The 57,671-nt window shown below is 60.4% G+C and carries 53 protein-coding genes (2 of these 53 cut by a window edge); 27 read left to right on the top strand and 26 right to left on the bottom strand.

Annotated elements, in window-relative coordinates; genetic code table 11:
* From GJA_RS21395 to GJA_RS21405, 3 genes are all read right to left on the bottom strand, one after another.
* Positions 1-335 carry the beginning of a catalase gene (locus tag GJA_RS21395; RefSeq protein WP_038496344.1) on the bottom strand. It extends 1,129 nt beyond the left edge of the window, so 335 of the gene's 1,464 nt are visible here — the first part of the coding sequence; the start codon lies at positions 333-335; the stop codon falls past the left edge of the window.
* A 158-nt stretch (positions 336-493) separates the two neighbouring features.
* Positions 494-1,372, bottom strand: coding sequence for a CPBP family intramembrane glutamic endopeptidase (locus GJA_RS21400; RefSeq protein WP_038496347.1), 879 nt, complete (start codon positions 1,370-1,372; stop codon positions 494-496).
* A 245-nt stretch (positions 1,373-1,617) separates the two neighbouring features.
* Positions 1,618-2,547, bottom strand: coding sequence for a LysR family transcriptional regulator (locus GJA_RS21405; protein WP_038496350.1), 930 nt, complete (start codon positions 2,545-2,547; stop codon positions 1,618-1,620).
* Between the two features lie 101 nt (positions 2,548-2,648).
* Here GJA_RS21405 and GJA_RS21410 point away from each other — a divergent pair, with 101 nt between their 5' ends.
* From GJA_RS21410 to GJA_RS21440, 7 genes are all read left to right on the top strand, one after another.
* Positions 2,649-3,683, top strand: a complete 1,035-nt coding sequence (locus GJA_RS21410) for an NADP-dependent oxidoreductase (protein ID WP_038496353.1) — start codon at positions 2,649-2,651, stop codon at positions 3,681-3,683.
* Positions 3,680-4,156 carry a hypothetical protein gene (locus GJA_RS21415; RefSeq protein WP_051781211.1) on the top strand — a complete coding sequence of 159 codons (477 nt, stop codon included), beginning with the start codon at positions 3,680-3,682 and terminating at the stop codon, positions 4,154-4,156. Before GJA_RS21410 ends, GJA_RS21415 begins: the two co-directional genes overlap by 4 nt.
* 177 nt (positions 4,157-4,333) lie before the next feature.
* Positions 4,334-4,816, top strand: a complete 483-nt coding sequence (locus GJA_RS21420) for a cupin domain-containing protein (RefSeq protein ID WP_038496356.1) — start codon at positions 4,334-4,336, stop codon at positions 4,814-4,816.
* Between the two features lie 92 nt (positions 4,817-4,908).
* On the top strand, positions 4,909-5,628 hold the full coding sequence (locus GJA_RS26335; protein WP_144241615.1) for a hypothetical protein: 720 nt from the start codon (positions 4,909-4,911) through the stop codon (positions 5,626-5,628).
* A 123-nt stretch (positions 5,629-5,751) separates the two neighbouring features.
* Positions 5,752-7,194, top strand: a complete 1,443-nt coding sequence (locus tag GJA_RS21430) for an alkaline phosphatase (protein ID WP_038496359.1) — start codon at positions 5,752-5,754, stop codon at positions 7,192-7,194.
* Between the two features lie 51 nt (positions 7,195-7,245).
* A complete protein-coding gene (locus GJA_RS21435) occupies positions 7,246-8,658 on the top strand; it encodes an alkaline phosphatase (RefSeq protein ID WP_038496362.1) in 1,413 nt (470 codons plus the stop codon).
* 71 nt (positions 8,659-8,729) lie between these two features.
* Positions 8,730-9,434 (top strand): hypothetical protein, encoded by a 705-nt coding sequence (locus GJA_RS21440; protein ID WP_038496365.1) that lies wholly within the window; start codon positions 8,730-8,732, stop codon positions 9,432-9,434.
* 134 nt (positions 9,435-9,568) lie between these two features.
* On the opposite strand, the gene GJA_RS21445 is transcribed toward GJA_RS21440, so the two are convergent.
* The 4 genes from GJA_RS21445 to GJA_RS21460 form a co-directional block, all read right to left on the bottom strand.
* Positions 9,569-12,211, bottom strand: a complete 2,643-nt coding sequence (locus GJA_RS21445) for a DNA topoisomerase III (protein WP_038496368.1) — start codon at positions 12,209-12,211, stop codon at positions 9,569-9,571.
* A 295-nt stretch (positions 12,212-12,506) separates the two neighbouring features.
* Entirely contained in the window at positions 12,507-12,971 is a 465-nt protein-coding gene (locus GJA_RS21450) for a Smg family protein (protein ID WP_038496371.1), read from the bottom strand.
* A gap of 55 nt (positions 12,972-13,026) precedes the next feature.
* Positions 13,027-14,154: a DNA-processing protein DprA gene (dprA, locus tag GJA_RS21455; RefSeq protein WP_051781217.1), complete on the bottom strand. Its 1,128-nt coding sequence runs from the start codon at positions 14,152-14,154 to the stop codon at positions 13,027-13,029.
* A 7-nt stretch (positions 14,155-14,161) separates the two neighbouring features.
* Positions 14,162-15,262, bottom strand: coding sequence for a LysM peptidoglycan-binding domain-containing protein (locus GJA_RS21460; protein WP_038500696.1), 1,101 nt, complete (start codon positions 15,260-15,262; stop codon positions 14,162-14,164).
* Between the two features lie 353 nt (positions 15,263-15,615).
* Between GJA_RS21460 and def the strand changes: the two genes are divergently transcribed.
* Positions 15,616-16,158, top strand: coding sequence for a peptide deformylase (def, locus tag GJA_RS21465; protein WP_038496374.1), 543 nt, complete (start codon positions 15,616-15,618; stop codon positions 16,156-16,158).
* A 77-nt stretch (positions 16,159-16,235) separates the two neighbouring features.
* The gene (gene fmt, locus GJA_RS21470; protein WP_038496377.1) at positions 16,236-17,192 is read left to right on the top strand and encodes a methionyl-tRNA formyltransferase; all 957 of its coding nucleotides are present in this window, start codon (positions 16,236-16,238) and stop codon (positions 17,190-17,192) included.
* A gap of 99 nt (positions 17,193-17,291) precedes the next feature.
* Here the strand turns inward: fmt and GJA_RS21475 are convergent, their stop codons facing one another.
* Positions 17,292-19,511, bottom strand: a complete 2,220-nt coding sequence (locus GJA_RS21475) for an IPT/TIG domain-containing protein (RefSeq protein WP_061301560.1) — start codon at positions 19,509-19,511, stop codon at positions 17,292-17,294.
* On the opposite strand from GJA_RS21475, the gene GJA_RS21480 reads away from it, so the two are divergent.
* A complete protein-coding gene (locus tag GJA_RS21480; RefSeq protein WP_061301559.1) occupies positions 19,510-19,836 on the top strand; it encodes a hypothetical protein in 327 nt (108 codons plus the stop codon). The two genes, GJA_RS21475 and GJA_RS21480, sit on opposite strands and share 2 nt — an antisense overlap.
* Positions 19,837-20,002: 166 nt before the next feature.
* Here the strand turns inward: GJA_RS21480 and GJA_RS27555 are convergent, their stop codons facing one another.
* Complete coding sequence (locus GJA_RS27555) at positions 20,003-20,377, bottom strand: hypothetical protein (RefSeq protein ID WP_169803231.1); 375 nt, start codon at positions 20,375-20,377, stop codon at positions 20,003-20,005.
* Between GJA_RS27555 and metH the strand changes: the two genes are divergently transcribed.
* Positions 20,274-24,083, top strand: coding sequence for a methionine synthase (metH, locus tag GJA_RS21485; RefSeq protein WP_038496385.1), 3,810 nt, complete (start codon positions 20,274-20,276; stop codon positions 24,081-24,083). The two genes, GJA_RS27555 and metH, sit on opposite strands and share 104 nt — an antisense overlap.
* A 100-nt stretch (positions 24,084-24,183) precedes the next feature.
* Positions 24,184-24,561: an SPW repeat protein gene (locus tag GJA_RS21490; protein ID WP_051781219.1), complete on the top strand. Its 378-nt coding sequence runs from the start codon at positions 24,184-24,186 to the stop codon at positions 24,559-24,561.
* Positions 24,562-24,628: 67 nt separating this feature from the next.
* Here GJA_RS21490 and GJA_RS21495 read toward each other — a convergent pair whose 3' ends face one another.
* From GJA_RS21495 to rsmB, 8 genes are all read right to left on the bottom strand, one after another.
* Positions 24,629-25,909, bottom strand: coding sequence for an EAL and HDOD domain-containing protein (locus tag GJA_RS21495; protein ID WP_038496387.1), 1,281 nt, complete (start codon positions 25,907-25,909; stop codon positions 24,629-24,631).
* A 165-nt stretch (positions 25,910-26,074) separates the two neighbouring features.
* Positions 26,075-26,854: a class II glutamine amidotransferase gene (locus GJA_RS21500; protein WP_081905521.1), complete on the bottom strand. Its 780-nt coding sequence runs from the start codon at positions 26,852-26,854 to the stop codon at positions 26,075-26,077.
* 132 nt (positions 26,855-26,986) lie between these two features.
* Positions 26,987-27,244 (bottom strand): BTH_I0359 family protein, encoded by a 258-nt coding sequence (locus GJA_RS21505; RefSeq protein WP_038496392.1) that lies wholly within the window; start codon positions 27,242-27,244, stop codon positions 26,987-26,989.
* A gap of 133 nt (positions 27,245-27,377) precedes the next feature.
* Complete coding sequence (locus tag GJA_RS21510; RefSeq protein WP_038496396.1) at positions 27,378-27,764, bottom strand: hypothetical protein; 387 nt, start codon at positions 27,762-27,764, stop codon at positions 27,378-27,380.
* On the bottom strand, positions 27,761-28,483 hold the full coding sequence (locus GJA_RS21515; protein WP_038496399.1) for a response regulator: 723 nt from the start codon (positions 28,481-28,483) through the stop codon (positions 27,761-27,763). The genes GJA_RS21510 and GJA_RS21515 overlap by 4 nt, the downstream gene beginning before the upstream one ends.
* Before the next feature lie 90 nt (positions 28,484-28,573).
* Positions 28,574-30,856, bottom strand: coding sequence for a sensor histidine kinase (locus tag GJA_RS21520; RefSeq protein WP_038496402.1), 2,283 nt, complete (start codon positions 30,854-30,856; stop codon positions 28,574-28,576).
* Positions 30,857-30,859: 3 nt separating this feature from the next.
* Positions 30,860-31,483 (bottom strand): DUF4390 domain-containing protein, encoded by a 624-nt coding sequence (locus tag GJA_RS21525; RefSeq protein WP_051781221.1) that lies wholly within the window; start codon positions 31,481-31,483, stop codon positions 30,860-30,862.
* Positions 31,473-32,885, bottom strand: a complete 1,413-nt coding sequence (gene rsmB / locus GJA_RS21530) for a 16S rRNA (cytosine(967)-C(5))-methyltransferase RsmB (RefSeq protein WP_038496407.1) — start codon at positions 32,883-32,885, stop codon at positions 31,473-31,475. The genes GJA_RS21525 and rsmB overlap by 11 nt, the downstream gene beginning before the upstream one ends.
* A gap of 525 nt (positions 32,886-33,410) precedes the next feature.
* Between rsmB and argS the strand changes: the two genes are divergently transcribed.
* From argS to GJA_RS21565, 7 genes are read left to right on the top strand one after another with little or no spacing between them, the layout of a single operon-like run.
* A complete protein-coding gene (gene argS, locus GJA_RS21535; protein WP_038496410.1) occupies positions 33,411-35,123 on the top strand; it encodes an arginine--tRNA ligase in 1,713 nt (570 codons plus the stop codon).
* Positions 35,124-35,143: 20 nt separating this feature from the next.
* Entirely contained in the window at positions 35,144-35,851 is a 708-nt protein-coding gene (locus GJA_RS21540; RefSeq protein WP_038496414.1) for an SPOR domain-containing protein, read from the top strand.
* A gap of 12 nt (positions 35,852-35,863) precedes the next feature.
* Positions 35,864-36,535: a thiol:disulfide interchange protein DsbA/DsbL gene (locus GJA_RS21545; protein WP_038496417.1), complete on the top strand. Its 672-nt coding sequence runs from the start codon at positions 35,864-35,866 to the stop codon at positions 36,533-36,535.
* A 31-nt stretch (positions 36,536-36,566) separates the two neighbouring features.
* Complete coding sequence (locus GJA_RS21550) at positions 36,567-37,328, top strand: SDR family oxidoreductase (protein WP_038496419.1); 762 nt, start codon at positions 36,567-36,569, stop codon at positions 37,326-37,328.
* Positions 37,329-37,345: 17 nt separating this feature from the next.
* Entirely contained in the window at positions 37,346-38,152 is an 807-nt protein-coding gene (locus GJA_RS21555) for a biotin--[acetyl-CoA-carboxylase] ligase (protein ID WP_038496422.1), read from the top strand.
* A gap of 3 nt (positions 38,153-38,155) precedes the next feature.
* Positions 38,156-38,917, top strand: a complete 762-nt coding sequence (locus tag GJA_RS21560; RefSeq protein WP_038496425.1) for a type III pantothenate kinase — start codon at positions 38,156-38,158, stop codon at positions 38,915-38,917.
* Positions 38,911-39,618 carry an SPOR domain-containing protein gene (locus GJA_RS21565; protein ID WP_038496428.1) on the top strand — a complete coding sequence of 236 codons (708 nt, stop codon included), beginning with the start codon at positions 38,911-38,913 and terminating at the stop codon, positions 39,616-39,618. Before GJA_RS21560 ends, GJA_RS21565 begins: the two co-directional genes overlap by 7 nt.
* A gap of 170 nt (positions 39,619-39,788) precedes the next feature.
* Here the strand turns inward: GJA_RS21565 and GJA_RS21570 are convergent, their stop codons facing one another.
* From GJA_RS21570 to GJA_RS21595, 6 genes are all read right to left on the bottom strand, one after another.
* Entirely contained in the window at positions 39,789-40,907 is a 1,119-nt protein-coding gene (locus GJA_RS21570; RefSeq protein WP_051781223.1) for a septal ring lytic transglycosylase RlpA family protein, read from the bottom strand.
* Complete coding sequence (gene rodA, locus GJA_RS21575) at positions 40,907-42,022, bottom strand: rod shape-determining protein RodA (RefSeq protein ID WP_038496431.1); 1,116 nt, start codon at positions 42,020-42,022, stop codon at positions 40,907-40,909. The genes GJA_RS21570 and rodA overlap by 1 nt, the downstream gene beginning before the upstream one ends.
* A gap of 12 nt (positions 42,023-42,034) precedes the next feature.
* Positions 42,035-44,029, bottom strand: a complete 1,995-nt coding sequence (gene mrdA / locus GJA_RS21580; RefSeq protein WP_051781225.1) for a penicillin-binding protein 2 — start codon at positions 44,027-44,029, stop codon at positions 42,035-42,037.
* A 26-nt stretch (positions 44,030-44,055) separates the two neighbouring features.
* Positions 44,056-44,568, bottom strand: coding sequence for a rod shape-determining protein MreD (gene mreD, locus GJA_RS21585; protein WP_038496434.1), 513 nt, complete (start codon positions 44,566-44,568; stop codon positions 44,056-44,058).
* Positions 44,565-45,626, bottom strand: a complete 1,062-nt coding sequence (gene mreC, locus GJA_RS21590) for a rod shape-determining protein MreC (RefSeq protein ID WP_038496436.1) — start codon at positions 45,624-45,626, stop codon at positions 44,565-44,567. The genes mreD and mreC overlap by 4 nt, the downstream gene beginning before the upstream one ends.
* A 121-nt stretch (positions 45,627-45,747) precedes the next feature.
* Positions 45,748-46,791 (bottom strand): rod shape-determining protein, encoded by a 1,044-nt coding sequence (locus GJA_RS21595; RefSeq protein WP_010393186.1) that lies wholly within the window; start codon positions 46,789-46,791, stop codon positions 45,748-45,750.
* A 329-nt stretch (positions 46,792-47,120) separates the two neighbouring features.
* On the opposite strand from GJA_RS21595, the gene gatC reads away from it, so the two are divergent.
* From gatC to GJA_RS21630, 8 genes are all read left to right on the top strand, one after another.
* Complete coding sequence (gatC, locus tag GJA_RS21600; protein WP_038496440.1) at positions 47,121-47,423, top strand: Asp-tRNA(Asn)/Glu-tRNA(Gln) amidotransferase subunit GatC; 303 nt, start codon at positions 47,121-47,123, stop codon at positions 47,421-47,423.
* A 51-nt stretch (positions 47,424-47,474) separates the two neighbouring features.
* Positions 47,475-48,959 carry an Asp-tRNA(Asn)/Glu-tRNA(Gln) amidotransferase subunit GatA gene (gene gatA, locus GJA_RS21605; protein WP_038496443.1) on the top strand — a complete coding sequence of 495 codons (1,485 nt, stop codon included), beginning with the start codon at positions 47,475-47,477 and terminating at the stop codon, positions 48,957-48,959.
* A gap of 71 nt (positions 48,960-49,030) precedes the next feature.
* Positions 49,031-50,491, top strand: a complete 1,461-nt coding sequence (gene gatB, locus GJA_RS21610; protein ID WP_038496446.1) for an Asp-tRNA(Asn)/Glu-tRNA(Gln) amidotransferase subunit GatB — start codon at positions 49,031-49,033, stop codon at positions 50,489-50,491.
* Between the two features lie 174 nt (positions 50,492-50,665).
* A complete protein-coding gene (locus GJA_RS21615) occupies positions 50,666-51,484 on the top strand; it encodes a small ribosomal subunit Rsm22 family protein (protein ID WP_144241617.1) in 819 nt (272 codons plus the stop codon).
* A gap of 7 nt (positions 51,485-51,491) precedes the next feature.
* Positions 51,492-52,577 (top strand): PhoH family protein, encoded by a 1,086-nt coding sequence (locus GJA_RS21620; protein WP_081905523.1) that lies wholly within the window; start codon positions 51,492-51,494, stop codon positions 52,575-52,577.
* Between the two features lie 20 nt (positions 52,578-52,597).
* On the top strand, positions 52,598-54,772 hold the full coding sequence (locus tag GJA_RS28010; RefSeq protein WP_051781227.1) for an alpha-ketoglutarate-dependent dioxygenase AlkB: 2,175 nt from the start codon (positions 52,598-52,600) through the stop codon (positions 54,770-54,772).
* Positions 54,773-54,786: 14 nt separating this feature from the next.
* Complete coding sequence (locus GJA_RS28735; RefSeq protein ID WP_167541139.1) at positions 54,787-54,960, top strand: energy transducer TonB; 174 nt, start codon at positions 54,787-54,789, stop codon at positions 54,958-54,960.
* An 85-nt stretch (positions 54,961-55,045) separates the two neighbouring features.
* The gene (locus tag GJA_RS21630) at positions 55,046-56,083 is read left to right on the top strand and encodes an oxidoreductase (protein ID WP_038496455.1); all 1,038 of its coding nucleotides are present in this window, start codon (positions 55,046-55,048) and stop codon (positions 56,081-56,083) included.
* Between the two features lie 5 nt (positions 56,084-56,088).
* On the opposite strand, the gene GJA_RS21635 is transcribed toward GJA_RS21630, so the two are convergent.
* The 3 genes from GJA_RS21635 to GJA_RS21645 all read right to left on the bottom strand — a co-directional run.
* Positions 56,089-56,421, bottom strand: a complete 333-nt coding sequence (locus GJA_RS21635; RefSeq protein ID WP_051781229.1) for a hypothetical protein — start codon at positions 56,419-56,421, stop codon at positions 56,089-56,091.
* A complete protein-coding gene (locus tag GJA_RS21640; RefSeq protein WP_051781230.1) occupies positions 56,421-56,873 on the bottom strand; it encodes a peptidase associated/transthyretin-like domain-containing protein in 453 nt (150 codons plus the stop codon). Before GJA_RS21640 ends, GJA_RS21635 begins: the two co-directional genes overlap by 1 nt.
* A 61-nt stretch (positions 56,874-56,934) precedes the next feature.
* Positions 56,935-57,671: the 3' portion of an alpha/beta fold hydrolase gene (locus GJA_RS21645; RefSeq protein WP_038496458.1), read on the bottom strand. 133 nt of this gene lie beyond the right edge of the window; 737 of the gene's 870 nt are visible here — the last part of the coding sequence; its start codon lies off the right edge, out of view; the stop codon is at positions 56,935-56,937.

Consider the following 57,671-nt stretch of genomic DNA (forward strand, 5'->3'; position numbering starts at 1 on the left):
AAGCCGCGTGGGTCGCGTTCGGTATCGGCGCTGCCGCGTTCGCCGCCCACGGTCGAAAAGCGCGCGAACGTCGCGGTCTGCTTGCCGACTTCGCTGAACAGCCTGGCCTTGGTGTAGGCAGTGATATCGTGCGTCACGGTGAACGTGCCGTAGGCGCCGGATCCCTTGGCGTGCACCACGCGCTCAGGAATCCGCTCGCGATTGAAATGCTGCAATTTCTCAATCAGGTGGAAATCTTGCAGCAGCAATGGACCGCGCGGGCCGGCGCTGACAGAGTTTTGATTGTCGGCAAGCGGGATGCCGGATGCGGTGCTGAGTGGTGGCGGTTTGCTCATGGCTGTTTCCTTGTTTGTTGATCGGATGAGTTGATTCTAAACAAGCGAACAACAAAGGAAAAGATAATTACTTTCATCGGATCAATAGCTATTAACAATGATCCGATGCGCACAGCCCATCCTCTCGGCCAGGCATACCCGCCCTGCCCCGAGCCGTCTCAGGCTACTGCGCCGCGCTGCAACTCCGGCGCCGCCAACTCACCTCGCCTGCGCCAGAAATAAATTGCGAAACAAACAGACACCAGCGCGAGTACTATGCCAAATTCATCAATAAAGTATTTACTATGACTATTTTCCTGCGTCAGCGATGTAAATAGCGTTTGAATAAATAAATTATGACTGGCATGAAGCATGACTGCGGGCCACAAACTCTGTGATTTCAAACTGAACCAGTTAACAATGAAGCAACCGCTTATTAACATGACGGTAAAACAGCCCAACCCATACCATGCCGGGGCGCCGTTATTATAATCGCCAAAAATCAGTACCGGGACATGGTACAGGGTCCAAATGACACCCGTAAACAACGATAAATTGGTATAACTTGTGATCTTGCTCAATTGAGGCACAAGAAATCCTCTCCACCCGATTTCCTCCCCCAAAGCAGTAGACATTCCGCCAAAAATTCCAATGACACCCTGGAATACAAAATACAATGCTATAAAAACACCATGCGGAAGATTACTCCATCCTAATGATTTAGCTGTTTCCGTGACAAACTTTTCATTATAAAAACCACCCCAGCCACAGCTCCATATAATAATATAAGTTATTGAAGAATATATTAATGGCGTCAGATAAGCCCATAAATGATATTTCGGCTCCCCCCATTGCCAGGCCAAGCCTGATATTTTAATATTAAAAATCCTGCAGGTAAGGTAAGTTGCCAACGCAGGACACCACATGATTCCATAAATGTATGTTCTAGGAAATTTCCCTGATTGAATGATCAGAAAATCGAATATTGCACCTAACGCAAAGGTGATCAATAAGAAAGTGGCAATGGTCTTGCGGATTTGATGAGCGGATTTTTTCATTTTTCAATTAAATTAATCAAACAAGAATGCATGGTCATCAACCAGCTCCGTCAACTGCGTGGTGTTCTTGAAGGAACATGACAGCTACCCTTGCAGGCGAGTGGAATGGGCCTCTCTCACATGCCTTAATATCACTCCCCCTGAAAAAGGTTCAGCTTTTCATTGCATGAATCGATGCAATTTTCGGCTATCCGCGTTCAGGCAAGCGTTCAGGGCAGGCGGTAGCAAGGCCGCCATGGACGTTGTCAGCCGCTCGCGCCCGACTCGTCCTCCAGCATGTGCGCCACTTGCCGCAACCAGTCGCCGGCCTGATGGCGGTTCCACACCAGCGCCACTTGTTCGGTACATTCAAAGGCGCAATCATCGACCTGGATGCGCCGCAAACCGGTATCGGCCAAGGCAAAATCGGGCAGATACGCCAGCGCATCGCCGGCCTTGACGAAGCCCAACAGCAATTGCAAGTCGTCGCTCCAGTAACGTATCTTGCGCGGCAATTCATCGTCGCGCCAGCCGTCGGAACGCGGGCCGCGCCGGGCGCCGCAAAACAGCGAGCGCGACGGGCTGGCGAAGTCATGCCGCAACACCTCGGCGCTACTGGTGTGCAACAAGCGCTCGCCGTCCGACGACAATTGCCGTACCAGTGGATGGTTCAGACCCGCCACCAGGTGCAGCGTGACGCTGCCGAGCGGCGTGGTGTGCCATTCCGACGACCAATGTTCAGCGCGCCCGGCGACCACCTCGCCGGTCACCAGCGCCGCATCGATATCGCCGCGCGCCAATGCGCCCAGCGCTTCTTCCTCGAACATGGCCAGCATGCGCAAGCTGCCTTGCGGATAAGCGCGCAAGGCGTTCGACAACATGTGCCCATGGCGCCACAGCAAGATCGCCGGCCCGCCGATGCGGCAATCGAGCGATGCCTTCTCGCCCATGATGTCAGTCTTGGCCTGGTCGGCCAGCGCCAGCAAGGTGGCGGCGCGGCTCAACAGCAATTGGCCGCTGTCGTTCAATACCAGTTGTTTTGCGGAACGGTCGAACAGCGGCGTGCCGAGGCTGTCTTCCAGCCGTTTCAGCGCCTTCGATACGGCCGATGGCGTCAAATGCATTTCCAGCGCGGCGGCGCCCAGCGATGGGCGGCGCGCGGCGCTGACAAAAATGCGCAAGTCAGACAAGTTCATGATGTCCTGATGGGATACGAATAGTGAATTTAAGTTGCTTTACCGGATATCAAATGCGTCCTACCATCATACCATCCCGATTCTTTAGCGAGACCAACCCCATGACGACACCGCGCAGCCTGACCCAGCGCCAGTGGATTTACCGCAAGCAGCCGCTGGCTGAAATCACTCCCGAACACTACCAGCTGGTCGAACAGAGACTCGATACCAGCCTGTCCGCCAACGAAGTGCTGATCGAGGCGCGTTACTTCAGCGTCGACCCGTATATGCGCATCGGCCAGTCCAGCAAGCCGACCTACGACAGCGACGCGCATCCGCTCGATACCGTGCAAGCGGGCACGGTGGTGGCGCAAGTGCTGGTTTCCAGCAGCCCCGCGTTTGCGCCGGGCGACTGGGTCAGCGCCTACAGCGGCTGGCAAACCCACGCCAAGGTCAATGCAGCGGGATTGACCTTGATCGACCCGCAACAAGCGCCGGTGACCACCGCGCTGGGCGTGCTCGGCATGCCCGGGCGCACCGCGTGGTTCGGCCTGACCGAGTCGGGCAAGCCGCACGCCGGCGAAGTGGTGGTGGTGTCCGGCGCGGCCGGCGCGGTCGGCTCGCTGGTGGCGCAATTCGCCAAGCGCCACGGCGCGCGCGTACTGGGTATCGCCGGCGGCGCCGCCAAGTGCGACTGGCTGCGCGACACCTTGAAACTGGACTGGGCCGTCGATTACAAGGCGTTTGCCGACGCCGACGCGCTCAGCGCCGACATCAAGCGCCTGACCGGCGGCGTCGACGTGTATTTCGACAATGTCGGCGGCATCATCACCGACGCGGTCATTCCCCTGATCAACCGGCGCGCGCGCATCGTCATTTGCGGCCAGATCAGCCAGTACAGCGGCGGCCTGGAAAATCCGCAACAGGGACCGCGCCTGCTGCACCATTTGCTGTACCAGCGCGCCACCATCCAGGGCATGCTGGCGCGCGACTACCTGCACCGGATGGATGAAATGCGCCGCATCGTCGGCCCCTGGGTCAAGGCCGGCGAGATCATTTTCGAGGAGACCATCATCGAAGGTTTTGAACAATTACCGCACGCACTGAACTCGCTATTCGGCGGCGAGCACCGCGGCAAACTGATGGTGAAAGCATGAAGAAACGCCTATTGATGCTATGCGGCGCGCTATTGTCGCTGAACCTGTCGCTGAACGCGCTGGCGACCGACGCAGCCATGCCGGGCATGAACATGCCAGCCGCAAACGCACGTAACATCGCCATGCCGACCTGGGGCACACATGGCATGGCCATGTTTGGCGGCAAGAACGCCCTGTATGCGACGCACTTGCCGATGCCCCATCCGCCGCACGACTACCAGGTCATCTTCACCTTCCATGCCGCCGATCAAAAGATCGATGCGGCGCTGCGCCAGCGGCTCGAAGGCAAGACCGACTTATGGACCATCGCCCCGGAAGAATTCGAGCTGAACCGATTGTCGCCGGAATCGAAAAATCCGCTGAAACAATTCAAGGCCGACGTGGTGCTGGGGCATTTCGAACAAAACGGCAAAACACAATACAAGGACGTCACCATCGTGGTCGAAAAAGTGGTGCTGTACCTCAAACTGTAAAGCTATATCGTTCGGCAACTCTCCTTAGCTGTGAAACAAGTATTACATAGTGGACACCATTGCTTATTGGCGTAGCAAAAGATACAGTGGGAAACAGCATGGCACCCAATAAAACATCGTTGATGCCATGCGACGCTAATCATTAAAAATACATTCACACGCCCATACACAAATCAAATGAAAACAAGATTATCCATTTTGGCATTAACGACGCTGGCAATTTTTGGCAGCGCATCGGCACAAACCACGACGCATGCCAGCACGGCAGCGAATCACAAGGAAGCAGTGGCGCCGACCTATTTGAAGGCGGTCAGATTAATCAATTTGCCCAATGGCGATTGCACGTTTGAATATGGCAAGCTGGAAACCGAGGTGCATCTTCCGGCAACCCATTTCTTCGCGCAAACCAGGGTGGAGGCGTATCAGAAAGTCGCCCATCCCGCGCCGCGCATGCAATACGTCGTCACCTTGAATGGCAAACTGAAATTCAAGGTCAGCAATGGCGACACCTTTATCATTGAACCGGGCACCATTTTGCTTGCCGAAGATGTCAAAGGCAAAGGCCACACCTGGGATCTGGTGGACGGCGACAAGTGGGAGCGTTTATACATTCCCATCCCGGCCGGCGCGGACGACCATTTTATCGCGGATACAAAATAAAATAGCTGACAGTTTTTATATTTGACGATCATCGGCTTGAAGCCTGGAGTGGAAATTCCAGGCTTTTTTATCATCCTGAATACACTTATTCCATGACCTGTTCTGTTCCCGCCATCCCCCCGCCCTATCAGGGCTTGTGGCGGCGCACCGGCATCTTCCGCAGCGACGGCCGAATCGACTTGACGACCAGCGTCTGGTGGTTCCAGTCGGCCCGCTTCCATATCGACGTGCGCATTCCGCAAGACCGCCCACGGCTGGCGCAAGCAGCCGCGCTGGCCAGCCTGCCGCCGGGACAACTGGTGCTTTTCGGCGCCCAGAGCGGCTTCGCCGGCATCACCGTGGTCGACGGCGAGCGCTGTGAGTGGCGCCCGGAAATCGCCTTCCCCGCCATCAGCGCCGAACTCGACGCCGGCCTGATGCGTTTCGACACGCCCGACAACCTGCATGAAGATGGCCTCGACGCCAGCTACCAGGAAGACTGGCTGCGCGTGGCGACTGGGCCGATGACCGGCATGCGGCTGGAAAGCCTCGATGACTCCGGCAAAGTAGCCTACCTGATCGCCAGCGCAGACTGGGCGGCCTGGGCCTGCGGCGATGCAAGCGGTCACTTTCCGGCGACGGCGGGAAACCAGTTTTCGCTGCTGCGGCGCACACGCGGGACGAGCAGTTGGCGCATTGTCGAGTCGAATCATTCTTGGCTGGAAAACAGTACGATCTTCACCATGCCCGACATCACAAACTGTTTACCCGGCCAACACTTCGCTTTTCCGATACAAACTGCCAGCCAATGGCGTATCAGCGCTATCGCATAAACCACCGCATCATTTGTCATGTCGCTAACTAGTCAGTCTCTAAAACACATATCATAGTGTCATTATCTTGTCATAAACAGTTGCTATCTTTCTATCTTCTTTCAACAGAGCCGGATCGATCACATGACACGCAGAAAATTTTCCGCCGCTGGCGCCAGCATGGCGATTGCCCTGATGCTGGCCGCTTGCGGCAGCGATTACCAAAAGGAAGCGGAGGTAGCGCCCAAGAACGTTATTTTCTTCCTCGGCGACGGCATGGGCTTGACCACGATGACCGCCGCGCGGATTTATGCGGTCGGCGAGGATGGCGAGCTGGCCATGGATACCTTGCCGGAAACCGCCTTCGTCAAGACTTACTCCAATGATGCGCAAGTGACCGACAGCGCGCCATCGATGGCGGCCTACATGACCGGTATCAAGATGAACAATGAAGTCATCTCGATGTCCCAAAACACGCTCGCCATCGATCCGGCAAATGATGCGAACGGCAACAAACTGGCCAATCATTGCGGCGCCAGCAACGGTACGCCAGCCACCACGCTGCTGGAACTGGCAAAATCGAAAGGCTTATCGGCCGGTGTCGTCACCACCACCCGCATCACCCACGCGACGCCGGCGGCGACCTATGCGCATATTTGCCACCGCGACCTGGAAAACGACATTGCCGCGGCGATGGTGCCGGGCGGCGCCGGTTACAACAGTGCGCTGGGCAGCAGCGGCCTGGAGGTGGTCTTGGGCGGCGGCAAGCAATTCTTTACCCCCGCCAAGGATGGCGGCAAGCGTTCGGACGGCCGCGACCTGGTCGCCGAAATGAAAGCCCAAAACTACACCGTGGCCAGTAACGCAGCCGATTTCAACGCGGTCGATGCCGGCAAGACCGAACGCCTGTTCGGCTTGTTCACGTCCAGCCACATGAGCTACGACCTGGACCGCGATCCGGCCAGGGAACCGAGCCTGTCCGACATGGCCACCAAGGCGATGGAGGTGCTGGCAAAAAACAAGAAAGGGTATTTCCTGATGGTGGAAGGCGGCCGCATCGATCACGCGCTGCACGAAACCACCGCCAGGAAGGCGCTGCAAGATACCGTCGCATTCGACAACGCGATCAAGGCCGTTATCGCCAAGGCCAGGCTGGCCGATCCGGACTTGAAAAACACCTTGATCGTGGTCACCGCCGACCATGACCACACGCTGGTGTTGAACGGCTACGCCAAGCGCACCGGCAAGACCGCGGCAGGCAATCCGGGCGTGCTGGGCGTCGTCAAAAACTATGTCACCGGCAATGTCGAAAAAGACCTGGATGGCGCACCGTACCCGATCATCGGTTTCGGCAATGGCGAAAACCGCACTCAGTCCAGCCGGGCCGCGATGGCCAGTCTCGATGACACCGTCACCAGCGCCAATACTTACCACCAGGAAGCCGTGATACGCGTATCGGCCGGCAATGAAACCCACGGCGGCACCGATGTCTTCCTCGGCGCCATCGGCAGGGGGGCCGACACTTTCCTCGGCACCATCGACAACACCAGGGTGTTTAGCCTGGTCAAAAACGCCGTCGGCCTGTAATTGTCGATCTGTAATTGTCGATCCGTACCACACGAACACTGGATAATGACCATGAAACCTGTACTGAAACTGTCCCTGCCGGGCCTGGCGCTGGCCGCTTCGTTCGCCCCTGCCGTCCACGCCGCCGATGCCAGGAACGTCATCTTTTTCCTCGGCGACGGCATGGGTCCGGCCACCGTGACCGCCGCGCGCATCATGCAATACGGCGAAACCGGCAGCCTGACGATGGATACGCTGGAACGCACGGCGCGCATCAAGACTTACTCCAACGATGCGCAAACCACCGACAGCGCACCGTCGATGGCGGCCTATATGACCGGCGTCAAGATGAACAATGAAGTCATCTCGATGTCGCAAAACACCGTCGCCAGGGAACCGGGCAAGGATGCCAACGGCAACCTCGGCATCGATCATTGCCCGGCGCAAAACGCCGCCAACGGCACGCCGGCCAGCACCATCCTGGAATTGGCCAAAGCCAAGGGCAAGGCGGTCGGCGCGATCACCACCACCGAACTGACCCACGCCACGCCGGCCACCACCTTTGCGCATATCTGCAACCGCAATGCGCAATATGCGATCGCCGCGCAAAGCGTGCCGGGCGGCGCCGGCTACAATGCCGCGCTGCTCGATGGCGTCGATGTCTTGATGGGCGGCGGTCGCAACCATTACACGCCGTTTTCCGCCACCAACAAGAATGGCCGCGCCGACGGCCGCAACCTGTTGACGGAATTCGCCGCCAAGGGTTACACCGTGGCGGCCACCAAGGCCGACATGGTCGCCGCGCCGAATAACAAGAAATTCATCGGCTTGTACAGCAGCAAAAGCCATCTGGAATATGAACTGGACCGCACCGCCACCCCACCGCTGGGCGAAGGCGCGACCCAGCCTAGCCTGGCGGAAATGACCGTCAAGGCGATCGACTTGCTGTCGCAAAACGCCAATGGCTATTTCCTGATGGTCGAAGGCGGCCGCATCGACCACGCCTTGCACGGCATCAACGCCAAGCGCGCACTGGTCGACACCATCGCCTTCGATAACGCCATCAAGGCCGCGCTGGACAAGATCAGGCTGACCGACCCGACGCTGGCCGACACGCTGATCGTGGTCACCGCCGACCACGACCACACGCTGGCCTTCAACGGCTATGGCAAGCGCGGCAATCCCATCCTCGACATCAACCGCGACTACAAGACCGGCCAGCCGAGCAAGGATGCCGACGGCAACACCTACACCACGCTGGTATTCGGCAACGGCCCGAACCGTCCCGCGCTGCGCGGCAATGTCGACAGCGCCACCGCACTGGGCGACAACTATCTGCAAGAAACCGGCGTGCGCCTGGCCAGCGAAACCCACGGCGGCGGCGACGTGAAACTGTTCGCCACCGGTGCCGGCGCGAAAACCTTCAAAGGCACGCTGGATAACACCAAGGTATTCGGCTTGCTGAAAAACGCGTTCGGTTTGTAACCGCCCATCGATGACAGCGGCGGCCTTGCTGCGGCGAGACCGCCCGCCCCGTTGCGCTTGAAAGGCAAGACATGAAATGGTCCGTGTTATTAGCGACATTGCTGGCCGCCAGTGCCGCCAGCGGTATGGCCCGGGCCGCCGCGCCTGCGCCGGATCTCGACTTGGCGATCACTTATTACAGCCGGGTGCTGACGCCGGAAGGCGTGACCCGCGAAAGCCGTTACCAGGAAAGAATGCTGCGCCGTCCCGGCCATGTGTGGACCGAGCGGGTATTGCCGAAATCAATAGAAGAAGAGCCGGGCGGCAAGCAGAAAGTGTCGCTGAAACAAGAACATCAACACAAGGAATTCAATTACGTGGTGCTGCCGCGCCATGTGATGCTGGCCAAAAACAAGGTCAGCGTCGAATATATTGATGCCCATGAAAAACAAGTGATCGCGGTACCCAAGGCCGAATACGGCAACGTCAATTTCGATGGTTCCTGGGACAACGCCTTTTATTTGCTGGCCCCGGAACTGGTCGCCGCCATGCCGCTGGCTAAACAGCCGTCCGGCGTGCCGGGCGCGCGCTGGCACGAGGTGGAAAAAAACGGCGTGTTCCAGCGCATCCTGTGGAATGGGCAAAAGCAGATTCCGCTGGTGATCGAAAGCGGCGACAAAGGCAACAATTTTTACCGCCGCGTCGAGGTGAGCGTGCAGGCCGCTACCCGCCACGACTTGCCGTGGATGAAATTAAAAGCTTACGGTCAAAAGGAATATTCCGACTTCCTCGACTGACGCTGGCCCCTCCCTGACGGGCTCGCCACCATGGCTTGAGATCCGTCATGGTCGACGGCCCCGCATAAAAAACGGCGGCAACATCATCATGTTGCCGCCGTTGTCGCCTGGGTCCAACCACCCGGCATTGACGCCTAGGCTGCGGCCTTCTTGGCCGGGGCTTTCTTGAGCGCCGCTTTTTTCACCGGCGCCTTCTTCACGGCAGCCTTCTTGACGGCCGCCTTGGCTGGCGCCGCTTCGCCTTCGACGCCATCGTCGGCCGCTGCGGCCTTGCCCTTAGCCGCGCCCGACTTGGCTTTGCGTTCTTCAAACTCGAAGCTCACCTTGCCATCCTTGGCGCGCACCAGGAAAGCCTTGAACGGCCGGCGGGTACGCTGCGAAATAAAACCCGGCAACAAGTCGGTCTTGCCATCGTTGAGCAATTTTGCCATTTGTTCCGGCAAGATTTCTTGCTGCAAGATGATGCGGCCGCTGCGGAAATCGCAGGTTTTCGGTTTCGCGACGCTGTTTTCGCATACATAGGCCAGGCCCATTTCGTAGACGCCGGCGGCGCACTTCGGACACGGTCCGAGCGCGGTCTGGCCGGTGAAATCGACGCCTTCGCCATCTTCACCTTCGCCGTCGTTCTGGCCAAAGTCGAATTCCAGCTTGAAGTTCTTGATCTCTTCATCGCGCACGATGCGCAAGATGGCCGCGAACGGACGGCCCATTTTCGAACGGAAACCTTGCAGCGGCCCGATGGTGCGTTCTTTCAGCAATTCCTCGACTTCGGCGATTTCGAACTGGCGCGAACCCGGCGTCTTGCTCATCGAGAATTCGCACTTGGTGCACCCAAAGCGGCGATAGTTTTCCTTGACCACGCTGCCGCAATTCGGGCATGGCGTGTGCAAGGTCGCATAGTCGCCCGGTATCGTGTCGTTGTCGTATTCCTTGGCGCGCTTGACGATGATTTGGGTCATCTGGGCGATTTCGCGCATGAACTCGTCGCGCGAAATCTTGCCTTTTTCCATTTGCGACAACTTGTATTCCCATTCGCCGGTCAATTCCGGCGCGGTCAATTCGTTGACGCCGAGGCCGCGCAGCAAGGTCATCAATTGCGACGCCTTGGCGGTCGGCATCAATTCGCGGCCTTCGCGGATCAGGTAACGTTCGGTCAGCAAGCCTTCGATGGTGGCGGCGCGGGTGGCTGGCGTGCCCAGGCCCTTGCCGGCCATCGCATCGCGCAATTCATCGTCGTCGATCAGTTTGCCGGCGCCTTCCATGGCGGACAGCAAGGTTGCCTCGGTGTAGCGCGCTGGCGGCTTGGTGACCAGGCCGTTGGCGCTGACTTTTTCCGTCTGTACTTTTTCCCCTTTGGCGACCGGCACCAGGTTGCCGTTGGCATTGCCTTCCTTGTCGTCGTCGGTCGATGCTTCCTTGCCGTAGATCGCCAGCCAGCCCGGATTGGTCATGACCTTGCCTTCAGTCTTGAACTGGTGGCCGGACACTTCGGTATAGCGGGTGGTGACCTGGAATTCAGCCGGCGGGAAGAACACCGCCATGAAACGGCGCGTCACCAGGTCATACAGCTTTTGTTCCGGCTCGGACAGGTTTTTCGGCGCGATGGTGGTCGGGATGATCGCAAAGTGATCCGAAATCTTGGTATTGTCGAAAATACGCTTGTTCGGCTTGACCCAGCCCTTGTCCAGGATTTGCTTGGCAAACTGGTGGTAGTTATTACTTTGCATAACCGTTTCCAACGCTTGCTTGACGGTCGGCATGTAGTCTTCCGGCAAGTGACGCGAATCGGTACGCGGGTAGGTCAACACCTTGTGCTTTTCATACAGCGCTTGCGCCAGGCCCAGCGTATTCTTGGCTGAAAAGCCGAAACGCGAGTTCGCTTCGCGCTGCAAGCTGGTCAGGTCGAACAGCGCCGGCGCCATCGAGGTGGTCGGTTTCGATTCCTCGGTAACATTGCCCTGGCGGCCGCGGCAAGCAGTGGCGATCGAGTCGGCGGCGGCCTTGCTCCACAGCCGTTCGGCGCGTTTTTCCGGATCGGTTTCGTCTTTCTTGAACTTGGTGTCCAGCCAGCGGCCTTCATAGATACCGGCCGCGCAGACGAATTCGGCGCGCACTTCCCAGTAGTCGCGCGGCACGAATTTCTTGATCTTGTCTTCCCGTTCGACCACGATCGACAGCGTCGGGGTTTGCACCCGGCCCACGGTGGTCAAATAAAACCCGCCCTCTTTCGAGTTGAACGCGGTCATCGCGCGGGTGCCGTTGATGCCGATCAGCCAATCGGCCTCGGAACGGCAACGGGCCGCGTCGGCCAGCGGCATCATTTCTTCATCGCTGCGCAAATGGGTGAAGCCGTCGCGGATCGCGCCTGGCGTCATCGATTGCAGCCACAGGCGCTTGACCGGTTGCTTCGCTTTCGCGTTTTGCGCGATCAGGCGGAAAATCAGCTCGCCTTCGCGCCCGGCGTCGCAGGCGTTAATCAGGGTGGTAACGTCCTTGCGCTTGATCAGCTTGTTTAATACTTTGAGCCGCGCTTCCGTCTTGGCGATCGGATTCAGCGCGAAATACGGCGGGATCATCGGCAAATGGGTAAAACTCCATTTGCCGCGCTTGACGTCGTGCTCTTCCGGCACGGCGATTTCCAGCAAGTGACCGACTGCCGACGACAGCACGTATTGGTCCGATTCAAAGTACTCATCGTGCTTGGTAAAGCCGCCAAGCGTCTTCGCGATATCGTTCGCGACAGAAGGCTTCTCGGCGATGATGAGGGTTTTGGTCATATATTTAGGTCTCTCAAGGTGCTCTGGGATAGGTTCAGCATGCGCATCATACAGTGCATCGCAAGGCGTCGACACTTTTCCATACACGGCACAGGGTAACTTACAGTCTTGTCAAGCGGCCAATGATAAGCGGGTTGGCGCTGAATCCGCAAGTGCGCCACCAGTGCGATGCGGCGTCATGCGGCATATCGCCTACAGTATGGCAAGCAGGGAACGCTGGGGCTGTCGCGGGGAAGCTATTGCGGAAAATCAAGGCATGTCAACGCACGGATACGCGTCACCATCCTTGCCACTATTAATGCAGCAGGCGCGGCGCCTGTTCATCGTCGCCGCCAAACAGGTCGTCGAACATCAGCGCGTCCGGTTCCTTGCCCTGGCTCCACAACAGCATCAGCACGATGACTTTCAGTTTGCCGAGCGCCACCGGCGATTCGTCCAGCGCCAGCGCGCGTTCGATGACGATTTCGCGCTGCAGCGGACTGAGCACCTTGGCGCTTTCGAGGAACTGGATAAAACCGATCGCGGCCGTGCCCAGCACGTCGCTTTCTTCTTCGACATAAAAGCGGGTGCCGGTCGACGACGCCGTCAACGAATGCTCGACGCCAGCCATCGCGGTCAAGTCGGTCAGCCACACCAGCGCCTCGGAAATCTCCACATCGTCAAAACCGACGGCCGACAGTTTCTTCGCCAATGCGGCCGGTTCAGGGCAGGCATCGGGGCGGTAATACGTTTCGTAGAGATATACAAGGATGTCGAACATGGCTCTACTCTATCAGTTAAGCTCGCTTAGGCACAAGCCCTGCGCCATCGGCGATTCAGATACGGCAGCGTTGAAACATGCCACCAGGTAATTTTTCCAGCAAGCCAGCCAGCTCCAGGTTCAGCAACTGGACCAGCACCGCAGCGGCGTCCTGCCCGGTGCGGGCCGCCAGCGTGTCGGCGTCGGCCGGATCATGGCCCAGTGCGGCCAGCAAGCCGGCGTCTTCCAGTGCGCAGCTTGCTTCCGGCACAGTGCCTTGCACATTAGTATGCACCATCGCTTGCATTTCCTGCAATACATCACCAGCTGACTCGACCAGCTTGGCGCCCTGTTTAATCAGCGCGTGACAGCCTTTGGCCAGCGCCGAATGGATCGAGCCGGGGATCGCAAACACGTCGCGGCCCTGCTCGCACGCCAGCCGCGCTGTGATCAGCGAACCGGACTGGGCCGCCGCCTCGATCACCAGCACGCCGCGGCACAAGCCGCTGATCAGCCGGTTACGGCGCGGAAAGTTGCCCGGCATCGCAGGCAGCCCGAGCGGATATTCGCTGATGAGGCAGCCTTGGTCGGCGATGCGGTGCGCCAGCGCCAAGTTACGGCGCGGATACACGATATCGATGCCGGTGCCGATCACCGCCACCGTCGAACCGGGCCCGGCCAGGCCACCGTGGTGCGCCGCCGTATCGATCCCCAGCGCCAGCCCGGACACGATGGTCAATCCAGCCAGACTGAGCGCTTGCGAAAACGCCGCCGCATTGGCCACCCCTTGTGCGCTGGCATTGCGGCTGCCGACCACCGCCAGCGCCGGGCGCGCCAGCAAGTCGATACGACCTTTGATGTAAATCAACAAAGGTGGATCGTGGATTTCAAGCAACAGTTTCGGATACGCGGCATCGGCCAGCGTCAGGATCGCATTGCCGGGCTGTTGCAGCCAGGCCAGCGTGTGCTCGACCGATAATTGCAGCGCGGGCGGCGCCGCGCCGCACAAGCCGCGCGCCGCGCTCTCCGGCACGATCGAATGCAGCGCCTCGAAGCCGGCTTCGAAGATGGCGTCCGGCAAACCGAAACGGGCCAGCAAGGCGCGCGCGGCCACCGGCCCGATGCCGGCGCTATGCTGCAAACGCAGCCAGGCGGCCAGCTCGTGCTCGGTGATGGATGGCTGCCTGGTCTCCGTGGCAGCCACGGCGATGTTACTCCGGTGAAAGAACGGCGTCGCCGACTTGCACCGGCTCCGTCACTTGCATGATCAAGCCATACGAAATACGCTTGAACACACGGAAGATAAATACAGTGCCATATTGCTCGTCCGGCAATTTGACGGTCGGATTGCGCAGGCCAAACAAACCTTTGCTGGCGGTCGGATCGCTGACCGTCTGCCCTTCATGATACAACTGCAGCACAGCGCCGCTATCGAGTCCGTCAACAACACCGCGATTGACGGTGACGATCTGGTTTTGGCCGGCATGGGTAACGCCGCCGTAAATCGACATGATGCGTCCATCGATCTTTTGTTCGGGCGGGTGCGGCACGTAATTATTGAACGGCACCGGCGGCGTGGCCAGCAGGTAATCGCCGGCGCCCATTTCCTGCTTGGCGCTGCCGACGATGAAGGTATGGATATCGGCCGGCGCCCTGGCGGCGGTCTTTAAATTGATGCTGCCTAAATAATAGGCTTCATAACCGAGCACGGCGCCGCTGACCGGGTCTTTCAACGCCTGGCCGGGACGGAACACCTGGAAGGCGTTGCCGCCATTTAAGTCGCCGCGCACATACGCCTTGTCGCCGCGCCCCAGGAAGACATGGTTTTCCTCGGTCGCGACGATGCGCGGCGCGTGGGCCAATTCATCCTTTTCGATCACCAGCGGTTGCGACAGGAACGGTTCGATGACGCTCGGCGCGATCGCCGGCACCGCATCCTTGCCCAAACCTTCGGTGCGCAGTTGCGGCGACAGGCGTTGCTCCGGAGGCAAGGACGCCGCATCGCTGGCGGCGACCGGGCTGCCCAGACGCAAGCGCCCGGCGCTGCGGTCGAAATAGACGATCTGGCCCGGATAAATCCAGTGCGGGTTGCGGATTTCTGCGCGGTTCAAGCCCCATACCTGGCCCCAGCACCATGGATGTTCCAGAAACTGGCCGGAAATATCCCACAAGGTGTCGCCCTTGACCACCACATGCTGGTCCGGCGCATTCGGCAAGAAGGCGCACGTGGCGGCCTGCGCGCCGGTGCACAAGGCCAGTGTAAAAAGCGCGGCAGCCACAATGCGCGGCCCGACTGTGCTAAAATTTTCCATTAACAGATCCGATAAGTGCGCCGAAGTGTCCGGCATGGATGGAAAGCGCGAAACGCCTCCAGCTTGAACTGTATCACCCGGTGACCGATAGCGCAGGTAAAACCCGGTCCTGCCAGCGATAAAAATTGCCGAACTGAATCAAATTTTGCCCACAAAAATTTGCACTGGCAAGCGAACTGGCAAAATAAACAGCGCGCTGCTCACGCTGTTGCCTGTGAGGCCCTGACCAGCACTGGATTGTTTCGCAACAATGCCCGACCCGGTCCGATACAAGCCCGCACTGTTCTATACTTGATCGTGTAGTCACCACTACCAGCAACCAGCAACCATTAGCCGAAATTAGCCGAATTCGTATGTCCATTTTAAATATCCTGCGTTACCCCGATCCGCGCCTGCACACGGTCGCCAAACCCGTCACCGTATTCGATGAGAAACTGGCGGCGCTGGTCGCCGACATGGCGGAAACCATGTACGACGCCCCCGGCATCGGCCTGGCCGCGTCGCAAGTCGATGTGCACCAGCAATTGCTGGTGATCGACATCACCGAAACCAAGGATGCGCTGCAAGTGTTCATCAACCCGGAAATCATCTGGGCCAGTGAAACCAAGCAAGTCTACGACGAAGGCTGCCTGTCGGTGCCCGGCGTGTACGACGGCGTCGAACGGCCGGCCGAAGTCAAGGTGCGCGCGCTCGACCTGCACGGCAAACCGTTCGAAGTGGCGGCCGACGGCTTGCTGGCGGTGTGCATCCAGCATGAAATGGATCACTTGCTGGGCAAGGTGTTTGTCGAATACCTGTCGCCGCTGAAACGCAACCGCATCAAAACCAAGATGGTCAAGGAAATCCGTGGCCTGGAACGCGAAGCCAGCCTGCGCGCGCAAGGCCGCCGCTTCTGATTCCGCCGGCCCGGCCCATGGCGCCAGCCGCGGACCGGGCAAAACGCGCACTGCGCAAAGACACACCAGGGAATAATATGAAAGTGATCTTCGCGGGCACGCCCGAATTCGCCGCCACCGCCCTCAAGGACTTGCATGAAGCGGGTTTCGAGATCCCGCTGGTGCTGACCCAGCCGGACCGCCCGGCCGGACGCGGCATGCAACTGCACGCTTCGGCCGTCAAGCAATATGCGCAGCAGCATGGCATCGACGTCTTGCAGCCGCTGTCGCTGCGCATGGACAGCAAGGACCCGCAACGCGCCGCCGAAGCAACCATCGCCCATCAACGCTTGCTGGCCACCGACTACGATGTAATGGTGGTCGCCGCCTATGGCCTGATTTTGCCGCGCAGCACGCTCGAGATCCACCCCTGCATCAATATCCACGGTTCGCTGCTGCCGCGCTGGCGCGGCGCCGCGCCGATCCACCGCGCCATCGAGGCCGGCGACGATGAAACCGGCATTACCATCATGCACATGGATGAAGGCCTGGATACCGGCCCGATGCTGGCGATCGAACGGGTGACCATCGAAGCGGCCGACTCGACCGCCACGCTGCACGACAAGCTGGCGGCGCTGGGCGGCAAGATGATCGTCAATACCTTGCGCAAGATGCGGCAAGGGCCGCTGGAAGCCGTGCCGCAACCGGAAGCGGGCATTACCTACGCGGCCAAGATCGGCAAGGAAGAAGCGGCGCTCGACTTCAGCCTGCCGGCGCTGGAACTGGGCTTGAAAATCCGCGCCTTCAATCCCTTCCCCGGCGCGCACGGGCAAATCGGCGGCGTCACCGTCAAGCTGTGGGCCGCCGAAGTGATCGAGGCCGACAGCAAGCAGGCGCCGGGACAAGTACTGGCGGCCGACGCCCAGCACGGCATCGTGGTGGCCTGCGGCAGCGGTTCGCTGCGCCTGACCGCCTTGCAAAAGCCGGGCGGCAAGCGCTTGCCGGCGGCCGAATTCATCAAGGGCTTTGCGCTCGACGGCCTGCGTTTCTCATAAGACTACAGCGCAATAAAAAAGGCCGGACAGTGTCGCCACTGCCCGGCCTTCCATCCTTTGCAGCCGCCGCGGCGGCTGCCTTTCCCTGTCTACTATCAATTACTGGTTCGGCACCCGCACCAGGCGCGCCTTCAGCGCAGTCGCCAGGCTGACTTCAAACGTGCCGCCGCCGGCCAGGCTGCGCACGTCCAGCGTTGCGCTGCCGCCGCTCAGCGACGACGCCAGCACGCTGCGGCTGCCGTTCGCGGCCACATACGATACCGCCACATTCGGTTCCGCCGCGGCATTCCAGGTCAAGCTCAGTTTGCCATTGGCCAGCGACGTGCTGACATTGGCGGCATCGGTCTTGCTGACCTTGCGCTGCCCCAGTTGCGGCAAGGCCTTGTCTTGATCGAATACCTGCAAGTCGCTGATATCGCCCGGATTGACCAGGCTGACCCAGAAATGGCTCATCTCGCCGCCATGGTCGGCCAGGCTGGCCGCATTGAATGGCACGTCGATGGTTTGCCCGGCGCCGGTGGTCACGCGCAAGGTGTAATGATGGCTATTGCTCATCACTTCAGCTTGCAGACGCGCGCCGGACGCCACCGGCGCATTCAATTGCACGCCGCTGGCAGTGATCTTGCCGGAAATGGTCAGGAAGCCGTTTTCCGGCACCAGCACGCTGGCCGCCAGCAAACTTGCCTGGGCATTGGCAACACTGCGGTTGCTCAGGAATTGCTGCACGCGGGCATAACTGTAGTCGGAGAACCAGGAACCGCCGCAATAACTCATCACGTCCTTCATCTGGGTGCTGGTGCCGTTGGCGTTATTGGCCGGCTTGCTCAACTGGCCCAGCTGGGTATCGCCATACAGGCTGTTGTAGATGCCCTTGCTGCCCAGGTTGCCGTTCGGGTAAGGATACGCCGGATCGACGCCGGCCGGCGAACCGCAATCGACGTGCAGCAGCGAATGGTTGTGGCCGATTTCATGCACCAGCGTGGTCAGCCACTCGGGCCAGGCGTTGCCGAACGGATCGGTCGATACCTGGAAAGTCCAGCGCGCGTCGAGGCCGACCGCCGAACTCCATGCGGTGCCGCTGGCGCGGTCGCCGATATAAGCCAGGCCGGCGGTGCGGGTGGTCGATGGATCGCTGGCCAGGCCGTAATAAAACGCGCCCGTATCTTCTTGCTTGCGCACCGATTCCAGCTGGCTCAGCGTGGCTTCCCACCAGCTATTGTCGCGGCTGCTGCCGGCCACTTGCAGCGGCGCGCGCTGGGTCACCGTGATATCGGCGGCCGCATACGGATACACCCGCGCCAATGCATCGCGGATCTTGCCCATGTCCGGCACCTGCGAGGTACCGGTGGCGGAAATCAGCGGCACCAGCACCACCCGGATCTTGGCGGCGTTCGCCACCGCCGGCGTGGCCGACTGGCTGATCGCGGCGCTGCCGTCGCTTTGCGCGGCGATGATTTTCACTTGCAGGCCGGGCTGTACCCAGGCGGCCGGCAAGACCGTATTGAAGGTGGTCGACAAGGCATAGTCATCTTTACTCAGAGGCAAGGTCGCAGGACCGCTCATGGTCAGGCGGCCCAGCAAGATGCCTGTCTTCGAGCTGGCTTCCAGCGTCACCAGCGGGCTGGCCCGGCCGGCGCCGGTATTGGTCAGCACCGCCGCGCGCACCGCCGCAGGTTTGCCTTGCGACAGTTTTAATGCGGCGTCGCTGGCATTCACATTGTAGACCTGGTCAAAATCGATGCTGCCGATGTTGAACACCGAAATCGTGCCGGCGTTGACATCGATGCGCGACGGCGCGCTCAACACCACGTTGCCGGTGCTGCCCAGCGCGGCCGACAACACCAGCTGGGTGTCGCTGGCGCTGACGATGCTGGCTGTGGCCGCACCGACCTTGGCGCCGGTCACGCTGCCCAGGTTAGTACCCAGCACGGTAATCGACAAGGCGTTGCCGCTGGCCTGGCTGGACAGCGAACTCACCGTCGCCACCGGCAATACCGTGTACGGGCTGCTGGTGGTGAACTGGTTGTAAGTGCCGATGAAGGTCAGGTTGCCGCTGGCCGCACCGGCCGGCACCACGAAGCTGACGCTGCTGTCGCCATGCGGGCTGGCCACGGTGGCGCTGCTGCTGTTGGCAAATTGCACACTGGTCAGCGCCGACAGGCCGCTGCCGGTCACGGTCACGGTGGAACCGGCGCCGCCGGTGGCCGGGCTGACATCGGTGACGGCCAATGGCACATAGGCGTTCAACTGGAACACGGTGTTGCTGGTGCCGGAACCCGACACCAGCGCCAGCAGACCGGAAACCGGGGCCGATGGCATGGTCAATGTCGCTGTCGTTTTGGCGGCACTGACGATTTTTAAAACCTGGCCGGCCAATTCAAAACGGCTGACATTATCCAGATTGCTGCCATTAACTACTATATTAGTATTGACCGGGCTATTCGCATTAGTAACACTGGTCACGCTGGAGGATGTCACCACCGTGCTATTGGTACTGGAAACGGCCCCGGAATCGGATCCGCCGCCGCCGCATGCGGACAGGCTCAGCAGAGTGAAAAGGGTGATCAGAAAACGATTTTTCATGACAGCGATCCTGTTCTGCGTGGCGCACTGGCACGAGCGAATAATCGAAACGAAAAAGTAGGCGGGAAAGTCATATATCACTTTAAAAGGATGGAATACTCACCATTATCCACGCCTTCAATTCCTGAAGGCAACTATTAATACCCATTACTTAATTAAATAAATAAATAATTCAGCCGGAATATTTACCGAAAATTAAGTTGAATCTCTCCAAATTTCACAAATTCTCACCAAATCTCACTATGAAAATAAATATTTTTTCTTGCAACTATTCGCCAATGAATAGACTTGAAAAAAGTTTGAAAAATATGTGACGGTGATGTCTTTCTGGAACTTGTTTCCAGCATGTGAAATGGCAAAAATGAAAAGTGCGACGCGGCAACAGCGCCAGCGGCCAGCCGATGGCCATTGCTCAAAACTAAAGCAGCCTGATGCCGTATAATTTTAGGCCCGGTGACATCCACCGCCGCAGCCCCAGTCGCCTCTTGAAAGCCTGACATGAACGCTACCGTGCCCCCCGCCATCTCTCCGACAGAAACCTTGCTGCGCGAGATACTGGTCCGCCGCATCATGATTCTGGATGGCGCAATGGGCACCATCATCCAGCAATACAAACTCGACGAAGAGGCGTACCGGGGCGGACCGCAAGGCCGCTTCATCGATTTCGCCGCGCCGGCCGACAGCGGTTCGCGTGAATTGTTCGTCAAGGGCAATAACGAGTTGCTGACCCTGACCCAGCCGCACATCATCCAGGAAATCCACGAGCGCTATCTGGCGGCCGGCGCCGATTTGATCGAAACCAATACCTTCGGCGCCACCACGATTGCCCAGGACGATTACCACATGGCGCACCTGGCCTACGAAATGAACGTCGCAGCCGCCAGGCTGGCGCGCACCGCCTGCGATAAATACTCGACGCCGGACAAGCCGCGCTTCGTCGCCGGCGCGCTCGGGCCGACCCCGAAGACCGCGTCGATCTCGCCCGACGTCAACGACCCGGCCGCGCGCAACATCACCTTCGACCAGCTGGTCGCCTCCTACCTCGAACAAACCCGCGGCCTGGTCGAAGGCGGCGCCGACGTGCTGCTGGTCGAAACCATTTTCGATACCTTGAACTGCAAGGCCGCGCTGTTCGCGATCGACCTGTTCTACGAAGAAAACCCGCACGTGGTGCGCTTGCCGCTGATGATTTCCGGCACCGTCACGGATGCGTCCGGACGCATCTTGTCAGGCCAGACCGTGCCCGCCTTCTGGAACTCGGTGCGCCATGCCAAGCCGCTGACGATCGGCCTCAATTGCGCGCTGGGCGCCGCACTGATGCGCCCGTACGCCGAAGAACTGGCGAAAATCGCCGACACCTTTGTCTGCATCTACCCGAACGCCGGCTTGCCCAACCCGATGAGCGACACCGGTTTCGACGAATTGCCGGCCGACACGTCGGCGCTGCTGCGCGAATTCGCCGACAGCGGCTTCATCAACATCGCCGGCGGCTGCTGCGGCACCACGCCGGAACATATCGCCGCCATCGCTGAATTGCTGTCGAAAAACACGCCGCGCAGCGTGCCCGCCAAGTCGCACGACTTGCGCCTGTCGGGACTGGAACCGTTCACCATCAATGAAGAGTCGCTGTACGTCAACGTCGGCGAACGCACCAACGTCACCGGCTCCAAGGCCTTTGCGCGCATGATCTTGAACGAGCAATACGATGATGCATTGTCGGTTGCCCGCCAGCAAGTCGAAAATGGCGCACAAGTGATCGATATCAATATGGACGAGGCGATGCTCGATTCGCTGGCCGCGATGACGCGCTTCTTGAACCTGATCGCGTCGGAGCCGGACATTTCGCGCGTGCCGATCATGATCGACTCGTCGAAATGGTCGGTCATCGAAGCGGGCTTGAAATGCGTGCAGGGCAAGGCCATCGTCAACTCGATTTCGATGAAGGAAGGCGAAGCGGAATTCCTGCGCCAGGCCAGGCTGTGCCGGCGCTACGGCGCGGCCGTGATCGTCATGGCCTTCGACGAGAAAGGCCAGGCCGACACCTTCGAGCGCAAGATCGAAATTTGCGCCCGCGCCTACCACCTGCTGGTCGATGCGCTGGACTTTCCGCCGGAAGACATCATTTTCGACCCGAACATCTTCGCCATCGCGACCGGCATCGAAGAACACAATAACTATGCCGTCGATTTCATCAACGCGACCCGCTGGATCAAGGAAAACCTGCCTTACGCCAAGATCTCGGGCGGCGTGTCGAATGTCTCGTTCAGCTTCCGTGGCAACGATCCGGCCCGCGAAGCGATCCATACCGTGTTCCTGTACCACGCGATCAAGGCCGGCATGACCATGGGCATCGTCAACGCCGGCATGATGGGCGTCTACGACGACCTCGATCCGGAATTGCGCGAACGGGTCGAAGACGTGGTGCTGAACCGGCGCGAGGACGCGACCGAGCGGATGATCGACATCGCCGGCACCTTGAAGGCCGGCGGCAAGGCCGAAGTGCAAAACCTGGCCTGGCGCGAAGGCACGGTGCAGCAGCGTCTGTCGCACGCGCTGGTGCATGGCATCACCCAATGGATCGTCGACGATACCGAGGAAGCGCGCCAGGCATTGCTGGGCAATGGCGGCCGGCCGATCCACGTGATCGAAGGGCCGTTGATGGACGGCATGAACGTGGTCGGCGACTTGTTTGGACAAGGAAAAATGTTCTTGCCGCAAGTGGTCAAATCGGCGCGCGTGATGAAACAGGCGGTGGCCCATCTGATCCCGTACATCGAGGAAGAAAAGAAACGCGAGGAAGCGCGCACCGGCATCGTCGCCAAGCCGAAGGGCAAGATCGTGATCGCCACCGTCAAGGGCGACGTGCATGACATCGGCAAGAATATCGTGTCGGTGGTCTTGCAGTGTAATAACTTTGAAGTGGTCAACATGGGCGTGATGGTGCCCTGCTCCGAAATCCTGGCGCGCGCCAAGCTGGAAAATGCCGACATCATCGGCCTGTCCGGCCTGATCACGCCATCGCTGGAAGAAATGGCGTATGTTGCCAAGGAAATGCAGCGCGACGACCATTTCCGCATGCTCAAGATTCCGCTGCTGATCGGCGGCGCCACCACCAGCCGCGCCCATACGGCCGTCAAGATCGCCCACAATTACGAGGGCCCGGTGGTGTATGTGCCGGACGCGTCGCGTTCGGTATCGGTGGCGCAATCGCTGCTGACGCCGGAGCAGCGCGACAAATACGTCGAAGAAATCGAACGCGATTACGCGCGCATCCGCGAACAGCACGCCAATAAAAAAGCGCTGCCGACCCTGTCGCTGGCGGCCGCGCGCGCCAACCGCATGATCGTGCCGTTCGACGGCGATGACGCGCCGGTGAAACCGAAATTCATCGGCCGCCGCGTGTTCAAGAATGTCGATCTGGCCACCATCGCCCACTACATCGACTGGGGCCCGTTCTTCCAGACCTGGGACCTGGCCGGCCCGTACCCGGCGATCCTGAGCGATGAAGTGGTCGGCGACGCCGCCACCAAGGTGTTCGCCGAAGGCCAGGCGCTGCTGAAAAAACTGATCGACGGCCGCTGGCTGACCGCCAACGGCGTGGTGGCCTTGCTACCGGCCAATAGCGTCAACGACGACGATATCGAAATCTATACCGACGAATCGCGCTCCACCGTGGCGTTCACCTATTACGGCTTGCGCCAGCAAGGCGTCAAACCGGTGGTCGATGGTCTGCAGCGGCCGAACCAGTGCCTGGCCGATTTTATCGCGCCGAAACTGGTCGATGGCCGGCCATCCGGCCTGAAGGATTACATCGGCATGTTCGCCGTCACGTCCGGCCTCGGCATCGAGAAATACGAAAAGCGCTTCGAAGACGCGCACGACGATTATTCGTCGATCATGCTGAAATCGCTGGCCGACCGGCTGGCCGAAGCGTTCGCCGAATACCTGCATGAGCGGGTGCGCAAGGATTTATGGGGCTATGCGCCGGACGAAGCCTTCAGCAACGACGACATGATCGCTGAAAAATACCGCGGCATCCGCCCGGCGCCCGGTTATCCGGCGTGCCCGGAACACACGGTCAAGTCCGACATGTTCAAGGTCTTGCAAGCCGAGGACATCGGCATGATGCTGACCGAATCGTACGCCATGTTTCCCGGCGCGGCGGTATGCGGTTTTTATTTCGGCCACCCCGCATCGAAATACTTCGTGGTCGGCAAGATCGGCGACGACCAGCTGAACGACATGGTCAAGCGGCGCGGCGTGGCCAGGGAGGACATGGAACGCTGGCTGGCGCCCAACCTCTCCTGATTGAACTTTTTTCGCGCCGGGCGTACTAACTCAGTACGCCGGCGGGAGCTTGCGTTGTACTCCCCGGCCTGGCATTTTCATGACTAGCTTAGGAGGCAATATGGCAATCAATCAATCGCTGAAACGCTGGCAAGACCAGCTGATCCTGGTACTCGGCTTATGGCTGATCGTATCGCCGTGGGCGTTCGCCGATGCCGCGGACAGGCCCGAAGTGGCCAATGCCGTCATTTCCGGCCTGGTCATCGCGGTGCTGGCCGCCTTCGATTTGTACAAGACCTATTTCTGGGCGGTGGTGCTCAACCTCGCGCTGGGGATCTGGGTCGCGGTGTCGCCGTGGGTATTGCAAATCGCCGACCGCGGTCCGATGACGTGGAACTCCTTGATCGTCGGCATCGCGGTAGCGGTACTGGCCTTGTGGGAATTACGTACCGATCCGGAATTGCTCAAGCATTGGCCGGGCGCCGGCGCGGCAACCTGATGCCTTGCGTACCCTCTAATAAAAAACGGCGCCTCGCAAGGCGCCGCTTGAATCAATTATTCCCCACTCAGACCGCGTAGCGCACCACGTTGTCGCTCCATTCGTACGCCGCCATTTCCAGCTCGACCAAATCGTCCGGCGACATCGCCAGTTCGCGCAAGGTCGGCACGATCTGGTCTTCCAGGTCTTCGATGCGTTCGATGCATTCGGCCAGGCGCAGCAAGTCGCCATAAAAACCTGTGCGCGTCAGCAATGCTTCGGCCACTTCATCGATCACGGGAATCTGTTTCAGGATGTCTTCCATCGAGACGCCGAACAGCGTATCCATCAGCGACATGATGCCGACCGTGAAGGCGACATCGGCCGAATGGGCATGATTCGGACGTAATTTATGCGCCAGCAATTCGAGCAAGCGGCCACGGGTGGTCGCCAGCATCAGCAGCGGCGTCATGCTGTGGCCGCGCTTGCTCGGTTCGGCGTACAGCATGATTTGCAGCCAGCGCTGCAATTGACGGCGGCCCAGCACCGTCACCGCCTGGCTCAGCGAATCGATGCGCTGGCGCGCGCCGACGGCTGGCGTATTGACCAGGCGCAGCAAGTTCAAGGCCAGCGACACATCGCCCTTGATGGCGCGTTCAATGTCCAGGTTATCGGCGTCCGATGTGACCAGGGTCATCAATTCCATCACCGCCAGTTGCGACGGCGACAGTTTTTTACCCGTCATGATGGCCGGCTTGGCAAAATAATACCCCTGGAAGTAATCGAAGCCCAGCTCCAGGCCGGTCCTGAATTCTTCGCGGGTTTCGACTTTTTCGGCCACCAGCTTTTTCTTGTCGAGCTTGAAGCGCGGCGCCAGCGTGGCCAAGGTCGCCGGATCGACGCTGCTCATGTCCATCTTGACATACTCGACCAGCGGCAGCAATTGCTGCACTTGCTGGCTGTCGTTGACCACGTTTTCGAGCGCAAACGTGAAGCCGTGGCCGACCAGTTCAGTGATACGCTGGTAAATCTCGGGCGTGACTTGCATCGATTCAACGATTTCCAGCACGACTTTTTCGCGTGGCAAGAAAACAAAGATATCGCTCATGATCACGTCGGCATCGACATTGACGAAGCCGAGCGCATCGCCGATGACCTTTTCCATGCCCAGTTGCGAGGCATGGGCGATCACGGACGCGGTGGCCGACAAGTCGCTGGTGATATTGGCCGGGCCGACCGGGGCGTTGCGGAATAGCAACTCATAGCCAAACAAGGCTTGATTCCGGTCGAGGATCGGTTGGCGGCCCAAATAAAATTCGCGCACGCGCAAAGGTTTGGGGGTCGGGTCGGTGTTGGAAATATCGATCATTAAATCTTTATCATTCATGTCGAGTGACATGCGTCAAACTGCACGCCATGGTTGAATATTGATAATACTGTACCTGATTTGTGTCGGCTTGATGGTTAATTTGTGTCGGCTTGGTAAATATTTTGGCAGTAATGCCTGCCCTTGTCGTTGAGAAATGACGATAGATCACGCTATCGGCGCCGGTTCAGGCCATCCATCGACAAATAATTTCAACTCGCCAGGTAAAAATGCGGTCCAGATTTCATTGGTGGTCAACGGCTGGGTGACGATCACGGCGACACGATCGTCCGGCGTGGTCACTTGCGAAAAATCAACACTGACATCTTCATCAGACAGTTTAGCAGTGACGAAAGGATGTTGCCGCACTACATAAAACAAGTTCGTCGAACAATGGGCAAACAATTCCGTACCGCTCGACAACAGCATATTGAAAGTGCCGTGGGCCGCGATGCCGGCCACGATGCCGCCCAGTGCCGCATGCAGCTCGCCGCGCGACGGCGGCACAGCGCCGAAACGGGCCTGCAACTGTTGCAGCAGATAACAGAAAGCCCGCTCGCTGTCGGTGCAGCCGACCGGCCGGTAGCTGCCATCGAGCACGGGCGCAAAGTCTTTCAAGTCGCCATTGTGGGCGAATACCCAGTAGCGCCCCCACAGTTCGCGCACGAAGGGATGGCAATTTTCCAGCGCCACCCGGCCCTGGGTCGCCTTGCGGATATGCGCAATCACGTTGGTGGACTTGATCGGGTAATGTTTGATCAGCTCGGCCACCGGCGACGCGATGGCGGCCTGGTGGTCGACGAAATGGCGCACCCCGGCGCCTTCGAAAAACGCGATGCCCCAGCCATCATGGTGGGTATCGGTGTGGCCGCCGCGCATCGCGAAGCCGGTAAAACTAAACACAATGTCGGTAGGGACATTGCAATTCATTCCTAGGAGTTGGCACATGGTTGCTTGACTGCTGTTCGATACAGGTAACAGGAACAACCTTACCACGCCGCTGCGCGCTCGCGGGAAAGAAGCGGTCCGACAACGTTAAATTTAGCAACATTTAACGCTGGCGGGCCGGCAGGATGATTTTTAATGCAATAGTACCGGCTGGCTCATCAACGATTCGTAACTTCCAAGAAACTCATCGATTTCCTCCATGCTCGGTTCGCTGGCGATCAACTGGTTGACGTCGCGCCGGAAGTTTTGCGCCAGCACGCCGGCAATAAAGGTTTCGCGTTTGCCACCCTTGTCGACGATTTCATAGCCGCCGAAGCGCAACGCTTCCAGGTCGCGGTCGGCGCCGAATTCAACCACGCTGTATTGCTCGCTGTTATAGATGAGGTTCATTTTGCTTCCTTCGCTCTATCAAGGTGAGGGGGATACCTTGTCTTTCCACCGTCTCTTTCAGCACTGAGGTGGGGTTGGCGCCCGCCTTTTCAAGTAGCGCCCTCCCCTGCCAATTGTAACGGCTTGCTACCGACTATGCTTGCACCGCCAAATCCGGTTCCAGCCGCAGGTAGGCGTCGTACGGCGGCGCCAGCAGCCACGCGCGTAATTGTTCCAGGTGGGTGGCGTTGGCCAGGCTGATGAACAGTTGCTCCGGAGGGTGGCGCAGCAAGCGGTTCAGGGTCACCCGCAACACCAGGTTACCGGCGCAGCACAGGCAGCCGGGGGCGATGCGCAGTATCTGGGGAGCGACCCCGGGCGGCAAATCGGCCAGTGTCGAATTGCCGTCTGATAAGCCTTCGAGTATCGCGGCGCTAGCCACGCCGCTCAGCAGGGCCGCGCCGATGGCCGTTTCGCGCTGGCTGGCGCGGCCGCCGACCACCAGCGTGGTGGCCAGCGGCGCCGTGATGCCGGCGGTCATACTCCTTTTTTGGCCAGCCGGCCGGGCTCGACGCCCAGTTGCTTCAGTTTGCGGTACAAATGGGTGCGTTCCAGGCCGGTCTTTTCCGCCACCCGCGTCATGCTGCCGCCTTCGCGGCCCAGGTGATGTTCGAAATACATGCGTTCGAACGCATCGCGCGCCTCGCGCAGCGGCAAATCGAAGGACAGGTTGAACAGCTGGTTGTCGCCGCCTTGCTGCGGCGCCACGCCGGGACGCACCACCACATGTTGCGGAGGGGCATTATTGCTGAAGCTGGGCGCCTGGTTGCTGACATGCTCTTCGACCGCCGCCGGCAATGGGCGCGGCGCGGCGGCCGGCGCGCGCGGGGTTTCCTGGGCGCGCGTCAAACCCTGTTGCACCGCTTTCAGCAGTTTTTGCAAGGCAATCGGTTTTTCCAGGAAGTTCAGCGCGCCGATGCGGGTCGCTTCGACCGCCGTATCGATGGTGGCATGGCCGGACATCATGATGACCGGCATCGTCAGCAAACCGTCGCGCTGCCATTCCTTGAGCAGGGTCACGCCATCGGTATCGGGCATCCAGATATCGAGCAAGACCAGGTCCGGCGCACCGGCGGCGCGCGCTTCCCGGGCCTGCTGCGCGTTTTCGGCCAGCTGGATCGCATGTCCCTCATCGCCCAAGATTTCCGAGAGCAATTCGCGGATACCCATTTCATCATCAACTACGAGAATGTTTGCCATCTATCCCTGCCTTCCTCATTTCGCCGTGTCCGTTGCAACCATAATAGTATGCACCTTCATGACAGCTATGATTTTATTAGTTTTTAAGCGTTAAGCCAGATTATCCGGGGCTAACTTTAACAGCAAAATGACGACTGACGCGCCACTTCCGTCGCTCCGGTTCTCGATATCGATCTTGCCACCGTGTTCATCGATAATTTTTTTGACCATGGCCAAGCCCAATCCGGTGCCGCGGGCCTTCGACGTGACATACGGTTCGAAGGCGCGGGCCAGGATTTTCGGCGCAAAACCAGGGCCATTGTCAGTGATCGCCAAGCGCACGGCAATATTCACGCCGCCGTCCGCGCTACGATAATGGATTGCTTCGGTCGTCACGTCAATCCGTGGATGCATGGCGCCGCTCTGGTCGGCCATCGCGTCTTGCGCGTTCTGCAGCAAATTATGGATCACCTGCCGTAATTGTGTCGCATCGCCCATCACCGCCGGCAAATGCGGCGCCAGGTTCGGGTGGATGATGTCGCCATCGTCGCCGCGCAGGTACAAGTGCAGGATTTCCTCGATCAGGTCGTTCAGGCTGAGCAGCGACAGCACCGCCGGCGGCGTCTTCGCATAGTCGCGGAAATCGTCGACCATGCGCTTCATCGCCGCCACCTGGTTGACGATGGTGCTGGTGCTCTTGTTCAGCAAATCCATCTCCGGCTGCTCCAGCTTGCCATCCAGCTTCATTTGCAAACGTTCGGCCGACAACTGGATCGGCGTCAGCGGATTCTTGATTTCATGCGCCAGGCGGCGCGCCACCTCGCCCCAGGCGATCGAGCGCTGCGCCGAAATGACGTCGGAAATATCGTCGAACACGACGATGTAGCCGCTGCCCGATTCCAGCGGCAGGCGCGAACCGCGCGCCAGCAGGGTGATGTCGTGCTCGTCGGCGCTGCTGCCGCTGCGGCGCGGGATTTCGATTTGCTGCTGCCAGTGCAAGCGCTGCAGATTGCGGCCGGACGCCGATTGCGCGCTTTGCGCGGTGAAGGCGCTGACGATCGCGCCGCCGAATTCGCGCATGCCGTCGATATTGGCCAGCGGCTGGCCGACCATCGTCACGCCGGCGTGCTGCAAGATGCGCTCGACCGATTCATTACAGGTGACCAGTTTGAAATCGCCGTCCAGCACCATCACGCCGGCCGACATATTGGCCAGCACCGATTCCAGGTGGGCCTTGGCGTTTTGCAGCGCGGCGCGGTTGCTTTCGACCGCCGTGCGGGCTTCGAACAATTGCCGCGTCATGGTATTGAACGATTGCGTCAGCGTACCCAGTTCATCCTTGGTCGCCAATATCGGGCGCGGCGACAAGTCGCCCTCGGCCACCGCGCGCGTGCCTTCGGCCAGCAGCAACAGCGGCTGCGCCAGGTTGCCGGCGATCAGGAAGGCGCTGGCGATGGCGCCGAAAATCGCCAGCAGCAAGGTCAGCGTCAGCGTTTCGATATACATCTTGCGCAAGCCGACCCGCGCCACGAAACGGGCCTTGTATTCGCTGTAGGCGTCGCGCAGGATTTCGCCATTGGTGGCCAGGCTGGGCGGCACGCTCTGTAACAGTTGCAGATAACGCAAAGAGCCGGAACGGCCGGGAATCGGCACCAGCACCCGCAGCCGCAGCCCGGTGGCCACGTCGGGCACGGCCGGCGCCACCGCGCGAATGCCGGCGCCGCCGGACTCCTTGCTATCGTCGCGCAATTCGATGCCGCCTTCGGCCGCCGCGTAACCGGCCGGCGTCAGCGCCTGGGCCAGCATGGCCGGGGTCGGCAAGTCGGCGGCCGGATGGTCGCCTGCGCTGGCCAGCAGCACCCCGCTGTCGTCGACCAGCAGCGCATTTTGCATGCCCGGATCGCGCAACAGGCTGTTCAGCGTGGTCTGGGTGGCCGGCGGCGGCACGCTGGACAGCGAAGCCACCGCGTGTTTGGCGCGGCCATTCAATTCCACCAGCGCCGCATCGAGACCGGCGCGGCCCAGGTTCAGGCCGGATTCCAGCGCCGCCTCGATCTTGACATTGAACCACGACTCAATCGAATGCGATACAAATTGCACCGACACCAGGAAGATCACCACGCCGGGCAGGATGCCGATGGCGGCAAACAGCAGCACCAGCCGGGTCATCAGTTTCGAGCCGAACTTGCCGCTCTTGTAACGGGAATACAGGCGCGCCAGCGACAGGCCGACCAGCACCAGCAGCGATACCGCGACGGCCGCGTTGAGCCCCAGCAGCCAGGAATAATAACGGTCGAAGAAGCCGGAATTATCGGACGCCGAAGCCAGCAGGAACAGCAGGATGCTGACAATGCCGCCGCCGACCACCAACACATACCGCAAGGCCTGGGTCACTGCTTATTCCGCCTTGTAGAGGAAAGTTTTTTTATTCGACGCCAGGCGCCAGTCGCTATTATTAAAAGCGTTGACCTGGATCGGCTTCGGCAGGTAATCGCGATCCATGCCCATGGTCAGCGTGACGTTGTAGATCTCGCCGACCTTCAGCGCGCCGCGCGGCGCCACTATCCAGCGGCTCGGGCGGCGGATCAGGAACAGCGCATCGTCCAGCGTCGGGAAGCTTTGCTGCAGGCTGCCGCTGGTCGATACATGGTATTGACGGGTCAGCACATTGTAGGAAATCCGGCTGGTTTGCTTGGCAACGATGGCCTTTTCATCAAACCAGTACCAGCGCGGCCGCGTCAATTCGATCTCGGTCGTGAAAAACAGCGGCACGCCATGCTGCACCGCGTCTTCCAGGCCATGGTTCAATTCAAACGAATAGCTGGCGGCCAGCCGGTAGCCCTCGTCGGAAGCTTCGATATACGCCCGCGTGATATCGACACCGTCAGCCGCACGCGCCGGCAGCGTCATGCAAGCCAGTGTCAGCAACAGGGTGAGGAGGCGGAAAAATCGTATGGTCACGAGTGGGCCGGTGTTTAATAAGTCCGTTGGAAAATAAGGGGCGCAAGCACTACGCCGCATTTTTTTGGAACAGCGCATAAAACAAGCCGTCGTGATCTTGCTCCACGGCACCAGTCGGCAACAATTGGCCGGGCGCCGCCAGTCGTGTCGCATTATTGCGCACGGCAAACGCCGCCGCCTGCGCCTCGGACTCTTGCGGCCATAAGGAACATGTCACGAACAGCAATTTACCATCGGGCGCCAGCATCTGCCAAAGATTGTCGAGAATTTTGGCAGAAAGTGTTGCAAGTTGGAACGCATCGCCCTTGCGGCGCAGCCAGCGGATGTCCGGATGGCGCCGCACGATGCCGGACGCGGTGCACGGCACGTCGGCCAGAATGCGGTCGAACGGCTGGCCATCCCACCAGGCGGCCGATTGGGCGTCCTGCGCCTTCAGCGTGGCGTCCAGGCCGAGACGCTGCAAGTTCTCGGCGATGCGCGGCAAGCGCTTGGCGTCGGCGTCGATCGCCGTCAAGGCCACGTCGGCCAGTTCCAGGATATGGCACGTCTTGCCGCCCGGCGCCGCGCAGGCGTCCAGCACGCGCATGCCGTCTTGCACATCGAGCAAGGGCGCGGCCAGTTGCGCGCCGGCGTCCTGCACCGACACATGGCCCTGGTCGAAGCCGGGGATCAGGCTGACGCCGACCGGCTTGGCCAGCCGCACCGCCGACGGTCCGACCCGGGCCGCGTCGATGCCGGCCGCGTGCAATGTCGCCAGGAAAGCCTCGACCGTGGTCTTGCGGCGGTTGACGCGCAGCGTCAGCGGCGGTGCGGCATTGCCGGCCGTTAAAATCGCCTGCCAGTCGCGCGGATAGGCGGTACGGGCGGCGTCGATCCACCATTGCGGGTAATTCCACTGGGCCAGCGGCTGTTGCAGCGCGCTGGCCAGCAATTCCTTGCGTTCGCGCAAGAAACGCCGCAATACCGCGTTGACCATGCCCTTGGCGTGCGCCAGGTCGGGATGCGAGGTGGCCACCGTGACGGCCTGGTCGACCACCGTGAATTCTTCATACGGCTGCTGGCCAGGCTCGGCCGACATCAGGCTCAGCGCGCAAGCGAGCAAACCGGCCAGCATCGGCGGTTCCGGTGCCTTCGACGTCATCAGGCCGATCAGCGTATCGCTGCGGCCCAGCTGGCGCATGGTGCGGTAGGCGATATCCTGGATCGCGCCGCGCGCCTGCGGGCTGGCGTCCGACTGGACAAACACCTTGGCCAGCGCTTGCGGCAAGGCGGTGCCGCCGCGTACCTGGGCCACCGCGTTGGCGGCGCCGAGCAGGCAGAACGCCAGCGAGTCGGCCCGTAAATCGGGCTGGAAGCGGGGTTGCAGCACTGGTTTGAGATCCGGATGGTAGCTTGGGCGCAATTTAGGCGCAGGCGCGGGCTTCGAGACGACTTTCAATTTAAGCGTTGGGCGCTTTTCCATAAGATATCCGGTATTGGGCGATGCTGGTGATCACATGCGGTGCACGCGGCGGCGAAAACCACGCAGGCGCACCATAAAGGGTCGATTGTAGCGTTTGTAGGCGACTCTGAGCTAAGTCCCCCCCAATAAATTATTGTGATTTCTGACTTCCATCACCGGCGCCCTGCGGTGTTGCCCGCTGCTAGCAGTGCTCGCACTGCGTCGCAACGGGCGCCTTGCAGCGCATCCGGTTCTGTTTGTCATAAATTCCCAATAATTTCTCGGGGAATACTTCAACGATTTCGCCATTGCGGCAAATTATTCAATGTCACCGCCATAAGATATTATATATTTACAAATGCGTTATAAATGCGCGACCAGTGCGCTGAAAAGGCGGCGCCCGCGCGCGCGGCTGCCCGGCAAGCGTATTGTTCGTGCTTGCAAACCAGTATAATTACCGCTGTCCGGACCGCGCCTGGAGATTAGCTGGCGCCGTCCGTTTAGCCTTCAGTATCAATTTAACGCGGCCCGGCCGCCACCTCGCACATGCTCGCCCACCAAAAACAAGAAATCGTCGCCCTGTTCCAGGCCGCCCTGACTCCCCTGCTCGCCGATACCGGCTTGAGCGCCAATGTGGTGCTGGAACGCCCGCGCGACGCCAGCCATGGCGATATCGCCTGTAATATCGCGATGCAGCTTGCCAAGCCATTGAAGATGAACCCGCGCGAGCTGGCGCAAGCCGTCGTCACGGCCGTGCTGGCCAATCCGGCCGGCAAGGGCCTGGTCGAATCGGCCGACATCGCCGGCCCGGGTTTCATCAACCTGCGCGTGGCGCCGGCCGCCAAGCAGGCGGTGCTCAAGACCATCCTGCAGCAGCAGGCCGCGTTCGGCGGCAGCAGCAGCGGCGCCGGCAAGAAAGTGGTGATCGAATTCGTGTCGGCCAATCCGACCGGCCCGCTGCACGTCGGCCACGGCCGCCAGGCCGCGCTGGGCGATGCGCTGTCGTCGCTGTTCGCCTCGCAAGGCTACGACGTGACCCGCGAGTTTTATTACAACGACGCCGGCGTGCAAATCCAGACGCTGGCCAATTCGGTGCAGGCGCGCGCGCGCGGCTACAAGCCGGGCGATGCCGCATGGCCGGAATCGGCGTACAACGGCGACTATATTGCCGAGATCGCCAACGATTTCCTGGCCGGCAAGACCGTCTCCGCCAGCGACGGCCAGCCCGCCACCGCCAACGGCAAGCTGGACGACCTGGAATCGATACGTCCGTTCGCCGTCACCTACCTGCGCAATGAACAGGACATCGACTTGCAGGCGTTCGGCGTCAGGTTCGACAATTATTACCTCGAATCGTCGCTGTACGCCGACGGCAAGGTCAATACCGCCGTCGACACCATGGTCAAGGCCGGCCACACCTATGAACAGGATGGCGCGCTGTGGCTGCGCACCACCGACTATGGCGACGACAAGGATCGCGTGATGCGCAAGTCCGACGGCACCTACACCTATTTCGTGCCGGACGTCGCCTATCACGTCGTCAAATGGCAGCGCGGCTACGGCCAGGCCATCAATATCCAGGGCAGCGACCACCACGGCACCATCGCCCGCGTGCGCGCCGGCCTGCAGGCGGTCGACATGGGCATCCCGCAAGGCTACCCGGACTACGTGCTGCACAAGATGGTCACCGTGATGAAGGATGGCGAAGAGGTCAAGATCTCGAAACGCGCCGGCTCCTACGTCACCGTGCGCGACCTGATCGAATGGTCGGGCGGCGGCGACATCGTCAAGGGCCGCGACGCGGTGCGCTTCTTCATGATTTCCCGCAAGGCCGACACCGAATTCGTGTTCGACGTTGACGTCGCGCTGAAAACCACCGATGAAAACCCGGTGTATTACGTGCAGTACGCCCATGCGCGGATTTGCCGCATCCTGGAAAACTGGGGCGGCGACGCGACCGCGCTGGCCGGCGCCGACCTGTCGCCGCTGACCGCGCCGACCGAAGCGACCTTGCTGGCGACGCTGGCGTCGTATCCGGAAATGCTGGCGCGCGCGCAAGCGGAACTGGGCCCGCACCAGATCGCCTTCTACCTGCGCGACCTGGCCAGCAACCTGCACAGCTTCTACTTTGCCGAAAAAGTGCTGATCGACGATAACGAAGCGCTGAAACTGGCCCGCCTGGCGCTGGTGGTCGCCGCGCGCCAGGTATTGCGCAACGGCCTGGCGCTGATCGGCGTTTCCGCTCCCACCACCATGTAATCGCAAAGGTTTAACCGCTAATGAATTTCGATTCCCGCTACTCCCCTTCCCTGCGCCAGCAAGGCAATACCCTGGTCGGCATCATCATCGGCCTGGTGATCGGCCTCGGCATCGCCGTGGTGGTCGCGCTGATGATCACCAAGGGCGCGACGCCGTTCACCGACAAGGCCGGCAAGGCGGGAAAATCGAGCGAGCCGACCTCCGGCCAGATCGCCGATCCGAACAAGCCGATGTACGGCAACAAGGATGCGGCCAAGGAAGCGGCGCGCGATTATTCGAAGGAGCCGCGCGCGCCGGAACCGGACGCCTTGCAGGAATTGGTCGGCAGCCTGAAGGATGCGAAACCTGAGGCCAAGCCGGCGCCAGTCGCTGCGGCGGCTCCCGCGACGCCGGCCGCCCCGGCCGCGCCGCTGGTGGAAAAAGCCAGGCCGGCGGCCGCGGCGCCGGCCGCCGCGCCGGCAGTTGCGGCCAAGGCCGATGCAGGCGAAGACAAATGGGTCTATTATTTGCAGGCTGGCGCTTTCCGTGAAGTCGCCGACGCTGAAAGCACCCGCGCCAAACTGGCGCTGCTGGGGTTCGAAGCGTCGATTTCCGACCGCAGCACCGATACCGGCGTGCTGCACCGGGTCCGCATGGGCCCGTTCACCCAGATCGATGCGATGAACCGCGCCCGCACCAAGCTGTCTGAAAACGGCGTCGATGTCGCCGTCGTCCGCAACCAAAAATAACCTGGAGTGAGTATGCGTTTGTTGAAAAAAGTTTTGCTGGCAGCAGCCTTGCTGGGCGCCAGCGTGGCCGCCATGGCGTCGCCGTCCGATCCCAAGCTGGGCGTCGAATACACCGTGCTGCCGACCCCGCAAAACACCGAGTCGGGCAAGAAAATCGAAGTCACCGAATTCTTCGCGTATTACTGCCCGCATTGCAACGCATTCGAGCCGGAACTGGAAGCGTGGGTCAAGAAACAGGGCGACAATATCTCCTTCAAGCGGGTCCACGTGCAGCTCAACGACGCCGTCGCGCCGCAGCAGCGCCTGTACTTCACGCTGGAAGCGCTGGGACTGGTCGAGCAATACCACCGCAAGGTGTTCAACGCCATGCACGTCGAACATAACCGCTTGAATACCGACGCCGCCGTGCTCGACTTCGCCACCAAGCAAGGCATCGATCCCAAGAAATTCAGCGCCACTTACCGCTCGTTCGGCGTCGACGCCAAGATCCGCCGCGCCAATGCGATGATGGAATCGTACCAGGTCAGCTTCTGGCCGATGATCGCCATCGACGGCCGTTATGTGACGTCGCCGTCGCAAGCCGACCAGGGTGGCAAGGCCGCCAAGAACGAAGCCGAAATGGGCGCCGAAGCATTGACCGTGATGGATATCCTGGTCGCCAAGGCCAAAGCGGAAAAGAAATAAGCATGCCGCGCATCCGTTTGGCTGGCGCCTGATGCAGCGGGTCTTCATCACCGGCGCATCGAGCGGCCTGGGCGCCGCGCTGGCCGTCGACTATGCGCGACAGGGCGCGCGCCTCGGCTTGCTGGGGCGCCGCGCCGACGCCCTGCAACAGCTGATCGCCGGCCTGCCGAATCCGCAACTGCACCGCGCCTACCCGGTCGACGTCTGCGACCACGCCGCGCTGCACCGGGCGGCAGATGATTTTCTGGAATACGCCGGCGGCATCGACGTGGTGATCGCCAGCGCCGGCGTGTCCTACGGCACGCTGACCGAACAGCCGGAAGACCTGGCCGCGTTCGCCGCCATCCTGGCGGTCAACGTCACCGCCACCGTCGCCACCTTCGCGCCCTTCATCGGCGCCATGAAACGGCAGGGCGGCGGCCGGCTGGCCGGCATCGGCAGCGTGGCCGGCATCCGCGGCTTGCCCGGCGCCGAAGCGTATAGCGCCTCGAAGGCGGCGGTGATCAGCTACTGCGAATCGCTGCGCCTGGAACTGAAACCATACGGCATCAAGGTGGTCACCATCACCCCCGGCTACATCGATACGCCGATGACCCGGCATAACGCCTACCGCATGCCGTTCCTGATGCCGGCCGAACAATTCGCGGCCAAGGCCGCCGCCGCCATCGCCAGCGGCACCAGCTACCGTGTCATTCCGTGGCAAATGGGGCTGGTCGCCAAGCTGCTGCGGGCCTTGCCCAATCCGGTGTACGACCTGGCCTTCGCCAACGCGCCGCGCAAGGCCCGCAAATAAAGGCAAGAATCGTCACCATGCAGACACAATTCCAGCAAACCCTGAGCGCCGCCGCGATCCACGCCCGCTGCGCGGCCAGCGCCGCGCAGGTCGCCATCGAAGTGGTGGCCGAAACCGGCTCGACCAACGCCGACCTGCTGCAGCGCGCCGCCGCGCACGGCCTGGACGGCCCGACGCTGCGCATCGCCGGACAGCAAACCGCCGGCCGTGGCCGCGCCGGGCGGCCATGGCTGTCGGAACCGGGCGCGACGCTGATGTTTTCGCTGGCCTGGCATTTCAAGGGACCGCTGCAACAGCTGGCCGGCCTGCCGCTGGTCGTCGGCGTGGCGCTGGCAGAAAGCATGGAAGCGCTGAGCGTGCCGGTACGGCTGAAATGGCCGAACGACTTGATGAAAGATGGCAGCAAACTGGCCGGCATCCTGGTCGAAACCCAGGCCGCGCCGGATCAAGGCATCTGGGCCGTGATCGGCGTCGGCATCAACCTGGTCATGCCCGACGCGCTGGAACAGCGCATCGGCCGCAGCGTGTCGGCGGTGCCGTGGCTGGCGCAAATGGAACGCAACGACTTGATGGCGGCGCTGCTGAACCGGCTGGCGGCGCTGCTGGCGGAATTCGACGATACCGGCTTTGCCGCGTTCGGCGAACGCTGGAACCGGCTGCACGCCTACCAAGGCAAGGCCGTCAAGATCCTCGACGGCGGCCAGCTATTGCAGCAAGGCGTGGCGCTCGGCGTCGACCACGGCGGCCGGTTGCTGCTGCAAGGCGAGCATGGCGTCACAGCGGTGATGTCGGGCGACGTGTCGCTGCGGCTGAGCGAGGATTAAGCGATGCTGCTGCTGATCGACGCCGGCAATACCCGGATCAAATGGGCGCTGGCCGAGACCGGCTCGGCGCCCGGCGACTGGCTGGCCAGCGGCGCCGCGGTCCATGCCGAACTGGCGCAACTGGCGCCGGCCTGGTCCCGGGCCCTGGCCGGCGGCACGCTGTCCCGCGTGCTGGTTTCCAACGTCGCCGGCCCCGCCATGCGCACACGGCTGGAACAGCTGCTGCGCGGCTATCCGCAACAGGGCAGCGTCGGCTGGTTCGCCTCGCTGCCGCGACTGGCCGGCGTGCGCAACGGCTACCGCAACCCGGCGCAACTGGGCTGCGACCGCTTCGCCGCCGCCATCGGCGCGCATGCGCTGGCGCCCGGCCAGCCGGTCATCGTCGCCAATTGCGGCACCGCCACCACCATCGACGCGGTCAGCGCCGACGGACATTTTGTCGGCGGCATGATCTTGCCGGGCCTGCAATTGATGGCCAGTTCGCTGGCGCGCAATACCGCGCAATTGCCGCAGATCGCCTATCAAGCGGCGCTGCCGACCGGCTTCGCCGACAATACCGATGACGCGATCCTCAGCGGCTGCCTGGCGGCGCAAGCCGGCGCCATCGAACGCGCGGTGGCCGCCCACAACGCTGGCGCCTGTATCCTCTCGGGCGGCGCGGCGCCGCATATCGCGGCGGCGTTGACGGTAGCGCACCGGCTGGTCGACAATATCGTCATGATCGGCTTGCATGCCGCGACGGTGGATGGAGGTGGAGTATGCTGAAATTCGGTTTCTGGCTGCTGCTGGGCGTGAACCTGCTGGTGTATGCGCTCGGCCAGGGTTACCTCGGCAATTACCGCAGCGAAGTGCGCGAACCGGCGCGGCTGCAAAACCAGCTCAATACCGGCCAGCTCAATCTGATCAGCCAGGACCAGGCGCTGCGGGCGGCCTTGCCGCCGCAGGAAGCGGCGCCGCCCGTCCCCGAGCTGGCCAGCGCGCCGGCGCCGGCCAGGCAGCAACTCTATGCCTGCACCGAAGTGGGTAATTTCGTGCTGGCCGACGCGCGCCGTTTCGAAGCCCAGTTGGAAGTGCTGGACCTGGGCGACCGCCAGTCGCGCCGCAATGTCCCCGGCCAGGATATTTCCAGCTATATCGTCTACATCCCGCCGCAAGGCAACAAGGAAGGCGCCGACCGCAAGGCCAATGAATTGAAGCAGCTCGGCGTGACGAATTATTTCATCATGTCGGACAATACCCCGATGCGCTGGGCGATTTCACTGGGCGTGTTCAAGCAGGAAGCGGGCGCGCAGGCGCTGCTGGCGGCGTTGATGCGCCAGGGCGTGCACAGCGCCAAGGTCGGCCCGCGCTACACGCCGAGCAAGCAGCTGTCGTTCCAGTTCCGTAACCTGGATGGCGCGACCCGGGCGCGCCTGGAACGCATCAAGCAGGCATTTCCTGATCAGGAAATGCGCAGCTGTAAATAAATTGCAAGCTTAGAGCCTATCCCAGTAGATGAATACGCCCTCTTCTGGCGCTCCTCAGGAACGGGGACTGCGTTGATCGTCGTCGCGTGGCGCGCCACGCTTGCTCCTCACGCCTGGTCCGCGCTCCTGATGCGCGGCCAGAACAAGACGCTCACTACTGGGATAGGCTCTTAACGCTGAATCACGATGGCGCGTAAACTTAATCCATCCGGCAACCCCTGCGCCGCCTGCAAGGCGTCGGCGCGGCTGGCGAACGGGCCGCCGAACACGCGATACACGCCGCCGCTCTGCACCACGTCCAGGCTGCCCAGCCGTTCGGCGTGCGGCAACAGCCGCGCACGCGCCGCGTCGGCATTATTGGACTGGGAATACGCGCCCAACTGCAAATAAAAACCGCCGGCCACGGCGGCGGCCGGCGCAGCAGCAGCGGGAGCGCCGGCCGAGCTGGCCGCCACCGGCACCAGCGTGGTTTCCGGTTGCAGCACTGCGCCGGTTTGCGGCGTGGCCGGCGGCTGATCAGCCACTGGCGGCGGCGGCGACTTCAGCACCGGCACCGGCTCCGGCGGCGGCACCACGACCTGCACCGATGGCGTCAACTGGCGCTGCGGCTGGCCGCGCGCGGCGACGATGCGGTCGATATCATCCGGCAGCAGGCGCTCGACCAGCACTTCATGGCTGCCCTTGGCCAGCAAGCCCAGTTTCAGCGCCGCCGTGTACGACACGTCGATCACCCGGCTGGCGTGGAACGGGCCGCGGTCGTTAATCCGCACGATCACCTGCTTGCCGCTGTCGATGCTGGTAATACGCGCATAGGACGGAATCGGCAAGGTCGGATGGGCGGCGGTCATCTTGTACATATCGTACAGTTCGCCCGACGAGGTGCGCTGGCCATGAAATTTCTTGCCATACCAGGTACCGGTGCCGCGCTGCGAAAACGGCTGCAGGTCGGTGATCGGCGTGTAAGTCTTGCCCAGTACGGTATACGGCCGGTTGGCGCGCGGCAGCGGCGGATCGTTGCGCACCTCGGCGTCCGGCACGTCGGCCAGGTTCGGCGGCGGATTGTCGCCCGGGCCGTCATCCTTGTAATAACCGCCGCGGCCGGAACCGGCCGGCGGCAGCACCGGCAGCGACGGATCCTGGCGCGGCGGGGTCTTGACGCCGGACGGTGCCGCCGGCCTGGTGCCTTGCTGCTGCACGGTGCCGCAACCGGCCAGCGCCAGCAAGGCCAGCAAGACCGCGCCGCGCGACAGGCGCGTTGGAGTGACAGCCGGAGTAACAAGCCGGCGCATCAAGTTTGCACCAGCTTACGGTGGCGTTGTATGCTCATCAGGATTCCCGCTGCGAGGCCCAGCGTCAACAAGGCGGTGCCGCCATAGCTCATGAAGGGCAACGGCACGCCGACCACCGGCACTATCCCGCTGACCATGCCCATGTTGACGAAGGCGTAGGTGAAAAAAATCATCGTGATCGCGCCCGCCAGCAGGCGCGTGAAAAAGCTCGGCGCATTGGCCGCGATCATCAGGCCGCGGCCGACCAGCAGCAAGTACAGCAGCAGCAAGACCAGGTTGCCGACCAGGCCGAATTCTTCCGAAAACACCGCGAAGATGAAGTCGGTGGTGCCCTCCGGCAGGAAGTTCAAATGGGCCTGGGTGCCGTGGGTCCAGCCCTTGCCGGTCAGTCCGCCGGAACCGACCGCGATGGTCGACTGGATGATGTGGAAACCCTTGCCGAGCGGATCGCGGGTCGGATCGATCAGCGTCAGCACCCGTTCGCGCTGGTAATCGTGCAAGATGGTCCATACCAGCGGCAAGCTGCCGAGGAAGGTGAGGAACAGCCCGGCCAGCATTTTCCACGACAGCCCGGCCAGGAAAATCACCGTGAAACCGGCCGCCACCACCAGCATCGCGGTGCCGAGGTCGGGCTGCTTGGCGATGAACGCCACCGGCGTGGCCAGCAGCGCGGCCGCGATCAGGAACGATTGCCAGCGCAGCGAACCGGCGTTTTGCTGGAAGAACCAGGCCAGCATCAGCGGCGTGGCGATCTTCAGGAATTCGGACGGCTGGATGTCGATCACGCCGATATGCAGCCAGCGCCGCGCGCCCAGCTTGATGGTGCCGAACAGCGCCACCGCCACCAGCAGCAGCAGCGACACGGTGTAGGCCGGCACCGCGATACGCATCATCATTTGCGGACTGACGTTGGCCGCCATCCACATCACCAGGAACGACAGGCAGATATTGCGGAACTGATCCTCGACCTTGCCCGGAATGCCCAGGCCGGCCGAGTACAAGGTCACCAGGCCGGTCGACAGCAGCAGCAGCAGGATCAGCGTCAGCGGCGGATCGAACACCGCCAGGTAGGGTTTGGCCCGGCGCCACAGCGAGCGTCTTTCATTGATGGACATGCGGCGGTTTCCTTAATCGTGAACGTGCGGCGGCGGCGGCAGGTTCGGCCTGGCCGCGCCGGCGGCGACCTGCTCGTCGTTGAACTCTTCCAGCGTTTGCACTTCGTCGGCGTCTTCCTTCGGCACCTTGGTGGTTTCCCTGGTGGTCGGGCGCTTGCCGAGCAAATAATAATCGAGCGCCTTGCGCACGATAGGCGCGGCCACGCCGGCGCCCCAGCCGCCGTTCTCGACCACCACGGCGATCGCGATGCGCGGCTTGTCGGCCGGCGCGAAGGCGGTAAACAGCGCATTGTCGCGCAGCCGCTCGGCGATCAGCTTGGCGTTGTATTTCTCGTTCTTGCGTATCCCGATCACCTGGGCGGTGCCGGTCTTGCCGCCCACCGTGTAGCCGGCGCCGGCGAACACTTTCGACGCCGTGCCCTCCCCTTCGGTGGTCACGCCGACCATCGCCGCCTTGATGACGTCGATGTTTTCCTGCTTCAGCGGGATGCGGTAGCTTTCCTTCGGCACCGTCAGCGTGCGCGCGTGGCTGCCGCCGTCTTCGATGATCTTGACCAGGTGCGGCTTCATCACCACGCCGTTATTGGCCAGGTTGGCCACCGCGTGGGCGATTTGCAGCGGCGTGTACGAGTTGTAGCCGGAGCCGTTGCTGACCGAGACGGTGTCGCCGGCAAACCATTTTTGCTGGCCCGGATTTTTCTTGAAGCGGTTGCGTTTCCAGGCCGTCGACGGCAGCACGCCACGGCTTTCGCCGCTCAGGTCGATGCCGGTGATGGCGCCGAAACCGAACGGTTCCATGAAATCGTGGATCGAGTCGATACTCATGTCGACGCCCAGGTTGTAATAATAGGTATTACAGGACACCACGATCGAACGGTGCATATTCACCGTGCCGTGGCCGCCGACCTTATCGTCGCGGAACTTGTGGCCGCCGACCATCAGGAAGCCCGGGTCGAAGATCGATTGCGCCGGCGTGCGCTTGCCCAGTTCCAGCGCGGCCAGCGCCATGAACGGCTTGAAGGTCGAACCGGGCGCATACAGGCCGGAAATCGGCCGGTTCACCATCGGCCGGTCGAGCGAGGTATTCAATTCATTCCAGCTTTGCTGGTCGATGCCGTCGACGAACAGGTTCGGGTCGTAGCCCGGTTTCGACACATAGGCCAGGATGTCGCCGGTCGATGGATCGATCGCCACCAGCGCGCCGCGCCATTCGCCGAACGCTTCCTCGATCACTTTTTGCAGCTCGATGTCGATCGACAGGATCAGGTTGCTGCCCGGCACAGGCGCCTTGCGCGACAGCGTGCGCATCGCGCGTCCGCCGGCCGACACTTCGACTTCTTCATAGCCGGTGGTGCCGTGCAATTGCTTTTCGTAGCTCTTTTCCAGGCCTTCCTTGCCGATATGGTCGGTGCCGTTATAGTTGGCGGCGTCCTCGCTCTCGTCGATGGCTTGCGATTCGTTGCGGTTGATGCGGCCGATGAAACCGACCACGTGCGACGCTATTTCGCCCATCGGATACTGGCGGAACAAGCGGGCCTGCACTTCGACGCCGGGAAAGCGGAAGCGCTGGGCCGTGAAACGCGCCACTTCCTCGTCCGTCAACCGGGTGCGCAGCGGCACGCTGACGAAATTCTTCGATTCTTCCAGCAGTTTCTTGAAGCGGCGCCGGTCTTTCACGTCGACCTGGATCAGCTTCGACAATTCATCGATCACCGAATCGAGGCTCGCTTCCAGCTTCGACGGCGTGATTTCCAGCGTATAGGCCGAATAATTACGCGCCAACACCACGCCGTTGCGGTCAAGGATCAGGCCGCGATTCGGCACCACCGGCACGATGGTAATGCGGTTCTGCTCCGCCTGCGCCGCGTAATCCTTGTACTTGATCACTTGCAGCCAGATGAAACGCGCCAGCAGCAGCGAAAAACAGAGGAACACCACGCCGCCCAGCACGGTCAGGCGCAAACGGAAAAAGTGCAGTTCGCGTTCGTTGTTTTTGAGTTCGGTCATTGCATCACGTCTTCAGTGGCGGGTCGTCAAATCGGCCGGGTATGGTCGCGGTCGACCGCGCGCCGCTGCGGCGCCAGCAAGATCCAGGTGACCAGCGGCCACAGCGCGACCGCCACGAAGCTTTCGATGAAATGCAGCCAGCCGCCAAAACGGCCCGACGCCAGGAAGCGCGTCAGCATTTGCAGCGCCTGCGTCATCAGCAGCAGCGGCAGCACGTGCAGCGCCTGCGTCAAGACCGGGAACCACAGCACGCGGCGGTGCATCATGATGGCGAAATACGACAGCAGCGTGTACGCCAGCGCGTTTTCGCCGAGCAGCGTCGAGTCGTGCACATCCATCAGCAAGCCCATGAAAAAGGCCAGGCCGATGCCGACCTTGCGCGGCTGGTGGATGCCCCAGAAGATCAGCACCAGCGCGACAAAATCGGGCGCGCCGACGAATTGGCCCCACGGCAGCAAGTTCAGCAAGAATGCGCAAACCAGGCTGAAGCCGATGAACAGCGGGCTGACCGGCAGCAAAATATAATGCGGGCGGCTCATCGGGCGGCTTCCTTGGGTGTCGCGGCGGCAGCGGCCGGCGCGGTGGTTTTGGCGGGTTGTCTGGCGGCCGGTGCGGCCGGAATCGCCGGGTTTGCGGCCGGCGCGGCAGGTGCGCCGCCTGGCGCCGCAGGCGGCGTGGCGGGCGGATTATCCTTGATCGGCGCCATCTTGCCGGCCACCCGCTTGCCGGTCTTGATTTCCTCGACTGGCGGACGCGGCGGGAAATTCTGCCCCGCCATCAAGACCAGTAATTGGGTATTGCGTTCGATGCCGGCCAGCGGCTGGCATACCACGCGGCCGAACGGGCCGTGCGAATTGCGCTCGACCAGCGTGACCCGCGCCACCGCCAGCCCGGCCGGATAAATGCCGTCCAGGCCGGACGTGATCACCACGTCGCCGACCTGGATGTCGGCGGTCGGCGCGGTGAAGCGCAATTCCAGCGTGCCCGACTTGCCGCGCCCGTAAGCGACGCTGCGCACGCCGTTGCGCAGCAATTGCACCGGGATCGCCTGTTCCTCGTCGGTCAGCAAGGTTACTTCGGAAGTAAACGGGAATACCCGCGTCACCTGGCCGACCACGCCCAGGTTGTCGATCACCGGACGGCCCAGTTCCACGCCATTCTGGATGCCGCGGTCGAGCACGATCTTGCGGGTCGCGCCGTCGCGCGTGTCGTACAGGATTTCAGCCAGCAGCGACTTGACGGGAATGCGTTCGCGCGCATCCATCAAATTGCGCAAGTGCCTGTTTTCGGCGATATTGAGCTGCGCCTGCTGCATCATTTGCGCGGACGCGATCTGCTGCTGTTTCAAGTCGCGCACTTCGCGCTCCAGCGTCGACAGCGACGAAAAATAACTGCCGGCGCCCAGGATCAGGTCGCGCGGCATCAGCGCCGCCATCTGCACCGGGTACAGCACCGTGCCGACGGCCTGGCGCACCGTGCTCAGCGCGTGCACCCGCGAATCGGCAATCAGCAGGCCGATCGAGATGCAGGCGAACACCATCATTTTGACCCGGGCGGAAGCGCCTTGTTTAAAAAGTGGCGGAGGACTGTATTCCATGACATCCAATAATCCGGCGCGGACGCGCCAACGAGCGGGCTCTCGGTTTCCACCTCAGCCAAAACAGTTCAGCCAAAACCGCGATGGGCCGTAACGATCTGGTTACGGCCCATCTGTCATCTTATTCGTAGGAGAAGATCGAACCGAGCTTGTCCATGCGTTCCAGCGCCATGCCGGAACCGCGCACCACGCAGGTGAGCGGATCCTCGGCGACCAGCACCGGCAAGCCGGTTTCCTCCATCAGCAGACGGTCCAGGTCGCGCAGCAAGGCGCCGCCGCCGGTCAGCATCATGCCTTTTTCGGCGATGTCGGCGCCCAGTTCCGGCGGGGTTTGCTCCAGCGCGTTCTTGACGGCCGAGACGATGTTGTTCAGCGGGTCGGTCAGCGCTTCCAGGATTTCATTGCTGGAAATAGTGAACGAGCGCGGGATGCCTTCCGACAGGTTGCGGCCCTTGACTTCCATTTCCTTCACTTCGGAACCCGGGAACGCCGAACCGATGGCTTTCTTGATCGCTTCCGCGGTCTGTTCGCCGATCAGCATGCCGTAGTTGCGGCGGATGTAGTTGACGATGGCTTCGTCGAACTTGTCGCCGCCGACCCGCACCGACCCCTTGTAGACCATGCCGCCCAGCGAAATGATGCCCACTTCGGTAGTGCCGCCGCCGATGTCGACCACCATCGAACCGGTCGCTTCCGAGACCGGCAAGCCGGCGCCGATCGCGGCCGCCATCGGTTCTTCGATCAGATAGACTTGCGATGCGCCGGCGCCCAGCGCCGATTCGCGGATCGCGCGGCGTTCCACCTGGGTCGAGCCGCACGGCACGCAAATGATGATGCGCGGCGATGGACGGAAGAATTTCGAGTCATGCACCATGCGGATGAATTGCTTGAGCATTTGCTCGGTGACGGTAAAGTCGGCGATGACGCCGTCTTTCATCGGGCGGATCGCCTCGATATTGCCCGGCACCTTGCCCAGCATCTGCTTGGCTTCCTTGCCGACCGCCTGGATCGTCTTCTTGCCGTTCGGGCCGCCTTCCTGGCGGATCGCCACTACCGACGGCTCGTCGAGCACGATGCCCAGGCCGCGTACATAAATAAGGGTGTTGGCCGTGCCCAAGTCAATGGCCAGATCGGTCGAGATATACCTGCGTAAAAAACCAAACATGAGTGTCCTGTAGCGCATCGAGCTGCGCAAAAGCTGTTGTAGGGGGCTTCAAAGCGGGCGCCTGGGGTGCTGCTGGGGTGGTGCCATAGGCGCTGACGCTATCTTTTCTATGCTGCGGCAGCAGTGTATCGGCGCCGACAACGCATTAACCCGCCATTCTACCTTATAATTTGATTGCGATTTGCCCAAAAACCATTGAAAAGTGTGACCCCGGGGCCAGCGAGTTAGACGGCATTCGGAAGCTTTTGTGAGCAAAAGAGCAGTAAATACCCGCGTTTTATCAATACGCCAACTCATTATTTCGCGCGGTCCCGCCCGCGCCATTCGCCATGTCCCTGACACTATCCGACGTAAAACGCATTGCCCATCTGGCACAACTTGAGTTGAAAGAAGAGCATGCCGCAAATGCACTCGATCAACTGAACGGTATTTTCGCGCTGGCCGAGCAAATGCAGGCGGTCGACACCACCGGCGTGGAACCGCTCAGCCATCCGCTGGCGGCGCATATGAATAATATCGCCTTGCGTCTGCGTGAAGACGCCGCCACCGAAGCGAACCGCCGCGAGGCCTACCAGGCGGTCGCGCCGGCCACCCAGGACGGTTTGTATTTAGTGCCTAAAGTGCTGGATTAATTGCACTATCCAGCCCTCGCCTCCCCTGCCGAACCGATTTAGAAAATAGCCATGCATACAAAATCCATCAAAGAGCTGTCCACGCTGCTGCAAAACAAAGAAATTTCCGCCACCGCGCTGGCGACGCATTTCCTTGACCGCATCGAAGCGAGCGGCCTGAATTCCTTCCTGCACGTCGACCGCGGATTGACGCTGGCCCAGGCCGCGGCCGCCGACGCCAGCATCGCCGCCGGCACGTCGACCCCGCTGACCGGCGTGCCGATCGCGCACAAGGATATCTTCGTCACGCGCGACTGGCGCTCGACCGCCGGCTCGACCATGCTGGCCAATTACACCAGCCCGTTCAACGCCACCGTGGTTGAAAAACTGAACGCGGCCGGCATGGTCACGCTGGGCAAGCTGAACTGCGACGAATTCGCCATGGGTTCCGGCAATGAAAACTCGGCCTTCGGCGCCGTGCAAAACCCATGGGACACCAAGGCCGTGCCGGGCGGTTCGTCCGGCGGTTCGGCCGCCGCCGTCGCCGCGCGCCTGACGCCGGCCGCCACCGGCACCGATACCGGCGGTTCGATCCGCCAGCCAGCCGCGTTTTGCGGCATCACCGGCATCAAGCCGACCTATGGCCGCGTGTCGCGCTTCGGCATGATCGCGTTTGCCTCGTCGCTGGACCAGGGCGGCCCGATGGCGCGCAGCGCCGAGGATTGCGCCTTGCTGCTGTCGGCCATGGCCGGCTTCGACGAACGCGATTCGACCAGCCTGACGCCGGAACAAGGCGGCGTGGCGGAAGACTTCAGCCGGGATCTTGAGCAAGCGCTGACCGGTTTGCGCATCGGCGTGCCGCGCGAGTATTTCGGCGAAGGCCTGGCCAAGGACGTCGAAGAGGCCGTGCGCGGCGCGCTGGCCCAATATGAAAAACTGGGCGCCACGCTGGTCGACATTTCGCTGCCGAACACGGCGCTGTCGATCCCGGCGTATTACATGATCGCGCCGGCCGAGGCCTCGTCCAACCTGTCGCGCTTCGACGGCGTGCGCTACGGCCACCGCGCCGCCGAATACAGCGACCTGTCGGACATGTATAAAAAGACCCGCGCCCAGGGTTTCGGCCCGGAAGTGCAGCGCCGCATCATGGTCGGCACCTACGTGCTGTGCCACGGTTATTACGATGCCTATTACCTGAAGGCGCAAAAAATCCGCCGCCTGATCGCCCAGGATTTCGCCGCCGTGCTCGATGGCCCGAACGCCGTCTGCGACGTCATCATGGGACCGGTCGCGCCGACCGTGGCCTGGGACCTGGGCGACAAGACCGACGATCCGGTCGCCAACTACCTGGCCGACATCTTCACGCTGTCGACCAGCCTGGCGGGCTTGCCCGGCATGTCGATACCTTGCGGTTTCGGCCAGGGCGAGAAAAACAGCCAGCGCCCGGTCGGCCTGCAAATCATCGGCAATTATTTTGCCGAAGCGAAGCTGCTCAATGTCGCGCACCAGTTCCAGCAAGCGACCGACTGGCATTTGCGCTCGCCGGCAGGCATTTAATAACGAATACGTACCCGAAGGTACACGACGAATTCGGCGCAACGCGCCAACGAGAAAAAAGCGAGAACACTATGCAATGGGAAGTCGTCATCGGTCTTGAAAACCACGTACAACTCACGACCGAATCAAAAATTTTCAGCGGGTCGCCGATCAAGTTCGGCGCCGAGCCGAACACCCAGGCCAGCCCGGTCGACCTGGCATTGCCGGGCGTGCTGCCGGTGATGAACAAGGCCGCCGTCGAGCGGGCGATCCGCTTCGGCCTGGCGGTCGGCGCCACCATCGCGCCGCAATCGATTTTTGCGCGCAAAAACTACTTTTATCCGGACTTGCCGAAGGGTTACCAGATCAGCCAGTTCGAAGACCCTGTGGTGCAAGGCGGCAGCCTGACTTTCGGCTATGAAAAGGATGGCGAATTCGTCACCAGGACCGTCAACTTGACGCGCGCCCACCTGGAAGAAGACGCCGGCAAATCGCTGCATGAAGATTACCAGGGCATGACCGGCATCGACTTGAACCGCGCCGGCACGCCGCTGCTGGAAATCGTGTCGGAGCCGGAAATCCGCAGCGCCGCCGAAGCGGTGGCCTACGCCAAGGCGCTGCACTCGCTGGTGATGTGGCTCGGCGTTTGCGACGGCAATATGCAGGAAGGCTCGTTCCGCTGCGACGTCAACGTATCGGTGCGCCCGGTCGGCCAGAAGGAATTCGGCACCCGCTGCGAAATCAAGAACTTGAACTCGTTCCGCTTCATCGAAGAAGCCGTGCACGTCGAAGTGCGGCGCCAGATCGAGCTGATCGAAGACGGCGGCACGGTGCAGCAAGCTACTCGCCTGTACGATCCGGACAAGAAGGAAACCCGCGCCATGCGCAGCAAGGAAGACGCGCAGGATTACCGCTACTTCCCGGACCCGGACTTGCCGCCGCTGACCATTTCGCCGGAATGGATAGCCCGTGTGAAGTCGGACATGCCGGAATTGCCGGGCGCGATGCGCACGCGTTTTTCGCAGGAATACGGCTTGTCCGATTACGACGGCCTGATCCTGACCCAGTCGCAAGCGAGCGCCGCGTACTTCGAAGCCGTGGTGGCCAAGGCCGGCAAGGAACACGCCAAGACCGCCGCCAACTGGCTGATGGGCGACGTCGCCTCGACGCTGAACCGCGAAAACGTCGACATCGCCGATTCGCCGGTTTCGGGCGTGCAGCTGGCATTGCTGATCCAGCGCATCGCCGACGGCACCATCTCGAACAAGCTGGCCAAGGAAGTCTACGCCGGCATGTGGCAAGCCAGGTCCGGCGATGAAAACCTGGCCGACATCGTCATCGAAGCCAAGGGGCTGAAACAGATTTCCGACAGCGGCGCGCTGGAAGCGATCGTCGACGAAGTGCTGGCGGCGAACGCCAAATCGGTCGAGCAATACCGCGCCGGCAAGGAAGCGGCGATCAACGCGCTGATCGGCCAGGCGATGAAGGCGTCGAAGGGCAAAGCCAACCCGGCCCAGCTGACCGAATTGCTGAAAGCGAAACTGGAAGGGTAAGCGCCGTAGGAAGGCAGCATACAGAAAGGACGCTCCGGCGTCCTTTTTTTATTGGGCGGCATTGTGACAGTGTGTGGATTTTTTTACATAAGCCACTGCTATTATATTTCTTTTATACAATTTTTATTTCATTCATTTAATTTTTATGAGATCGATCTTCAGAAAGACGGACATATGACGGCACCAGACTGGCTTACAGGCCTGATACAAACAGAAATTAATGACGCAATTAGCAATGATAATCGTACCACTTCAACAACTTTTTTGGGCTACCCTAGGGATAGGGTGTTCACGGACATTATTATGGGAGGCCAGGCAGACTTTGACCATCCATTACCGCAATGGAAATTAAAGGCAGCCGATGTAGTTCTACTGTACGCAAAATACAATCAAGGGCGACATTTGGATGAGCTCATACATGCCTTTAGCAGCCTGCTCGGCCCTAACCAGAAAATCACCAAACCAACCATTCTAGATATCGGCTGTGGACCGTTTACCGGCGGGCTGGCATTCGCGGCGATTCAAAACTCCGATGAACCCTTTCGGTATTTTGGCGTTGATCGCTCAAAAGCCATGATTCAGCTAGGCGAATCATTGGCGGAGGCAGCGAAAGCACGCGGGGCATTTCATCCCAAGACTACATTTAAATTCGATACCGATCTTGCTAACTTTGACTTTGGCCCAATCCGTGGTGAAATGACTATCGTTATTGCCTCATATTTGCTGGCAAGCCCCAGTCTAGACGTGAAATCTCTTGTTACGTCGGTTAGCGACGCCTTGGCTCGCATCGGTCCAGGACCGTGTGCCATTCTCTATACGAATAGCTCACGTCCCGAGGCAAGAGAAAAATTCCCTTCCTTTAAAGAAGCGCTTTTAAGACTGGGTTTTAAGTTAGTAACCGAGGACATCGCCCCATTTCATCATACGAGCAAAAAAGTTCTCGATCTGCACTATGCGTTGCTATTGAGGACCGAAGCTTCAATTTTTTTATAGGAAAATAATGGATTTACCTAATCTCAATGACCTGATCGAAGAGCAGTTCATAGTCTACGATCAACCACCTGAACAAAATCTATTTGTTGCAGGACCACCGGGTTCTGGCAAAACAAGTCTAGCTGTTATGCGTGCCGTTTTCCTTAAGAATAAGGGCCTAAAAACCGTTTTGATCACTCGCAACAAGTTGCTTGCAGAACTAGGCAAACAACTTGGCAGTGACGGAATTGAAACCAGTACGCTTAGTAGTTTTATCTGGCATTCATACAAAGCCGATATCGGCCAAGAGGTACCGCAATTTACGAGCTATGTATATGACTGGGACCAAATTATAGCGAACTATGCTGCTATTAATTTCTCCCCTGCACTGGATCACTTGATTGTTGACGAAGGTCAAAATCTACCTGCAGGATTCTTCAAGTGGGCCTATCGATATGGGGCAAAAAGCCTGACAGTATTCGCGGACGAAGATCAAACTACTGATGCGCAGCGCTCGTCGCTCAATGACATCTGCAATGCAGGTCTACCAGCTCCCATAAGGCTTAAAGTAAACCATCGGAATACTGCAGAAATTGCAGATGTTGCCGAGCACTTTCATCGTTTACAGAAATTACCTCCAGGCGTAGTACAGCGTGGACGGGGTGGCGAGTTGCCCAGAATGACCGCCCTCAAAACGTGGGATGAACTTGCCTCTTTAGCATCAACCAGACTAACAAACAGAAACGAAGCCATCGGAATTATCGTTTATCTTCAAGACGAGGTGTTGTTGTTGCGGCAGAAGCTCGTTGATCTGTTACCATCAGGAACCCGTGTCGATGCGTACGTGAGTAAAATCGGGGCGGCTAGCGGAATACGCTTGCTTCAGCCTGGAATTACCATACTGAGCAGCGAATCAGCTATTGGTCTCGAATTCAATACCGTATACTTGCAGGATCTATGGCGCTCCCTACCGTGCTCCTCAGTGGACGATTTTCGGAGGATGTATATGCTGTGTGCACGAGCACGGGATAACTTAATACTGATTGACGGTCCCCATACACTTTCTCAGAGTCAAATAGCTGATCTGCCGGGCCCTGAATTGCTTGAACGATGAACCAAACTCCTCCGATACAAATGAACCTTTCCTTGCACTCTGAGAAGACGCTTGAGAAATCCGATACTGCGCCGGCGAACGCGCCGATAAAGCTAGTGGTGACGCTGGACCACCGTGCATGGCTGCAACTGCTTGTTGATGAATGGTGGCCGTTGCAGGAGGGTGTAAAAGGCATTTGTCTCGGAGTTAACTCCTCAGTCAGCTATGTAAATACCGATGACAGACGCATTGCTGTCAGCGCATGGATTGACCATCGGCTACTGCCCCGCAGTATCATTCCAATTCTGAGAAATGGCACATGGGCGGAAAATACGCTCGACAGCTTGTCTGCAGAAGATCTACAAATATACTGGCCGGGCCCAATCCCCTTGTTCGCCATCACGACATTCAGCGTATCCTCGCACGATGAGCGTGATCGCCTGTTGGCGATGTGCAAAGGATTTGCCAATGTCGAGTTACCAAGGCAGCCGATTCTGATTACGGTAACTGAGGGAGAGGGCTGGGGATTGCAGGAACCAAGCGCAACGATGTCATTCCTGCCACCAGCCAGATGGAACCGCATTCGCGGTGCCGCCGCAATGGCAATCTGGGCAGTTCCCAAAATAGCTCCATGGCTGGATATGCTATGTTACTCCTTATCACCTACTTCAACTGAAATCGGGTCAGATGCGGCCGTGTTGGAGGCTGACTGGCTAATGTATCCCGTATGGTGCGACTCGGCAGAGAACATGCAGCAATCGCCGATGTGGCGCGCAATTATCGAAACCTTCGAGACAGTCCACCTCCAAAAAGAATGGCGCCCAATCACAGTACTTAGCCAGATTGCGGCAACGGCTGAAAAATATGGTGTGCCTTTGAATAGCCTTGATGATCTCACGCGTAGAACCAGAGACATTCTGAATGACCGGGCATCAATTGATATAAGCCTCGCAACAGCTGACCCTCTTGGCTTCTCGTTGCAACTAGTATTACTGCGTCCGAGAGCAACCGCATACAAATCATGGGCAATTGAATTTCCTGGCATGCCTCCAGCAGCTTGGTGGACAGGAGCTATCCTTTCTGGCTTCTTGGAAGGCTATCGAGACTTGCTGCCGCAATTCCGTGGTTCTCCGGAAAGCAGACGCGTATTGGCTCTGCGCACATGGGGCCTCAAGATGAATGGATCTCCTTGGTCCGACGATGTGACGCTTAATCTTTGTTGGCGTATTTGTGATGGCATGATTCAGTTCCTTGAAGGCGATCAGGTATGGGCAACTCGAAAATGCAACAACCGTGGCAATTGGTATATTGCAAACTACGACGACACCGAAGTGCAAGCGGAAGCTTTGGCAATTGCGAAGATCCTTTATAAGGATGGCGTTCAAAAAACACTACTCTTGAATAATCAAACGCTGCAAATTTCAGGCGATGGGAGTCTGACAATTGATACCACCAATTCAAGCCTGACAGCTAATGGGAAAATTCACCTGCATTTAAACGCCGACTCGAAAATTTTCGATGCTCTCCATGTCGAAAAGTTCCGCGCCTGGATAGCCAAAGGCAGCATTGCTAAATTGCTGCCGGCGCCACCGTCCGTGCGGGTAGTCGAAGAGGCAATGCCACAACCCGCAATGTCCCTTTCCGGCCTAGTATCAGTACCTGTCGCGAATGGCCCACAGGGATTGGTGGCGATATCTGAATTCCTTTCCAAGGAAGAAGAGAAAGAACTTATCATAGCCGTCGATAGCGTGCAGTGGCTCGATGAGCTATCGCGCCGTGTACAGCACTATGGCTGGAAATATGATTACAAGGCCCGCAAAATAACTCAATCCGCTTTTATCGGAGCGCTCCCCGACTGGGCTGCCAAAATTGGACAGCGGCTACTTGAGGCGGGCCTTGTAGACGAACTTCCGGATCAAGTGATCGTCAATGAATATATAGGTAATCAGGGTATCAGCAAACATATTGACTGCGCTAGCTGCTTCCGTGGTCCAGTAGTCACAATCAGCCTTTGCGAATCATGGGGGATGACATTCCGCGGCCCGGACAGTGCGAAGTTTGAATGTATTCTTGACCGTCGTAGTGCTGTCTCGATAAGCGGACCAGCACGATCCGTCTGGTCGCACGAAATTCCAAAACGTAAAAAGGAAGCGTTCGGATTGCGAGGGAGGAGGGTATCGCTGACCTTCCGTAAAGTCGACCTCACCAGCTCCTGATAGTGCCCGTCACCGTGTCCTACGACATCGATACCGCTGGTAAGACAACGTCCTCGAACGTAATCAAGAGCATCGGCTCCCCTGTCCCCGATGAGGCCGTGCACGAGGGCATTGCCAACTGCAGCTTCACACTGGCCTTAGCTGACGGCATACCTGTCAATTCCACCTTCAAGATGCAGTACGTATGATCCATGGACACATCATTCGCAGCAGCAGCGCCACCGCCCGCTTGCGGGTATGATCATGCTATCTCCAACGCACAATGAGCATGCCATGAACAAAATCAAAACCGGCCTGGTCGGCTACGGTTTTGCCGGATCGACCTTTCACGCCCCGGTATTGACGGCGGTCGAGGCGCTGGAATTGACGGCGGTGGCGTCCAGCAAACCAGAACTGGTGCACAAGGATTATCCGCACGCCACCGTGTACGCCGAGCCGGCGCAACTGTACGCCGCCCCGGAGATTGAACTGGTGGTGATCGCCGCACCGAACGATGTGCATTTCAGCCTGGCGCAGGCCGCGCTGCTGGCTGGCAAACACGTGGTGGTCGACAAGCCGTTCACCATCACCAGCGCCGAAGCGCAGACGCTGATCGCGCTGGCGAAGGAACGCAAGCTGGTGCTCAGCGTGTACCAGAACCGGCGCTGGGACGGCGACTTCCTGACCGTCAAAGCGCTGCTGCAACAAGGCACGCTGGGCGCCATCGCCAGCTTCGAATCGCATTTCGACCGCTTCCGTCCGGAGATCAAGCAGCGCTGGCGCGAATCGGCTGACGTTGGCGGCGGCTTGCTGTACGACCTGGGCCCGCACATGCTGGACCAGGCGCTGCAATTGTTCGGCAAACCGCAACGCCTGTACGCCGATATCGCCTTGCAGCGCAACGGTGCGGCGGCGGTCGATTATATGCATCTGGTGCTGTATTACGGCACGCTGCGGGTGGTGCTGCAAGCCGGCTGCCTGGTCAAGGCGCCGACCGCGCGCTTCGCCGTGCACGGCGACCGGGGCAGTTTTGTGAAGTTCGGCCTCGACCCGCAGGAAGACGCCTTGAAAGCGGGCGGCAAGCCGGGCCAGCCGGGCTGGGGGATCGATGCGGTCAAGGGCGCGCTGCACCTCGGCACGGCGCCGGACGGCCACTGCGAGCATGTCGCCTTGCAGGCTGGCCGCTACCAGGATTTTTATCAAGGCATGGCCGACGCCATCCGCCATGGCGCGGCCGCGCCGGTGGCGCCCGAAGACGCCTTGCTGACGATGCGCCTGATCGAACTGGCGCTGCAAAGTTCCAGCCAAGGCCGGGTGGTAGAAGTCAGCTGAAGAAGTCAGCTGATCTCGAACGCCAGCACCACGGCGCCCAGCGCCAGCATGCCGAGGCCGGCGATGAACAGCAGCTCGGCCCACGATTCGTACTGGCCGCTGGCCGGGCGCGGCCGCAGCGACATGAAGGACAGCACGGCGCTGACCAGGAAGACCAGCGCATCGATCGCCAGCAGCTTGTCGATCAGTACCCGGACTTCGCCGCGCGGGCCCAGATGGCCGATCGACAGCACCGTCATGCAGACGCCGATCATGGTCGCCGAGGTCGGCAAGATATGCGCCGACAGGCCACGCCCGCGCCCGCTCGCGTTATTCCATTCGTGTGGCGCGGAGGCCATCAGGGCTGGCCTTGATTGGTGCCGGCCGGCCAGACCAGCACCACCCGCGCTGGCGCACCCGCCTTGATCCGCACCTGGCGCTGCAAGCTCTTGCCGGCCAGCGTCGCTTGCAGGCGGTAACTGCCCGGCGCCAGCCTGGCCAGCAAATACGGACCGCCGGCGGTGGCTTGCAAGACCAGCACGCCTTTCGCATCGTGCACTTCGACCTTGACGTCGGACGCGAACTGCGCGCGCTGCGCCGATTGCACCGAGAATTCCAGCGTCAGCGGCCACGACTTGCTGGCGCTCTTGATCGCCGTCGACTCGTCCAGGCCGATGCCGCCGCTTAAATATTCCACCGCCCCGCTCTTGTGAATCGCCGGCAAAGCGCTGTCGCTTTGCGCCAGCGCCGCGCCTGAGCACAACATGCCCAACATCGCCGCCGCGGCGGCCTTGCTTTTCCAGTGTGTCATGTCTATCTCCTTGGTGAGTCACAGCCTGCAACTACTATGGAACGCGATGCTTAGGTGGCGCTTAGCCGGGGCTTAGCCGATTCCGCAGCCAGCCCAGTACCTGTCCAAAAATGACGTCGCGATTCAGTTCGTTGAAATTCTCATGGTAGTTGGACGGGTAAAAATGATAGTCCAGCAATTCCGCCGGCACCGTCTTCAATATCGCCGCACCGGCCGTGCTATCGGCCAGCTTGTCGTCGCCGGCCAGCACCGCGAACAGCGGGAAACGCCAGGCGGCCAGTCCAGCGCCGCCTGACAGCGCCGCCTGGGCCGACGTCAGCGCATGCGCAAAACGCACCGTCACTTCGGTGGCGCGGAGATTGTCGCGCTCGTCGGCCAAGTGGCGCTCGGTGATGTCGCGGTCGTGGGTCAGCAGCATGGTCAGCGACGCCAGCGGCACTTTCATCGTCGGCGCGACTTTGGCCAGCAAACCCGACAGCCAGTGCAGCGGCGCCGCCACCTTGATCGCATTCACATAATACGGCGACGAGATAATGAAACCCTGGATATCGCTGTCGCCGGCAAAGCGCCCCAAGCCCAGGTGCGTGGCGAGCAAGCCGCCCATCGAGTGGCCCATGATGAAAATCGGCAGCCCCGGATACGTGATTTTCACCCACAGCAAAAACAGTTCGGCATCGTCGAGCAAGGTGTCGAAGCCGGGAATATCGACGCGTTTTTTGGCGTCGTGGCCGTGCATGTCGAAGCTGACCAGGGCAAAACCGTGGGCCCGGAAATAGCGCGCCGGTTCGACATAATCGC

The sequence above is a fragment of the Janthinobacterium agaricidamnosum NBRC 102515 = DSM 9628 genome, from assembly GCF_000723165.1.
Lineage (GTDB): Bacteria > Pseudomonadota > Gammaproteobacteria > Burkholderiales > Burkholderiaceae_D > Janthinobacterium > Janthinobacterium agaricidamnosum.

Coding starts and splice junctions, on each gene's coding strand:
- GJA_RS21400 (WP_038496347.1), bottom strand. CDS start 1,372: ATGAAAAAATCCGCTCATCAAATCCGCAAGACCATTGCCACTTTCTTA.
- GJA_RS21405 (WP_038496350.1), bottom strand. CDS start 2,547: ATGAACTTGTCTGACTTGCGCATTTTTGTCAGCGCCGCGCGCCGCCCA.
- GJA_RS21410 (WP_038496353.1), top strand. CDS start 2,649: ATGACGACACCGCGCAGCCTGACCCAGCGCCAGTGGATTTACCGCAAG.
- GJA_RS21415 (WP_051781211.1), top strand. CDS start 3,680: ATGAAGAAACGCCTATTGATGCTATGCGGCGCGCTATTGTCGCTGAAC.
- GJA_RS21420 (WP_038496356.1), top strand. CDS start 4,334: ATGAAAACAAGATTATCCATTTTGGCATTAACGACGCTGGCAATTTTT.
- GJA_RS26335 (WP_144241615.1), top strand. CDS start 4,909: ATGACCTGTTCTGTTCCCGCCATCCCCCCGCCCTATCAGGGCTTGTGG.
- GJA_RS21430 (WP_038496359.1), top strand. CDS start 5,752: ATGACACGCAGAAAATTTTCCGCCGCTGGCGCCAGCATGGCGATTGCC.
- GJA_RS21435 (WP_038496362.1), top strand. CDS start 7,246: ATGAAACCTGTACTGAAACTGTCCCTGCCGGGCCTGGCGCTGGCCGCT.
- GJA_RS21440 (WP_038496365.1), top strand. CDS start 8,730: ATGAAATGGTCCGTGTTATTAGCGACATTGCTGGCCGCCAGTGCCGCC.
- GJA_RS21445 (WP_038496368.1), bottom strand. CDS start 12,211: ATGACCAAAACCCTCATCATCGCCGAGAAGCCTTCTGTCGCGAACGAT.
- GJA_RS21450 (WP_038496371.1), bottom strand. CDS start 12,971: ATGTTCGACATCCTTGTATATCTCTACGAAACGTATTACCGCCCCGAT.
- GJA_RS21460 (WP_038500696.1), bottom strand. CDS start 15,262: ATGGAAAATTTTAGCACAGTCGGGCCGCGCATTGTGGCTGCCGCGCTT.
- def (WP_038496374.1), top strand. CDS start 15,616: ATGTCCATTTTAAATATCCTGCGTTACCCCGATCCGCGCCTGCACACG.
- fmt (WP_038496377.1), top strand. CDS start 16,236: ATGAAAGTGATCTTCGCGGGCACGCCCGAATTCGCCGCCACCGCCCTC.
- GJA_RS21480 (WP_061301559.1), top strand. CDS start 19,510: ATGGTCAATGTCGCTGTCGTTTTGGCGGCACTGACGATTTTTAAAACC.
- GJA_RS21475 (WP_061301560.1), bottom strand. CDS start 19,511: ATGCCATCGGCCCCGGTTTCCGGTCTGCTGGCGCTGGTGTCGGGTTCC.
- metH (WP_038496385.1), top strand. CDS start 20,274: ATGAACGCTACCGTGCCCCCCGCCATCTCTCCGACAGAAACCTTGCTG.
- GJA_RS27555 (WP_169803231.1), bottom strand. CDS start 20,377: ATGATGGTGCCCATTGCGCCATCCAGAATCATGATGCGGCGGACCAGT.
- GJA_RS21490 (WP_051781219.1), top strand. CDS start 24,184: ATGGCAATCAATCAATCGCTGAAACGCTGGCAAGACCAGCTGATCCTG.
- GJA_RS21495 (WP_038496387.1), bottom strand. CDS start 25,909: ATGATCGATATTTCCAACACCGACCCGACCCCCAAACCTTTGCGCGTG.
- GJA_RS21500 (WP_081905521.1), bottom strand. CDS start 26,854: ATGTGCCAACTCCTAGGAATGAATTGCAATGTCCCTACCGACATTGTG.
- GJA_RS21505 (WP_038496392.1), bottom strand. CDS start 27,244: ATGAACCTCATCTATAACAGCGAGCAATACAGCGTGGTTGAATTCGGC.
- GJA_RS21510 (WP_038496396.1), bottom strand. CDS start 27,764: ATGACCGCCGGCATCACGGCGCCGCTGGCCACCACGCTGGTGGTCGGC.
- GJA_RS21515 (WP_038496399.1), bottom strand. CDS start 28,483: ATGGCAAACATTCTCGTAGTTGATGATGAAATGGGTATCCGCGAATTG.
- GJA_RS21525 (WP_051781221.1), bottom strand. CDS start 31,483: ATGCGGCGTAGTGCTTGCGCCCCTTATTTTCCAACGGACTTATTAAAC.
- rsmB (WP_038496407.1), bottom strand. CDS start 32,885: ATGGAAAAGCGCCCAACGCTTAAATTGAAAGTCGTCTCGAAGCCCGCG.
- argS (WP_038496410.1), top strand. CDS start 33,411: ATGCTCGCCCACCAAAAACAAGAAATCGTCGCCCTGTTCCAGGCCGCC.
- GJA_RS21540 (WP_038496414.1), top strand. CDS start 35,144: ATGAATTTCGATTCCCGCTACTCCCCTTCCCTGCGCCAGCAAGGCAAT.
- GJA_RS21545 (WP_038496417.1), top strand. CDS start 35,864: ATGCGTTTGTTGAAAAAAGTTTTGCTGGCAGCAGCCTTGCTGGGCGCC.
- GJA_RS21550 (WP_038496419.1), top strand. CDS start 36,567: ATGCAGCGGGTCTTCATCACCGGCGCATCGAGCGGCCTGGGCGCCGCG.
- GJA_RS21555 (WP_038496422.1), top strand. CDS start 37,346: ATGCAGACACAATTCCAGCAAACCCTGAGCGCCGCCGCGATCCACGCC.
- GJA_RS21560 (WP_038496425.1), top strand. CDS start 38,156: ATGCTGCTGCTGATCGACGCCGGCAATACCCGGATCAAATGGGCGCTG.
- GJA_RS21565 (WP_038496428.1), top strand. CDS start 38,911: ATGCTGAAATTCGGTTTCTGGCTGCTGCTGGGCGTGAACCTGCTGGTG.
- GJA_RS21570 (WP_051781223.1), bottom strand. CDS start 40,907: ATGCGCCGGCTTGTTACTCCGGCTGTCACTCCAACGCGCCTGTCGCGC.
- rodA (WP_038496431.1), bottom strand. CDS start 42,022: ATGTCCATCAATGAAAGACGCTCGCTGTGGCGCCGGGCCAAACCCTAC.
- mrdA (WP_051781225.1), bottom strand. CDS start 44,029: ATGACCGAACTCAAAAACAACGAACGCGAACTGCACTTTTTCCGTTTG.
- mreD (WP_038496434.1), bottom strand. CDS start 44,568: ATGAGCCGCCCGCATTATATTTTGCTGCCGGTCAGCCCGCTGTTCATC.
- mreC (WP_038496436.1), bottom strand. CDS start 45,626: ATGGAATACAGTCCTCCGCCACTTTTTAAACAAGGCGCTTCCGCCCGG.
- GJA_RS21595 (WP_010393186.1), bottom strand. CDS start 46,791: ATGTTTGGTTTTTTACGCAGGTATATCTCGACCGATCTGGCCATTGAC.
- gatC (WP_038496440.1), top strand. CDS start 47,121: ATGTCCCTGACACTATCCGACGTAAAACGCATTGCCCATCTGGCACAA.
- gatA (WP_038496443.1), top strand. CDS start 47,475: ATGCATACAAAATCCATCAAAGAGCTGTCCACGCTGCTGCAAAACAAA.
- gatB (WP_038496446.1), top strand. CDS start 49,031: ATGCAATGGGAAGTCGTCATCGGTCTTGAAAACCACGTACAACTCACG.
- GJA_RS21615 (WP_144241617.1), top strand. CDS start 50,666: ATGACGGCACCAGACTGGCTTACAGGCCTGATACAAACAGAAATTAAT.
- GJA_RS21620 (WP_081905523.1), top strand. CDS start 51,492: ATGGATTTACCTAATCTCAATGACCTGATCGAAGAGCAGTTCATAGTC.
- GJA_RS28010 (WP_051781227.1), top strand. CDS start 52,598: ATGAACCTTTCCTTGCACTCTGAGAAGACGCTTGAGAAATCCGATACT.
- GJA_RS21630 (WP_038496455.1), top strand. CDS start 55,046: ATGAACAAAATCAAAACCGGCCTGGTCGGCTACGGTTTTGCCGGATCG.
- GJA_RS21635 (WP_051781229.1), bottom strand. CDS start 56,421: ATGGCCTCCGCGCCACACGAATGGAATAACGCGAGCGGGCGCGGGCGT.
- GJA_RS21640 (WP_051781230.1), bottom strand. CDS start 56,873: ATGACACACTGGAAAAGCAAGGCCGCCGCGGCGGCGATGTTGGGCATG.